This is a genomic window from Dinghuibacter silviterrae, from assembly GCF_004366355.1.
GTDB lineage: Bacteria > Bacteroidota > Bacteroidia > Chitinophagales > Chitinophagaceae > Dinghuibacter > Dinghuibacter silviterrae.
Genome location: NZ_SODV01000001.1, coordinates 2,932,043 through 2,989,713, shown reverse-complemented (window position 1 = coordinate 2,989,713; position 57,671 = coordinate 2,932,043). Strand labels below are relative to the sequence as shown.

General features: G+C 58.1%; 48 protein-coding genes (2 of these 48 running past the window's edge). 29 read left to right on the top strand and 19 right to left on the bottom strand.

Annotation, left to right across the window (positions count from 1 at the left end; all coding sequences use genetic code 11):
- On the bottom strand, positions 1-95 hold the start of the coding sequence (locus EDB95_RS12995) for a SusC/RagA family TonB-linked outer membrane protein (protein WP_133994235.1). It extends 3,079 nt beyond the left edge of the window; the window shows 95 of its 3,174 coding nt (coding positions 1-95); the start codon lies at positions 93-95; its stop codon lies beyond the left edge, outside the window.
- 148 nt (positions 96-243) lie between these two features.
- On the opposite strand from EDB95_RS12995, the gene EDB95_RS12990 reads away from it, so the two are divergent.
- Genes EDB95_RS12990 through EDB95_RS12980 form a run of 3 tightly spaced genes read left to right on the top strand, consistent with a single transcriptional unit; the run spans position 244 to position 6,135 of the window.
- Positions 244-1,269, top strand: a complete 1,026-nt coding sequence (locus tag EDB95_RS12990) for a LacI family DNA-binding transcriptional regulator (protein ID WP_133994234.1) — start codon at positions 244-246, stop codon at positions 1,267-1,269.
- Positions 1,270-1,324: 55 nt separating this feature from the next.
- Positions 1,325-2,071, top strand: a complete 747-nt coding sequence (locus tag EDB95_RS12985; protein WP_133994233.1) for an SDR family NAD(P)-dependent oxidoreductase — start codon at positions 1,325-1,327, stop codon at positions 2,069-2,071.
- A gap of 29 nt (positions 2,072-2,100) precedes the next feature.
- Positions 2,101-6,135 carry a glycosyl hydrolase 115 family protein gene (locus EDB95_RS12980; protein WP_133994232.1) on the top strand — a complete coding sequence of 1,345 codons (4,035 nt, stop codon included), beginning with the start codon at positions 2,101-2,103 and terminating at the stop codon, positions 6,133-6,135.
- On the opposite strand, the gene EDB95_RS12975 is transcribed toward EDB95_RS12980, so the two are convergent.
- Genes EDB95_RS12975 through EDB95_RS12965 form a run of 3 tightly spaced genes read right to left on the bottom strand, consistent with a single transcriptional unit; the run spans position 6,111 to position 9,571 of the window.
- Positions 6,111-7,358: a PepSY-associated TM helix domain-containing protein gene (locus EDB95_RS12975; RefSeq protein WP_133994231.1), complete on the bottom strand. Its 1,248-nt coding sequence runs from the start codon at positions 7,356-7,358 to the stop codon at positions 6,111-6,113. The two genes, EDB95_RS12980 and EDB95_RS12975, sit on opposite strands and share 25 nt — an antisense overlap.
- Positions 7,359-7,397: 39 nt before the next feature.
- Complete coding sequence (locus tag EDB95_RS12970; protein ID WP_133994230.1) at positions 7,398-7,808, bottom strand: GNAT family N-acetyltransferase; 411 nt, start codon at positions 7,806-7,808, stop codon at positions 7,398-7,400.
- Positions 7,805-9,571, bottom strand: coding sequence for a phospholipase D-like domain-containing protein (locus tag EDB95_RS12965; protein ID WP_133994229.1), 1,767 nt, complete (start codon positions 9,569-9,571; stop codon positions 7,805-7,807). The genes EDB95_RS12970 and EDB95_RS12965 overlap by 4 nt, the downstream gene beginning before the upstream one ends.
- Positions 9,572-9,664: 93 nt before the next feature.
- On the opposite strand from EDB95_RS12965, the gene EDB95_RS12960 reads away from it, so the two are divergent.
- The 8 genes from EDB95_RS12960 (at position 9,665) to EDB95_RS12925 (ending at position 21,272) form a co-directional block, all read left to right on the top strand.
- The gene (locus EDB95_RS12960) at positions 9,665-11,260 is read left to right on the top strand and encodes a sensor histidine kinase (protein ID WP_133994228.1); all 1,596 of its coding nucleotides are present in this window, start codon (positions 9,665-9,667) and stop codon (positions 11,258-11,260) included.
- Positions 11,230-11,931, top strand: a complete 702-nt coding sequence (locus EDB95_RS12955) for a LytR/AlgR family response regulator transcription factor (protein WP_133994227.1) — start codon at positions 11,230-11,232, stop codon at positions 11,929-11,931. The genes EDB95_RS12960 and EDB95_RS12955 overlap by 31 nt, the downstream gene beginning before the upstream one ends.
- Before the next feature lie 116 nt (positions 11,932-12,047).
- Positions 12,048-12,746 carry an intradiol ring-cleavage dioxygenase gene (locus EDB95_RS12950; RefSeq protein ID WP_133994226.1) on the top strand — a complete coding sequence of 233 codons (699 nt, stop codon included), beginning with the start codon at positions 12,048-12,050 and terminating at the stop codon, positions 12,744-12,746.
- Positions 12,743-13,273 carry a hypothetical protein gene (locus EDB95_RS12945; protein WP_133994225.1) on the top strand — a complete coding sequence of 177 codons (531 nt, stop codon included), beginning with the start codon at positions 12,743-12,745 and terminating at the stop codon, positions 13,271-13,273. Before EDB95_RS12950 ends, EDB95_RS12945 begins: the two co-directional genes overlap by 4 nt.
- A gap of 43 nt (positions 13,274-13,316) precedes the next feature.
- Entirely contained in the window at positions 13,317-15,725 is a 2,409-nt protein-coding gene (locus EDB95_RS12940; protein WP_133994224.1) for an FtsX-like permease family protein, read from the top strand.
- 9 nt (positions 15,726-15,734) lie between these two features.
- A complete protein-coding gene (locus EDB95_RS12935) occupies positions 15,735-18,152 on the top strand; it encodes an ABC transporter permease (RefSeq protein WP_133994223.1) in 2,418 nt (805 codons plus the stop codon).
- Between the two features lie 25 nt (positions 18,153-18,177).
- The gene (locus EDB95_RS12930) at positions 18,178-18,879 is read left to right on the top strand and encodes a DUF92 domain-containing protein (protein ID WP_133994222.1); all 702 of its coding nucleotides are present in this window, start codon (positions 18,178-18,180) and stop codon (positions 18,877-18,879) included.
- 17 nt (positions 18,880-18,896) lie between these two features.
- Positions 18,897-21,272, top strand: coding sequence for an ABC transporter permease (locus EDB95_RS12925; protein ID WP_162852581.1), 2,376 nt, complete (start codon positions 18,897-18,899; stop codon positions 21,270-21,272).
- Here EDB95_RS12925 and EDB95_RS12920 read toward each other — a convergent pair.
- From EDB95_RS12920 to EDB95_RS12900, 5 genes are all read right to left on the bottom strand, one after another.
- Positions 21,259-24,150, bottom strand: coding sequence for an alpha/beta fold hydrolase (locus tag EDB95_RS12920; protein ID WP_133994220.1), 2,892 nt, complete (start codon positions 24,148-24,150; stop codon positions 21,259-21,261). The genes EDB95_RS12925 and EDB95_RS12920 overlap by 14 nt on opposite strands.
- An 8-nt stretch (positions 24,151-24,158) precedes the next feature.
- Positions 24,159-25,544 (bottom strand): RagB/SusD family nutrient uptake outer membrane protein, encoded by a 1,386-nt coding sequence (locus tag EDB95_RS12915; protein ID WP_246073620.1) that lies wholly within the window; start codon positions 25,542-25,544, stop codon positions 24,159-24,161.
- 5 nt (positions 25,545-25,549) lie between these two features.
- On the bottom strand, positions 25,550-29,173 hold the full coding sequence (locus EDB95_RS12910; RefSeq protein WP_133994218.1) for a SusC/RagA family TonB-linked outer membrane protein: 3,624 nt from the start codon (positions 29,171-29,173) through the stop codon (positions 25,550-25,552).
- Positions 29,174-29,197: 24 nt separating this feature from the next.
- Positions 29,198-30,193 (bottom strand): FecR domain-containing protein, encoded by a 996-nt coding sequence (locus EDB95_RS12905; protein WP_162852580.1) that lies wholly within the window; start codon positions 30,191-30,193, stop codon positions 29,198-29,200.
- Between the two features lie 61 nt (positions 30,194-30,254).
- Positions 30,255-30,887 carry an RNA polymerase sigma factor gene (locus tag EDB95_RS12900; RefSeq protein WP_133994216.1) on the bottom strand — a complete coding sequence of 211 codons (633 nt, stop codon included), beginning with the start codon at positions 30,885-30,887 and terminating at the stop codon, positions 30,255-30,257.
- 7 nt (positions 30,888-30,894) lie between these two features.
- Here EDB95_RS12900 and EDB95_RS12895 point away from each other — a divergent pair, with 7 nt between their 5' ends.
- Genes EDB95_RS12895 through EDB95_RS12875 form a run of 5 tightly spaced genes read left to right on the top strand, consistent with a single transcriptional unit; the run spans position 30,895 to position 37,603 of the window.
- The gene (locus EDB95_RS12895) at positions 30,895-31,566 is read left to right on the top strand and encodes a hypothetical protein (protein ID WP_133994215.1); all 672 of its coding nucleotides are present in this window, start codon (positions 30,895-30,897) and stop codon (positions 31,564-31,566) included.
- Between the two features lie 12 nt (positions 31,567-31,578).
- A complete protein-coding gene (locus EDB95_RS12890) occupies positions 31,579-33,126 on the top strand; it encodes a GH39 family glycosyl hydrolase (RefSeq protein WP_133994214.1) in 1,548 nt (515 codons plus the stop codon).
- Complete coding sequence (locus EDB95_RS12885) at positions 33,123-33,749, top strand: hypothetical protein (RefSeq protein WP_133994213.1); 627 nt, start codon at positions 33,123-33,125, stop codon at positions 33,747-33,749. The genes EDB95_RS12890 and EDB95_RS12885 overlap by 4 nt, the downstream gene beginning before the upstream one ends.
- A 24-nt stretch (positions 33,750-33,773) precedes the next feature.
- Positions 33,774-35,129 carry a glycoside hydrolase family 27 protein gene (locus tag EDB95_RS12880; protein ID WP_133994212.1) on the top strand — a complete coding sequence of 452 codons (1,356 nt, stop codon included), beginning with the start codon at positions 33,774-33,776 and terminating at the stop codon, positions 35,127-35,129.
- 17 nt (positions 35,130-35,146) lie between these two features.
- Positions 35,147-37,603, top strand: a complete 2,457-nt coding sequence (locus tag EDB95_RS12875; protein WP_133994211.1) for a hypothetical protein — start codon at positions 35,147-35,149, stop codon at positions 37,601-37,603.
- Positions 37,604-37,654: 51 nt separating this feature from the next.
- Here EDB95_RS12875 and EDB95_RS12870 read toward each other — a convergent pair whose 3' ends face one another.
- The 5 genes from EDB95_RS12870 to EDB95_RS12850 all read right to left on the bottom strand — a co-directional run bounded on the left by EDB95_RS12870 (position 37,655) and on the right by EDB95_RS12850 (position 45,591).
- On the bottom strand, positions 37,655-38,824 hold the full coding sequence (locus EDB95_RS12870; RefSeq protein ID WP_133994210.1) for a TlpA disulfide reductase family protein: 1,170 nt from the start codon (positions 38,822-38,824) through the stop codon (positions 37,655-37,657).
- 5 nt (positions 38,825-38,829) lie between these two features.
- Positions 38,830-40,236: a RagB/SusD family nutrient uptake outer membrane protein gene (locus tag EDB95_RS12865; RefSeq protein ID WP_133994209.1), complete on the bottom strand. Its 1,407-nt coding sequence runs from the start codon at positions 40,234-40,236 to the stop codon at positions 38,830-38,832.
- 12 nt (positions 40,237-40,248) lie between these two features.
- Positions 40,249-43,593 carry a SusC/RagA family TonB-linked outer membrane protein gene (locus tag EDB95_RS12860; RefSeq protein WP_133994208.1) on the bottom strand — a complete coding sequence of 1,115 codons (3,345 nt, stop codon included), beginning with the start codon at positions 43,591-43,593 and terminating at the stop codon, positions 40,249-40,251.
- Positions 43,594-43,701: 108 nt separating this feature from the next.
- Positions 43,702-44,943, bottom strand: coding sequence for a FecR family protein (locus EDB95_RS12855; RefSeq protein WP_133994207.1), 1,242 nt, complete (start codon positions 44,941-44,943; stop codon positions 43,702-43,704).
- A 60-nt stretch (positions 44,944-45,003) separates the two neighbouring features.
- Positions 45,004-45,591 carry an RNA polymerase sigma factor gene (locus tag EDB95_RS12850; RefSeq protein WP_162852579.1) on the bottom strand — a complete coding sequence of 196 codons (588 nt, stop codon included), beginning with the start codon at positions 45,589-45,591 and terminating at the stop codon, positions 45,004-45,006.
- A gap of 34 nt (positions 45,592-45,625) precedes the next feature.
- Between EDB95_RS12850 and EDB95_RS12845 the strand changes: the two genes are divergently transcribed.
- The 4 genes from EDB95_RS12845 to EDB95_RS12830 all read left to right on the top strand — a co-directional run bounded on the left by EDB95_RS12845 (position 45,626) and on the right by EDB95_RS12830 (position 47,432).
- The gene (locus EDB95_RS12845; RefSeq protein WP_133994204.1) at positions 45,626-45,823 is read left to right on the top strand and encodes a hypothetical protein; all 198 of its coding nucleotides are present in this window, start codon (positions 45,626-45,628) and stop codon (positions 45,821-45,823) included.
- 132 nt (positions 45,824-45,955) lie between these two features.
- Complete coding sequence (locus tag EDB95_RS12840) at positions 45,956-46,651, top strand: hypothetical protein (RefSeq protein WP_133994202.1); 696 nt, start codon at positions 45,956-45,958, stop codon at positions 46,649-46,651.
- Between the two features lie 18 nt (positions 46,652-46,669).
- Entirely contained in the window at positions 46,670-47,008 is a 339-nt protein-coding gene (locus EDB95_RS12835; protein WP_133994200.1) for a winged helix-turn-helix transcriptional regulator, read from the top strand.
- A 61-nt stretch (positions 47,009-47,069) separates the two neighbouring features.
- Positions 47,070-47,432: a DoxX family protein gene (locus EDB95_RS12830; RefSeq protein ID WP_133994198.1), complete on the top strand. Its 363-nt coding sequence runs from the start codon at positions 47,070-47,072 to the stop codon at positions 47,430-47,432.
- Here EDB95_RS12830 and EDB95_RS12825 read toward each other — a convergent pair.
- A complete protein-coding gene (locus EDB95_RS12825) occupies positions 47,380-47,868 on the bottom strand; it encodes a hypothetical protein (protein ID WP_133994196.1) in 489 nt (162 codons plus the stop codon). The two genes, EDB95_RS12830 and EDB95_RS12825, sit on opposite strands and share 53 nt — an antisense overlap.
- A gap of 29 nt (positions 47,869-47,897) precedes the next feature.
- On the opposite strand from EDB95_RS12825, the gene EDB95_RS12820 reads away from it, so the two are divergent.
- A complete protein-coding gene (locus EDB95_RS12820; RefSeq protein ID WP_133994194.1) occupies positions 47,898-48,374 on the top strand; it encodes a TlpA disulfide reductase family protein in 477 nt (158 codons plus the stop codon).
- Positions 48,375-48,390: 16 nt separating this feature from the next.
- Here EDB95_RS12820 and EDB95_RS12815 read toward each other — a convergent pair whose 3' ends face one another.
- Positions 48,391-48,984, bottom strand: a complete 594-nt coding sequence (locus tag EDB95_RS12815) for a thioredoxin family protein (RefSeq protein ID WP_133994192.1) — start codon at positions 48,982-48,984, stop codon at positions 48,391-48,393.
- 54 nt (positions 48,985-49,038) lie between these two features.
- The gene (locus EDB95_RS12810) at positions 49,039-50,214 is read right to left on the bottom strand and encodes a retropepsin-like aspartic protease (RefSeq protein ID WP_133994190.1); all 1,176 of its coding nucleotides are present in this window, start codon (positions 50,212-50,214) and stop codon (positions 49,039-49,041) included.
- 89 nt (positions 50,215-50,303) lie between these two features.
- On the opposite strand from EDB95_RS12810, the gene EDB95_RS12805 reads away from it, so the two are divergent.
- The 6 genes from EDB95_RS12805 (at position 50,304) to EDB95_RS12780 (ending at position 56,180) form a co-directional block, all read left to right on the top strand.
- Positions 50,304-50,714, top strand: coding sequence for an organic hydroperoxide resistance protein (locus tag EDB95_RS12805; protein ID WP_133994188.1), 411 nt, complete (start codon positions 50,304-50,306; stop codon positions 50,712-50,714).
- An 11-nt stretch (positions 50,715-50,725) separates the two neighbouring features.
- Positions 50,726-51,160 (top strand): MarR family winged helix-turn-helix transcriptional regulator, encoded by a 435-nt coding sequence (locus EDB95_RS12800; protein WP_133994186.1) that lies wholly within the window; start codon positions 50,726-50,728, stop codon positions 51,158-51,160.
- Between the two features lie 14 nt (positions 51,161-51,174).
- Positions 51,175-52,158, top strand: a complete 984-nt coding sequence (locus EDB95_RS12795; protein ID WP_133994184.1) for a helix-turn-helix domain-containing protein — start codon at positions 51,175-51,177, stop codon at positions 52,156-52,158.
- A gap of 101 nt (positions 52,159-52,259) precedes the next feature.
- Entirely contained in the window at positions 52,260-53,306 is a 1,047-nt protein-coding gene (locus tag EDB95_RS12790) for an alkene reductase (RefSeq protein WP_246073619.1), read from the top strand.
- Positions 53,307-53,315: 9 nt separating this feature from the next.
- A complete protein-coding gene (locus tag EDB95_RS12785) occupies positions 53,316-53,813 on the top strand; it encodes a cupin domain-containing protein (RefSeq protein WP_133994180.1) in 498 nt (165 codons plus the stop codon).
- Between the two features lie 57 nt (positions 53,814-53,870).
- Entirely contained in the window at positions 53,871-56,180 is a 2,310-nt protein-coding gene (locus tag EDB95_RS12780) for an alpha-L-rhamnosidase-related protein (RefSeq protein ID WP_133994178.1), read from the top strand.
- On the opposite strand, the gene EDB95_RS12775 is transcribed toward EDB95_RS12780, so the two are convergent.
- A complete protein-coding gene (locus tag EDB95_RS12775; RefSeq protein ID WP_133994176.1) occupies positions 56,177-56,431 on the bottom strand; it encodes a hypothetical protein in 255 nt (84 codons plus the stop codon). The two genes, EDB95_RS12780 and EDB95_RS12775, sit on opposite strands and share 4 nt — an antisense overlap.
- A gap of 110 nt (positions 56,432-56,541) precedes the next feature.
- Between EDB95_RS12775 and EDB95_RS12770 the strand changes: the two genes are divergently transcribed.
- Complete coding sequence (locus EDB95_RS12770; RefSeq protein ID WP_133994174.1) at positions 56,542-56,895, top strand: bleomycin resistance protein; 354 nt, start codon at positions 56,542-56,544, stop codon at positions 56,893-56,895.
- 47 nt (positions 56,896-56,942) lie between these two features.
- Positions 56,943-57,485 (top strand): hypothetical protein, encoded by a 543-nt coding sequence (locus EDB95_RS12765; protein ID WP_133994172.1) that lies wholly within the window; start codon positions 56,943-56,945, stop codon positions 57,483-57,485.
- A 56-nt stretch (positions 57,486-57,541) separates the two neighbouring features.
- Here the strand turns inward: EDB95_RS12765 and EDB95_RS12760 are convergent, their stop codons facing one another.
- Positions 57,542-57,671, bottom strand: the 3' portion of a protein-coding gene (locus EDB95_RS12760; RefSeq protein WP_133994170.1) for a zinc-dependent metalloprotease. It continues 2,339 nt past the right edge of the window; the window shows 130 of its 2,469 coding nt (coding positions 2,340-2,469); its start codon lies off the right edge, out of view; it ends in the stop codon at positions 57,542-57,544.

Sequence of the window (57,671 nt, the reverse complement as noted above, 5' to 3'; positions counted from 1 at the left end):
TCAACCGCGCGGGCCTTTTGCTGGGCCTCGGTTGTCGTGAAAAAAAGCAGTAGTATGGGCAGGAGCAGTCGCCCGGCAAAAAGTTTTGGCAGCATAGTCAATCGTTTTGTTTAGAAACCGAAGGTTTTGTGGAAACTAAAGTAGACAAAAAAACGAAAAAATGTAACCGATTACAATTTTTTTCATAAAAAAGTACGTCCTTCATCCTATCTTAGTGCAGCAACCGATTTGATTGATGATGCTATGGATCAGGATAAAGACGTAACTATATATGACCTCGCCCGGGTGTTGAATATCTCCGTAGCGACGATCAGCCGTGCATTAAAGGACGATCCGGTCGTTAGCAAAAAGACCAAAAAGAAGATCCTGGACCTGGCGGAGGAAATGGGCTATCGGTCCAACCACTTCGCCCGGAACCTGCGCAACCGGAGGACCCACATGATCGGCGTGATCATCCCCCGGGTGAACAGTTATTTCATGTCCACGGTCATCGCGGGGATCGAAAAGGTCACCAACGAGGCCGGTTACAACCTGATTATCAGCCAGTCGTCCGAATCCGTCGCCAAGGAAATCCAGTGCGTCCGGACCATGTTCAACAACCGGGTCGACGGCCTTCTCGTGTCCCTGGCCTATGACACCACCGACACGAGCCACTTCGACCTTTTCCAGCGGAAGTCCATCCCCTTCCTGTTTTTCGACCGCGTTGCGGAAGACAACCGCTGGGCTAACGTATTGATCGACAACAGGAAAGCAAGCTACGAAGTCACCAGCCACCTGATCGCGCAGGGCTGCCGGCGGATCGTCCACGTCACGGCGAATTCCAAAAGCAACGTCTACAGCGACCGGATACTGGGATACAAACAGGCATTGGCCGATCATCACCTTCCTTTTGCCGAGGAAAACATCATCCGGAATACTCTCAGCCAGGAAGCGGGGGGCGATGCTGCCGCTTTTATCCGGCAGATGGATCCCCTCCCCGACGGTGTCTTCGTGGCCAACGACAACTGCGCCGTCGGCTGTCTGCTGGCCCTGAAACGCAGCGGGTTACGCATTCCGGAAGACATCGCCATCGCAGGGTTCAACAACGACCCGGTCTCCACCGTGGTCGAGCCCAACCTCACGACCGTCAACTATCCCGGTTATGAAATGGGTGTGGTCGCCGCAAGGAACCTCATCCACCACCTCAACGGGACGTCCGGTATCGAAGTGACCAACACCATTTTGTTAAAGGCGGAGCTGATCGTCCGGGCATCCACCCAAAGAGGCTAATCAGTGGCTCCCTTATGTAACCGATTACATTAATATTCATTCTGAAACGATAGAGATGGACAAAAGTCAACAAACAGCCATCGTCACTGGTGGAGGCTCAGGTATAGGAAAAGCCATTGCCGAATCATTTATGAAAGCCGGGATCCACACCGTCATTCTCGGCCGCGACCTCCACAAGCTAAAGACCATGCAAGACCGGTGGGGAGGCTTGTGTACTACCCTGGAATGCGACCTTACCCGGCTCGACACCCTCCCCGCCGTGGTGGCCCGGATCGAAGCCCTCCGCGGGCGCATCGACATCCTGGTCAACAACGCCGGGATCAACATGAAAAAGGATTTTACCGAGGTCACCGACACCGAATTCCAGGGCATCCTCCTGACCAACGTCACCGCCGTGTTCGCCCTCTCCCGGGAAGTCGTCAAAGTGATGCTGAAACACGGCGCCGGCGCCATCCTCAACATCAGCTCCATGGCGTCCCAATACGGCATCCCCAAGGTGACCGCCTACACCGCGTCCAAAGCCGCCATCGAAGGCATGACGCGCTCCATGGCCATCGACCTCTCTCCCTTAGGGATCAGGGTCAACTGTATCGCCCCCGGCTTTATCCGCACCGACATGTCCGCCAAGGCCCTCGACCAGGACGCCGAGCGCAAGCAAAAGGTGTTGTCGCGGACGCCCATGGGGAACCTGGGGGAGCCTTCTGATATTGGGGAAGCGGCGCTCTTCCTGTGCTCGGAAGGGGCAAGGTATATCACGGGCGTGGTGCTGCCCGTTGATGGGGGGAACTCCGTCGGTTTTTAATGCACGCATAACCCTTAAAGCTTTGCTATATGAACCGCCTTTTGTTTTTGCTTGTCTGCATGAGCTTTGGCGCCGCCAGGGGCGTGGCGCAGGACCCCGGCGCCGCCGCGGGGCCGGACCTCGTCACCTTTCACCCCGCGCCCGGGGCCTTTCCCCTGACGGGGACCCCGATCCTCGTCGACAGCGCGGATGACTGGGTCGTGCAACAGGCGGGGCAGTGGCTGGCGGGCGACCTGCAAAAGGTGACGGGGCAGGCGTCGGCGGTGGTGCCCGGCGGCCCGGGGCAGGTGCCTCCGGCGACCGCGGACGGACACGCGACGGCGGGCGCGATGAACATCGTTGTTATCGGCACGCTGGAAAAGTCGCAGCTCATTCGGCGGCTGGTCACCTCAGGCAAGCTGAAGACGTCCACCCTCAAGGGCCAATGGGATGCCTTTTCCATACAGGTGGTGCCCCACCCCTTCAAGGGCGTGGACAAAGCCCTTGTCATCGCCGGCAGCAATAAAAGAGGCGCGACGTATGGGGCGCTGGAACTGTCGCGGGAGATGGGCGTGTCACCCTGGTACTGGTGGGCGGACGTGCCGGTACGGCAGCAGCCCGCGGTGTTTGTGCAGCACCTGCCCTACAACTCCGGCGCGCCGGGGGTGAAGTACCGGGGGATCTTTATCAACGACGAGGCGCCCGCTTTTTCGGGCTGGACCCGGGCGACGTTTGGCGGGGTCAACCACCAGGTCTATACGCGAATATTCGAACTCCTACTGAGGTTGAAGGCAAATTTTCTTTGGCCGGCCATGTGGGGAAACGCGTTTAATGATGACGACACGCTCAACCCGGTCCTCGCGGACCGGTATGGGATCGTCATGAGTACGTCTCACCACGAGCCCATGCTCCGGGCGCAACAGGAATGGAAACGCTACGGGTCGGGGCCCTGGAACTATGAGACCAACGCCAAGGTCCTCCAGGATTTTTGGCGAAAAGGCATCGGGAACATGGGTACGCACGAAAGCGTCGTCACCATCGGGATGCGCGGGGACGGGGACAAGCCGATGTCCGAGGGGAGCAACATCGAGCTCCTGGAGCGGATCGTAGCCGACCAGCGCCAGATCATCCACGAGGTGACGGGGAAAAATCCCGCGGACGTGCCCCAGGTCTGGGCGCTGTATAAAGAGGTCCAGGACTATTATGACAAGGGGATGCGCGTCCCGGACGACGTGACGCTCCTGTTGTGTGACGACAACTGGGGTAACCTCCGCAGGCTGCCTCCGGTGGGCGCTCCCCATCGGAAGGGGGGCTATGGCATTTACTATCACTTCGACTATGTGGGTGGCCCCCGGAACTACAAATGGCTCAACACGAATTCCATCGCGCGCACCTGGGAACAGATGCGCCTGGCGTACGACCACGACGTGCGCCAGATCTGGGTGGTCAATGTGGGAGACCTGAAGCCCATGGAATACCCAATCAGCTTTTTCCTTGACTATGCCTGGGATCCCGCGCACTGGGACGCCGCCAAGGTCGCCGCTTATGCGCGCCGCTGGGCAACGGAACAGTTTGGACCGGAGCACGCCGTGGCCATCGGCCACCTGCTGGAGCGCTATACTTTTTTCAACAGCCGGCGCAAGCCCGAGTTGCTGGCACCGGATACCTACAGCCTCCTTCACTACCGTGAGTCGGAAAAGGTGACGGCGGCCTATGATCTTTTGCGCACCCAGGCCGAGGCGCTGTATGCCACGCTGCCTTCCGATCAGAAAGATGCTTTTTTCGAACTGGTGCTTTTCCCGATCCAGGCGTGTGCCAACCTGGGGGACCTGTATGCTCATGCGGGGCTCAACAATTTGTATACCGCCCAGGGGCGGGCGTCGGCCAACGACCTCGCCGACAGCGTCAAGGTCGATTTTATACGGGACTCCTTACTGTCCTATCAATACAACCACGACCTCGCAGGTGGCAAATGGATCCACATGATGGACCAGACGCACATCGGCTATACGTACTGGCAGGAGCCACGCAGGAACACCATGCCGAAAATTTCGGTTTTGGCATTGCCCTCCAGCCCGCTTATGGGTGTTGCGGTCGAAGGCTCGGACGCCTGGTGGGGAGAAGGTGAACCCGCCCGCATCGCAGACAGCGCGGGGGGCGCGGCCGTCTTCCGGGTGGTCAACCGGCCCGGGGACCCCAATGGTTTTGAGGGCGCGCATGGGGTGCTTTCGGGTGTGCCGGCTGCCCCGGCCACCGGGGTGGCGGTGTTGCCGTGGTTTACGGTGTATTTGCCGCAGCGGCATTATATCGACATTTTTAACCGGGGAACGGAGCCCTTCGATTATACGGTGACGGTGAGTGCACCGTGGGTGCGGGTGTGGGCGGCGGGCCCGGTGGCCGCGGGCGGGCGATTTGCGGCTGACGGCGGTGCAGTGCCCGCGGCAGGCGGCGCAGCGCCAGTGGCCCGCGGTCGTGTGACCACAGAGCAGCGGCTATGGGTCGCCGTTACCAAGGACGCCCCCCCGGGCGCCTCCAGCGCGACCGTGACCATCACCTCCTCGACGGGAAAAAGCGTCACCGTCCGCCTGATGGTCCAGGGCCGCGTCTCCGGCAATGTCCCAACGGAGGGTTTTGTCGAAAACGACGGCTACGTCGCGATGAACGCGGCGCACTATACGAAGGCCGCGGGCAACTGGATGCGTATAGACGGCGTGGGAAAGGTCGGAGCAGGCATGACCGCCTCCACGGGCGACGACGCACACCTCGACTACCCTTTTTATATTTTTGATACCGGCAACGCCACCGTGCAATGCTACTGCTCCCCCACCCTTAGCTATGAAGGTAAGGGCGGACGGCGGTTTGCGGTGTCGGTGGACGACGGTGCGCCGGTCACCCTTTCTTTGCCGGCGGAGCAGGAAGGCCCGGTGTGGAACAAGATGGTGGCGGACAACATCAGCATCGTTTCACACACGGTCCGGATCGACCGTTTCGGCGCACACGTGCTGCACTTCTGGAAGGTCGACCCGGGTGTCGTTTTGCAAAAGCTGGTCATCGACCTCGGCGGCGCCCGGCCCTGCTACTTGGGTCCCCCCGAAACGCCGATGCAACCGGGGCTAAAGGACTATTTCCGGGACGAATTTCCGATAGGCGTGGCCGTTACACCGCGCGACCTGGGCAATCCGCTGGTGCTGGCGCAGTTTAACAGCCTCACCCCGGAAAACGCCATGAAGATGGCGCCCATCCACCCCGGCCCGGCCCGGTATAATTTTGTGGCGGCCGATACGATTGTTGCTTTTGCACAGGCTCATGGGCTGCGCGTCCGGGGTCACAACCTGTGCTGGCACGAACAGGTGCCCGCGTGGATGTTTGCGGACAACCCGACCAAAGAGCAGCTTTTGCAGCGTCTGCACGACCACATCACGGCGGTGGTCAGCCGCTACAAAGGCAAGGTCTACGCCTGGGATGTCGTCAACGAAGCCATCGCGGACGACAGCACCCAGTTCCTCCGCGACTCACCCTGGTTCCGGATCTGCGGCGAGGATTTTATCAAACAAGCCTTTGTCTACGCGCACGCCGCGGATCCCCAGGCCCAGCTTTTTTACAACGACTATAACACCGAGCGGCCCGAAAAGTGTGAGCGCGTCTACCGTCTCCTCAAAGACCTCGTCGACGAGGGTATTCCCATCACCGGCGTCGGTCTCCAGGCGCACTGGTCGCTCTGGGAGCCGACCCCGGCAGACCTCCGCGCCGCCATCGAACGCTTCTCTTCCCTGGGGCTGAAAGTGCAGTTTACCGAAATCGATATGTCCCATTACCCCTGGGAAAAGAACCGCCGCACCCGCCTTGCCACCGACGACGACACCTTTACCGCGGCACTCAGCGCCCGGCAAGCGCTGCAATACAAAACCGTTTTCGACATTTTCAGGGAATATGCTCCCGTCATCAACGGGCTCACGTTTTGGAACGTCAGCGACGCGCACACCTGGCTGGACAACTATCCGGTGCCGGGGCGGAAGAATCATCCACTTTTGTTTGATGGGGAGGGGGAGGCGAAAGAGGCTTATTGGGAGGTGATCGATGAATAACGATTTGGCCCGCGCGCTGCGGGCGGGCTCGTGGCCCGTGGGCGCTTTCTTTTTTTGCCCCACCACACCAGGAACCCCGTCACCGGCAGGCTTGCGCAGACGAGGCTGATGATAAAGGCAAGTAGCTTACCGACCAGGCCGCCGATGGCTCCGACGTGGATGTCGTAATTCATGTTAAGGAGCTTGTCGCCAACGGTTCTTTCAATAAAGTTGATGCGTTTTAAAAGCCTGCCCGTGCGGCGGTCGAAGAGGAGGTCGTCGCGGTCGTAGTAGGTCCGGCAGCCCCTGTAGCCGTTTATCGCGATCGTGCTGTCGCGGTCACCCGGGGGGGTGAGACCGATGCGGCGCGCGTCCGGGAGGAGGGTCTTTGCGCGGGCGAAGGCGGCGTCCAAGGGGTCGGGGGCTGCGTTGGAGTTTAGGGTCATTGTTGCGCCGGGGTCAACGATAGCGGCAGTCGTCTGCGCAGCATGAACCGGGGTCCCGGCTGCGGCCACCGCCTGTGCGCGCGGAGCAGCAACCACGTGCTCCCGCCCGATCGCGCCAACCCACCGCGACATCCAGCCGAAGGCAAACACCAACCCGGTCAGCGCCATCACGAGCGCCAGGAGCAGGACGTAAAAACCCAACACATTATGGAGGTCGTAGTTAAGCCGCTTAAACCGGGCGCCCCACTTAATGGAAAAGCTTTGCCGCCGGGCCGCCCGAGTCCACCGTTTTGGCCACCAGAGCACAAGCCCGGTGAGCAGCAGCACCACGAAGACAATGGTGCTCCACCCCACGATGGGTTGCCCGTATCGGGTATTGAGCAAAAGACTCCAGTGGAGGTATTTTACAAGGAAAAAGAAGTCGTGTTTATAATCCCGGCTCCCCGTGATCCGGCCGGTGTGCGGATCGATAAAAACGGAACGGTAATACACCAGCGTGCCGAAGTACGTGAGGGCGTCGGGGTTTTCTTTGTAAGACATGAATTCCCAGGCGCGGGCCGGATCGGCGTAGGTCGTCACGTTGTTGACGGGCGTGCCGAGTGCGGCGCGGGCGTGCGTTAGGAGTGTACTCAGGGGGAGAGCCGTAGTCGACGGTGTCACGAAGAACCGGTCCTTATACCATCCATCCGACACCTCCTGCTGGAAGACAAAAAGACAACCGGTGAGGCTGACCAACAAAACCACCAACCCGGAGGCGAGTCCGAGCCATAGGTGTATGCGGCCGATCCAGTATTTCATCGGTGCAAAACTATCGCCGGCGATTATGCGCGCGCGCCGCTACCGGGAAATCGTGTTGCGAGATGGGGAAAAAGCACGGTAAAGTACGTGTTCCTGCAACCAGTGCCCTCCCGGAAGCCGGGGATGAAGAAAGGTGCCGGTTTTTTCCATGCCGATGCGTTGCATCACGCGTTCGGAGGGGGTGAAAAAAGCCTCGAACCCTGGGTGGGCGAAACCGGTAAAGCCGATAAAATCCCCCGATCCCTTGAGGGCTACGGCAAACAAGCCGTAGCCCTGGGATTGGAGGTCGTTTTGCATTTTTTCGATGGAGGCCAGGCTATCTTCCGGAGCCGCCAGACCGGGGAAGTACCGGCGTACGTCCGGATCCAGGTTCATCCGGATGTAGGGTTCGGTATCTGTTTCGAGCCAGTCCCGGAGCAACAGCCGATCGGTTTCCAGGTAGACGGTCATTTGAACAACGTCCTTTCCCGCGTGTGGTAGTCGTTGGGATCATAGTAGGAGGTGGCCCAGGCGTCGGTGGCGGCGAGGCTCATCGTGGCGGGGTTGGTGGTGTCTTCTCCACCTTGTTTGGAATGGAGGTCGCGGAAGTCGAAGTGGTCCACGAGGTCCAGGGCCTCGATGGCAAAAGCCGTGGCGACGTCGGTGTCGTGGATCTCGATGAGGTTGTCTCCGTTTTGTTCTTCCCCACCCAGCGCGAGGTTGGAGGACCCCAGCCATACGACGGCGGACGCGGTGTTGAAACCACAGACGATAAATTTGTCGTGGACCTGGTGCCCAAGGCCGATGGACGCTTCTTTGTCAAAAGGCGGCGGCAACAGCACCTGGGAAGGCTTTCCGGTGACGGCGATCCCCGCCGGGTCGTTGGGCTTATACAGGCTGATGTTATTGGTGGAGTCCGAAATACCGGCGTTGTATACGGTCTGTTTGCTGTGCAGGGCCACCAGGGCCGGGATCAGGGGGCCGGAAGAAGTGGGGCCCGTATCCATTACGGCAAAAAGGACGCTGCTGGTTTCCTGGTTGACCCGGTCGGCAATCTTTTGAAGGTTGGACTGGGCGAAGGCGGCGGCATGGGGCGCGAAGGTGACGCTCGCCGCGGATATGCCGGGTAGTTTTAAGGTCATGGACTGGGTCCCGGAGGCGGACTGAACAAAAGCCGTTTCAGACGTCCGGTCGTTCCAGGCCTCGGCGAACATATTGCTGTAAGTGGTGGCGACGCCGGGGTCATTGAACAGGATGACGTGGTTGGAGTTGACATACATCCCGGTGACGGAGAAATTGGTGGAACCGGACAACACCTTTACGGCCTTCCCCGCCTTCTTCACGATGAGGATCTTGTTGTGCTGAAAGCGCCCGAATTTCCCCCGGAGGCAATAGGCGTTGCCCGTTTTGACTTTGTTGAACTGGTCCTCAAACTCGTCTTCCGGTTTATCCCTTTTGGCATCGGTGTGGAGGCTGGCGTTGTCCAGGATGAGGCTGATCCGCCCCTGGGCGGCGAGCTTGAGCAGGATGTTGAGCACGTCCGGCTCGTCCAGGTCATACGCCAGCATATCCAGCGCGAGGCTCGAATCATTCAGGACCTCGTTCAGGACGTCGAAAATCATGGTCCTGGCCGTCGACCCGCACCATGCATATTCCTGGGCAAAAGAAAACGACTGCCCGCTGGAATTGGTCCCCGCGCTGGCGCTGGTGTCGTATAGGAGACCATGTCCCTTGGGTTTGAAAAGCGCGTTCACGCCAAAGTGGTGGACAAACGCCTGGGACTGTACAAAACCCCTGGTGAAGCCCAACGCGACGTTCCCCTTGACAAAGGGTTGTACCGGGATCGTCACTTTGACCGACAGACCCGGGTCGATCAGCTGGAGACCGCCCGCGGGATCAAAGTACCGGGGGGTCACCTGGTATACATAGTTTCCGTAGGTCACCTGGTCTCCCTGGTGGAAGTTCCCCGGCACATGGGTCCAGCGGAATTTCTGGATGGGCGCGTTGGCGGAAGACTGGGCCGGCTCCGTGGCCACCTGCGCCTTGCCCGGTCCCCCCTGGAGGGTCAACTGGTTATAGATAAAAAACGGCTGGCTGCCCGGGGGCGTGTACGCAATCGTAAAACCCGCCAGCCCCTTTGTCTGGGCTTGCGGGAGGTCAAAGGCCAGGAGGGTCTTTGCGTCCCCCTGGTAGGCCTTTACGGTAAATCCATTGTTGTTGGAGGTGCTAAACATGCAGTTTTTTTATGGGGCATTATAGGAAACATTGGCTGTACCTACAAGGGTGTTTTTCCGGTATTCGCATTAATTTATTATAAATTTACCGGGATGAATGGCAAAACCTCGCCCGTCCTGATCCATGTCCTGGGCTGTCTTCTTTTCCTGGCCCTTCCCATCCTGTTTGCCCCGGAAACCACCGGTCTTTCCACCACGCTCCTTAACAGGCCGACCCAGCGCGACCTCCTTTCGTACGTCCTCCTGATCGGTCTGTTCTACGCCAACTATGGGTGGGGGGTGCCCCGCTTTTACTTCAAAAAGCGGTATCTCCTTTTTGGGGGGATCAATCTTCTTTGCCTGGTGCTGATTATTTGGTTGCCGAATGTGGTGATCCCGGAGGAGCGCGGGCCTTCCGCGGTTGCGGCGGCCCGCGGGGCTGCACGGCCCGGCGGGCCCGCTGGGATGGCGGTGCCGGGTGCGGCAGGCGGCACCGCAGCACCGGCGGCGACAAGCGCCGCTGCGCGAACAGACGAAGCGGCACGCGCCGCAGCGCCAGGCGGGGCCGCAACGCCGGGGGCGACGAGCGGCGGCGCACGGTCGGCCGGGACGGCTCCCTCCGCAACGCCGGGGGACGATGTCCCGGCCGGCAGGTCGCAGCCGCCTCAGGGCGGCCCGGGCGGCCCGCCCCCGGATGAGGGGCATGGGCCGGGTGGGCCGCAGCCCGGTGGCGGATCGGGCGCGGATGGGCCGCAGCCAGAGGCAGGACAAGGGCCCGGTGGGCCGCCGCCTGGCGGCGGATCGGCGGGAGCCTCGCGACCCGGCGCGAACGACCCTGCGGGAGCGGCAACTGGGCGCGGCCCAAGTGGCGCTAAAGACCCTGCGGGGGTGGAACCCGGGCGCAGCCCTGGCGGCGCCGGGCCCAGTGGCGGGTCGGTGGGCGCCTCGCAAGCCGGCGCGGAAGGCGCCGCGGGCTCGGTGCCCGGACGCGGCCCCGGCCCCGGCGGCGCTCCGACGCTCGCCATAGAGGTCAGCCACCACCTCTTCCTATTCCTTGGCTGCATCGTGTTTGCGCTGGCGCTGCGGTTTAGCGAGCGGTGGAAGCAGACGGAGCGGGAGAAGCTCCAGGCGGAGCTGGCGTATCTGAAGGCGCAGGTCAACCCGCACTTTTTGTTCAATACGCTAAACGGGGTGTATGCGCTGGCGCTGGAAAAATCGGACAAGGCGCCGGGGGCGATCGCGCGGCTGGCGGCGATGATGCGGTATGTGTTGCACGAGGCGGGGCGGGAAAGGGTGCCCCTGGACAAGGAGATCGCTTACATCCGCGACTATATGGCGCTCCAGGAGGTGCGGTTTGACGGGAGCGTCCACCTGGCCCTTACGGTCGAGGGGGATCCGGGGGGAAAAAAGATCGCGCCCCTGGTCCTCATCCCCTTTATCGAAAATGCGTTCAAGCATGGGGTTAACCCGGAGGAGGACAGCCGCATCGACATCCGCCTGACGATCGGGCGAGACGACCTTCGGATGGAGGTGGTCAACAAAAAAGTACACGTGCTGCTGACGGACGCGGAACAAAGCGGGCTCGGCATCGCCACGACCCGGGAGCGGCTGCGGTTGCTTTACCCGGGGGCGCATACGCTGGAGATACGGAACAATTCTCTTGACTTTATCGTGTTGTTATGGCTGAAGCTACCCTCATCCGCGCCATAGCGGTGGACGACGAGGCCCCGGCCCTCCGGGTGATCGCGCGCCTTTGCGCCGAGGTGCCCTTTTTCCGGTTGGAAAAAACGTTTCAAAAACCGACGGAGGCGCTGGCGTGGTTGGAGCAGCATCCGGTGGATCTCCTTTTCCTTGACATACAGATGCCCTCCCAATCGGGCGTGGACTTATACAAAGCATTGTCCCCGGCGCCGCTGGTGATTTTTACGACCGCCCATAGCGGCTATGCGGTGGAGGGGTTTACCCTGAACGCCCTGGACTACCTGCTAAAACCCATCACCTTTGAGCGTTTTCGACAGGCGGCGGAAAAGGCGAGGGAATATATGGCGCTCCGGGCAACGAGCCCCGGGCCGGAGATGCTGGTGGTCCGGGCGGACTATGGCCAGGTTCCCGTGGCCCTTGCGGACATCGTTTTTATCGAGGGGTCCGATGACTATGCGCGTATTTACCTGGAGGGGCGAAAACCGCTGATCGTCCGCACCACGCTCAAAATGCTTCTGGACCGTTTGCCGGCGGCGGCCTTTCTCCGTGTCCACCGTTCCTTCATCGTTCCGCTCGCCCGCATTGAGAATGTGCGGAACAAAGTGGTCCATGTCGGGGGGAGGGAAATCCCGATCGGGGCGAGCTATGAGCGGGAGTTTTTCGAGCGGTTTAAGAAGTAGGCGCGCCACAGGGGCGGGAGGCGCCGACGGCGGGCCGCCCGAAAATTCACCGCAGAAAATGCCGCGTTCACCGCATCCCACCTCCCGCGTGGCGCGCGGCCGCTTAGCTTTGCCCGATGGAACGCAAACACTTCCTCCGCAACGGCGCCGGTTTGATCGGCCTCGTGGGTTTGGCGCCGCTGTTGCAAGACTGCAAAAAACAGCACGAAGCGACAAGCACAAGCAGCGACTGCACGGTCACCCCCCAGGAAACCGCCGGCCCCTATCCATACGACCTGAGCGCGGATTCGGCCATCTACCGGACGGATATTACGGAAGGCAAAACGGGGGTACCGCTGAGCCTGACCCTGACAGTGGTGAATACGAACAACGACTGCGCGGCGATAAAAGACGCGCGGGTGGACATCTGGCATTGCGATAAGGACGGGTATTATTCGGAATACAGCGTGTCGGGGTACCTGGGGACGGAGGACAATACAGGGAAAACCTTTTTGAGGGGCATACAAAGCACGGACGCCAGCGGACAGGTGAAGTTCACCACGATTTACCCGGGGTGGTATACGGGGCGGGTGACGCACATCCACGTGGAAGTGTATGTCAACTCCGTTTTGAAATCCACCACGCAACTGGCATTCCCGGAAAGCATCACCACGGCGGTGTATAATTCGACGCTCTATGCGGCGCATGGCCAGAATACGATCACGAATTCGACGGACCAGGTCTTCTCGGACAGTTATACGTCAGAACTGCTGACGATCACGGGGGACACGACCAACGGGTATACGGCCACTTTTCAATTGGGGGTTGCGTTATGAGTACGATCCGGCTGGCTTACCGGCAAATCATCGACGCCTCGGCGACGGGAGCTTTTGAGCAGGAAGTGTGGTACAAGACGCATGCGGAGTTTCGCATCCAGCAGCAGTCGTTTGCAAAGGGGTTGCCCCTGCACACGTGGGACGATATTCAGTTTGCTTTTCCAAAAGCCAAACCGGCCCTGCCGTTTAAATTGAGCTTTGCGTTGTCGGGTGCGATGCAAAAGCTGGGCGGGTTGATCCCGGGGCTGAAGGACCCGATGGGGGACGAGGTGGTGCCGTACCATCGTTACGTTTTCGACCTCCTGGCGTCGGATGCCAGGGAAATTAAAATACATAAGGTCAGTCTGACCTGGTTTTCCCAGGAACTGACGCTGCACCGGGCGATCGCGGACCACCTGTTGCTAAGTTATCTTGACCGAACGTTCCTGCTCCGTCTCCAGGACCGGTTGTCGATCGTGTCCTATGTATCGGAACCGGACACAAAGCGTATCGAAAACGGACAGTTCTTCGGATTGGACTCGTTGTAAATCAGCGAATACCGGGGTGGTACGGTTTTTTTCGTAGATAGGTATGCTGAAGCAATACCTTCTGACGGCCCTGCGGTCTTTCCGCCGGAACAAAGTATCTGCATTGATCAACGTGGCCGGTCTTGTGATCGGCATCTGCGCTTCCGTCGTCATCTTCCTGATCGTCCGTTACGACTTCGGGTTCGACAAGTTCGAGCCGGGGGTGGACCGGTTGTACCGGGTGGTGACGGATATGCGCATGAACGGGGAAAGCTATCCCAACGGCGGTGTGCCGGGCGTGCTCCCGGACGCGATCCGGACAGACCTGACGGGGGTGGAAACGGTGACGACGTTTTACGAACATGACGCGACCGTTTTGCCCGCCAAAGCGGCAAGACCGTTTAAGGGGCAAACGGATATTGTCTTTGCCGATGCCCACTATTTCCCGATGTTCGGGTACCGCTGGCTGGCAGGCGATCCGCACCAGGACCTGAAGGCGCCCGGGCAGGTGATCCTAACCGAAAGCCGGGCGAGGGTGTATTTCCCGGGGCTGACACCGGAGCAGGTGTTGGGGAAAACCATTGTATACGACGACACGGTCCATACGGCGGTCACCGGGGTGGTGGCCGATCTGACCCAAAACACGGACCTGCATTACAAGGAGTTTATCTCCTACCCTACCCTGACGGGACAGCTCAAAAATATCTGGTCGCACGAATGGAACAGCGTGTACGGCACCCAACGGTGTTTTGTCCGCCTGTCACCGGGGATGACCAAGGTGCAGGTGGACAAAGGACTGGCCAGGATCCGGGCCAGGTACGCCGACGATACATCCAGCGTATACTCGCTCCAGCCGATGAACGACCTTCATTTCAACGCCACGTACTATCCATTGGGCGCGCGGACAGCCAACAAGGCTGCGCTCTTCGGTTTGCTGGCGGCGGGCCTCTTCCTCTTGCTCCTGGCCTGTATCAACTACATCAACCTGACAACGGCCCAGGCCGGCCAGCGCGCGAAGGAAATCGGCATCCGCAAAACCATGGGGAGCACCCGCTGGCAACTGGTGCGCCGGTTCCTGGGGGAGACGCTTGTCCTGACGCTGCTGGCCACGGTCATTGGCGCGGCCCTGACCCCGACGCTGTTAAAAATATTTGCGGACTTTACCCCTGAGGGCATTGTCTTCCACCCGTTCGCAGCACCGGGCGTCCTGGCGTTCCTGGCGGCGCTGACCGTCGTGGTGAGCCTGATGGCGGGCTTTTACCCGGCCTGGGTGCTGGCGGGTTTGAAACCCATCGCCGTGCTAAAGAACCAAATGGGGGCCACCAAGTCACGCAAGGCCTGGCTTCGCAAAACGCTCACGGTTTTCCAGTTCGTCATCGCCCAGGTTTTTGTCTTAGGTACCCTGCTTGTATCCAAACAGGTGTATTACGCGCTCCACAAAGACCTGGGTTACCGGAAGGACGCCATCGTCTTTGTCAATCTTCCCTGGAATGTTTACGCGGCCGCGGACCACAGAAACCATACCCTGCTCAATAAGGTGAATACGCTGCCGGGTGTGGAATACGCCAGCCTGGGGGGGATGCCCCCCGCTTCGGACAACTACAACGCCATGGGCATTACCTACAAAGAGGGGCCACAGGAGATAAAGATACAGCCGGAGTTTAGGGAAGGAGACACCAATTACATCCGGGTCTATGGACTCCGGCTCCTGGCCGGGCAGAATCTCCCCTCAAGCGATACACCCAGGGAATACCTCATCAACCAGACGCTGGCGCGTACGCTGGGGTTCCGGGATCCCCACCAGGCGCTGGGGCACCATGTCCTTGATGGCGAAGACCACAGCCACCTCATTGTGGGCGTGGTCAGTGACTTCTATCAAACGTCGCTGCGCTCCCCGATCAAACCGTTGATGATCCATGGGGGCGATAACAATTCCTACACCCTCCACCTGTCCCTGCAAAAAGGCGCCGACTGGACAAAGACCATCGCCGGTATAAAAGCGGCGTATAAGACCCTATACCCGGACGACGACTTCGACTATACGTTCTTTGACAAAAGCATTGCAGCGATGTATACGACGGAACAAAACACGGCCCGGCTCCTCGCATGGGCGACCGGTTTGTCCATCGTTATTTCCTGTCTTGGGCTCCTGGGGCTGGTCTTGTTCACTACCCGTCAACGGACAAAGGAAATCGGCGTGCGGAAGGTCTTGGGGGCCTCGGTCGCCAGGATCGTCGCCTTGTTGAGCAGCGACTTCCTGAAATTGGTCGCGCTGGCCTTTGTCATCGCGGTTCCCCTTTCTTACTGGGGCATCCACGTATGGTTGGACAACTTTGCGGACCGGACAACCATCAGTTGGTGGGTGTTTGCCGCGGGGGGCGGGATCATTTTGCTGATGGCGTTGTTCACGCTGAGTTTCCAAACCATCCGCGCCGCCAAAGCCAACCCGGTAAAAAGCCTTAGATCTGAATAAGCCATTGATATGAAAAGATACTTCCGCATCGCCCTGAGAAGCCTTTCGAAAAACAGGGTTTTCTCGCTGATCAATATTACGGGTCTGGCCGTCGGCCTGGCGTGTTGCCTGCTGATGATGGCCTATATCGCCTGGGAAACGGGTTATGACCGTAACGCAAACCAGTTGTACAGGGTCGGGGTACAACTCAACCAAAACGGGGGCATAGCGGATTACCCGGACGTGGACGTGGCGGTGGGTGAGGGGATCAAGGAAGCGGTCCCCGGCGTACTGGCCTCGACCCGCATCCTTCAGGCCGCCGTTCCGATCGTCCACTATGGGGACAAACGTTTCAAGGAAACGAACATCGCGATGTGCGACTCCAACTTCCTCCAGTTGTTTTCCATCCCCCTGGTGGAGGGGGACGCGCGTACGGCCCTCGTGGAGCCGTCGAGCATGGTGATCACCAGGGCATTTGAGAAAAAGTATTTTGGCGGGGAGCCGGGCCTCGGAAAGACCCTGCTCCTGGCCGGTGGGGCCCCCTTCAAGGTCACGGGAGTCGTCGACAAGATACCGGACCAGACCCACTTTCATTTCGACGCCTTTCTCAGCATAACGAGCTCCCAGGGGATCATGCACAACCATACGTGGAGCAACATCGGGTTTTATACCTACCTGTTGCTGCAAAAGGGGGTGGACCCGAAAACGGTGGAACGGCAGCTCCCACCCCTTGTTGAAAAATACGTCGTACCGGAGGTCGTGCACGATATGGGGGTCAGCCTGGCCGAGGCCCGGAAATCGATCGACGCCTGGCACTTTTACCTGATGCCCGTCCGGGACATCCACCTTCAATCCCATACCAAGTATGAGCTGGAGCCGGGCGGGGATAGTCAATACGTCTACATCTTTGCGGCCCTGGCCGTATTTATTTTGTTGCTGGCCTGCGTCAACTTCACCAACCTGTCTACAGCGAGCTCTGCGGGCCGTTCCCGCGAGATCGGCATCCGGAAGGTCCTGGGGTCGATCCGGTCGCAACTGGTCACGCAGTTCCTGACGGAGTCCTTACTGTTGACCTTAGCCGCCATGCTCCTGGCCCTGGGTTTGGTCTGGCTGCTTCTTCCCTGGTTCAACCAGGTGTCCGGCAAAAGCCTTCCCTTTGGGTATTTCCTAAGCCCCGGCGCGCTGGCCACCGACCTGGGGCTGGTCGTCCTTGCCGGGTTCCTGGCGGGGGTCTACCCGGCTTTTTTCCTGTCCTCTTTCAAGATCCTCCAGGTCCTCCGGGGGAAGGCCGCTTCGGGCAGGCGCAGTACGCTCCGCAGCACGCTGGTCGTGTTCCAGTTTATCATTTCGACGTCCCTGATCATCGCCACCCTGATCGTCTACCGCCAGCTGTATTATATGCAACACAAAAAGCTGGGCTATGACAAGGACCAGGTCGTTTTCCTAAAGGACGCCTATGGTTTGCAAGCCAACCAGTACGCGTTTAAACAACACCTCCTCGCCGATCCCCGCGTCACTTCCGTAAGCCTGTCGAGGGACGTGCCTGTGGAACTGCCCGGGATGGGTTCGGACGGAACCGAGGTTTTTGCCAAGGAAAATAAAGACAACGAAACCGCGAGCGAGATCCACACCAACATTTTCCACGTGGACTACGACTATATAAAAACGCTGGGCATGACGATCGTTACCGGGCGAAACCTGTCGGCGGACTTCCCCGGCGACTCCAGCGCGGTCGTGATCAATGAAAGCGCCGTCCGGGACCTGGGGTATAAAAACAACCAGGTGGCCCTGGACAAAATCATCGTGGGCTCCGGTCAAAAGGAGTGGCACGTCGTCGGTATCGTGGAAGACTTCCACTACACCTCGGTCAAGCAAAAGATCGCGCCGCTGATGATGATGCTGGGGCACAATTTCGGGGGCGTCCTGATCAAGATCCATACCGGGGATGTCGAAGGGGTGCTGGACCACATCCGGACGGAATGGACCACCCTCAACAACCAGCTTCCTTTCGACTACTATTTCCTCGACGACCGGTTTGCGGCGCTGTATAGCCAGGAACAAAAAACGGGACAGATCTTTACCCTTTTTGCCGCCGTCGCCATCGTCATCGCCAGCCTCGGGCTTTTTGGCCTGGTTGCCTTTACGGTGGAAAAAAGGACAAAGGAAATCGGGATCCGGAAGGTCCTGGGGGCCAACGCGACCCAACTGGTCTTTTTGCTCGCGGGGGATTTCCTCCGTTTGGTGTCCATCGCCTTGGTCATCGCCATCCCGTTGACCTGGATGGCCATGCACCGCTGGCTGGAAAACTTTGCCTACCAGACGGGGATCGCCTGGTGGATCTTTGCGTTGGCGGGCATTTCCGCGCTGGGCCTGGCCTTGGTGACGATCAGCTTCCGGGCGATCCGGGCGGCCCTTGCCAACCCGGTGAAAAGCCTTCGCTCGGAATGAGGATTTTTTGTATCCTTGGGTTATCATGACCCAGGACATACCCGCCATTGTCATCGTCGGGGCCGGCGTCACGGCCGCCATTTATTGGAGAAAACTCACACCCGGGGCCGGTTTGACCGGGGGGCTGGTGGCTATGTTCATCTACACCGGGGCAGGGTACGCGGGGCTGGCCTTGCTGGCCACCTTTTTCGTCCTGGCCACCCTCGCCACCGCGTGGAGACGGGAAGAAAAACACAGCCCCTATTCAGGCGTCCGTCACCAGGAAAAACGCTACAGCGGCCAGGTCTTTGCCAACGGCGGCGTGGCCGCCCTCGCGGGCATATTGATGATCCTGCTGCCGGCCCAGCGGCCGCGCCTGTTTGTGGCCATGGCGGCGGCATTGTCGTCGGCCACCGCGGACACGCTGTCCTCCGAACTGGGGATTGTCTACGGCCGGAAGTTTATCAACATCATCACCTGGGGACCGGACACGGCCGGGATGGACGGGGTGATCAGCCTGGAAGGCCTGCTGACAGGGCTTTTCGGGTCCTGTCTGGTGGCCATCGTGTATGCCATGGGGAGCAGTTGGGGGCCGGGGGTGCTGGCCGTTGTTTTTGCGGGGACCGTCGGCAACCTGGCGGATTCGGTGTTGGGGGCGACCCTGGAGCGCCAGGGCAAGCTGACGAACAATATGGTCAATCTTTTGAACACACTTATAGCAGCCGCCCTGGGAGGGGTGCTCGGATGATCCGCAATATTCTCTTAGTGACCTGGCGTCACCTGTCGCGGCACAAAACCTACACCGCGCTCAACGTGCTGGGGCTTGCCCTGGGGATCGCTTCCTTTGTTCTGATCGGGGGGTATACCCGTTTTGAACGGAGTTTTGACCGCATGCATGCCCCCAACATCTACCGCGTGGAGAGCCGTTTCTACCGGGGGAACGACATGACCGACGACTGGCCCACGAGCACCAACGGGTATGCGCCGGCGATCAAAGACAACCTCTCCGGGATTGCGTCGTACACCCGGATCAACTGGTACAATTCGGAACGCGTCGTGCGGTATGGGGAAGTCAAATTCCGCGAGGAACATGTGTGTTATGCCGATAGCAATTTTTTTTCTTTTTTCGCCTACCCTTTACTCAAAGGCGACCCCGCCACGGTCCTTAGGGAAGTCAACACCATCGTCCTGTCCGCCTCTGCCGCGCGCAAGTATTTCGGACAGGCCGATCCCATGGGTCGTATCCTGGACGTCAGCACCGAAGCAGGCACCCTGCACTGTGCGGTCACGGGGGTGTTCAAAGACATTCCCTCCAACTCCACCATGCAGTTCAGCTTTCTGATCTCCTGGGCCACGACCCCGGAGTGGTTAAAGCGCTTTTGGTACATGCATGAAAGCTATACGTTTGTACAACTCACCCCGGGGGCGGACATCCACGCGATAGAGGCGGGTTTCCCGGCCGTGGCCGAACGGTACAAGACGGGGCCGGCGCTCAAAGACCTGCGCTGGGCCATCCATCTCGTGCCGCTGCCCGACATCCACCTCAACCCCGCCAAATCTTATGAGATCGAGGTCAAGGGTAACCGTTTCGCCATCGACCTGCTGGACGTGATCGCTTACCTGATTTTGCTCATCGCCTGTGTGAACTATATCAACCTCGCCACGACCAAAGCCCTTGACCGGGCACGGGAGGTGGGGATCCGAAAGGTCAGCGGGGCGTTGCCGGCCTTTCTGGTGGCGCAGTTTCTGGCGGAATCCGCGGGGATATTTCTGTGTGCCGCGTTTTTGGCGCTGCCGGTGGTGGCGTTCAGCGGGCCCTGGCTGGTGGAACACTTTGGCGTAAGCGGGTTTTTGTTCGACTGGATGGTCGTACTACGAATCGCGGTCCTGCTGACAGTCGCCGCTCTGGCCTCCGGTATCTACCCCGCCCTCGTCCTGGTCCGTTTGCAACCGGCCATCGTCCTCAAGGGCAGGTTTACCTTTTCCGCCCGGGGCGTGCGGATGCGCAAGGCGATGGTGGCATTCCAGTTCGGCGCGTCGCTGGTGTTGATCGCGGGCACGATCGCCGTCTACCGGCAAATGGACTTTATGAGCCGCCAAAATACCGGGGTCCGGCTGGCCCAGACGGTGGTGGTCAAAGCGCCGGGGGCCGGTTCGGACCTGAACCACAAGATGCCGGACGCCAAGACCGCTTTCCTGGCCCTACCCGGTGTCATTTCGGTGACCGCCTCGGGGGCCGTCCCGGGCAAGGAAGTCGCGACCTTCGGTGCGAACAGAAGGTACGGCGCACCAAAAAGCGACGAACGGTTGTACGAAATGCTCCGGGTCGACCACGACTTTATCGACGCGTATGGCCTGCAGCTCGTCGCGGGCCGGGGGTTTGACATCACCCGCCCCGGTGACTCCACGGGCGTGGTGCTGAACGAATCCGCGGTCCGGCAGTTTGGCTTTGCCAGTCCGGCGGCGGCCGTCGGACAAAAGGTGTGGCTGGAAACGATCGACAGCCGCCCGGACGTGGTCCTCGGGGTCGTCCGGGATTATCACCAGCAGTCCTTACAAAAACCCTTTACGCCGATCGTCCTATGCATGGATCCCAAACTGGGCTGGGTGCCTGTGAAATATTTTTCCATAAAAATAGCCTCCACGGACGCCCCCGCCCTGCTAAAACCCGTCTGGGACCGCTTTTTCCCCGAATCTTCTTTCGACTTCTTTTACCTCGACGATTTTTACAGCCGGCAGTACCGCCAGGAGATCCAGTTCAGCCGCACCATCCTGGTCTTTTCTTCCCTGGCCATCCTGATCGCCTGTATGGGGCTGCTGGGGCTGACGGCCTACACCACCGCGCGCCGGACAAAAGAGATCGGCGTGCGCAAGGTGTTGGGCGCTTCGGTCCGGCACATCCTGGGGCTCCTGACCTGGGACGTGGTCCGGCTGATCCTTTGGTGCAGCCTCGGCGCCTTGCCGCTGGCTTTTCTCGTCATCCGCCGGTGGCTGGACGGGTACGCGTTCCGCGCGCCGCTTACGTGGTGGCAATGGGTCGTGCCCGTGGTGGTGCTTGTCTTTATCGCGCTGGGCACGACGGGGTGGCTGAGTTTTAGGGCGGCCGTCGCGCGGCCGGTGGATAGCCTTAAAGAAGAATAAAGGAACGAATGCGGTCCAGTACTTCCGGGGCGAAGGTCTCCGTCAAACTGGCGTATTCCGCCGTCGTGCATGTGTGACAATGTTGATAGAGGTGGTTCACACCGGGGACCTCGTAGGTTTGGAGCAAGCCGGGAGACGTATAGCGGCGGAAGCCTTGTAAATTTTCGGACGCGGACGCGATCACGTCTTGAGCCCCATTGATCGCCAGCACGGGCACGTGGATACGCGGGAGCACCTGCGCGGGCTCGTAGGAGATAAAGCCGCGGTACCAGGGACCCACGGCCTGACGGACATAGCTTTCAAAAGGGAAAAAGAAATGGTCCGTCTTTTTTTGTGGCAGTCCCGATATGAAAACGCTGTCGCGGCGCACCCATGCGGCGTAGGTGCTTCTTAAAACGGGCTCCAGGTCGGTATCGCCGGCATGGGCATACACGGTCTGGAGCAACAGCGTCGTCACCGAATCAAAGCGCTGTTTGTTGACATCAGTGGCGGGTGAGCCCCCGATCAACTGGCGGTTTTGCGTGAGCAACGCTTGTAATCCGTTCACCCCCGGCCCAGAGAGGCTTACGACAAAGGCTACATCCGCCGATTCCGAGGCCGCGATGCAGGCGGCCGCGCCTCCCTCACTATGCCCGATCAAACCGACCCGGTGCGGGTCGATACCCGGAATGCGCTGGAGAAAATGAAGCCCGGTCAGCGCGTCGTTGGCAAAATCTTTTGTCGTGGCGGAATCAAAGTTCCCGTTAGTCTCTCCCACCCCGCGGTCGTCGACGCGCAACACGGCGATGCCGTGAAGGCGGAGGCTGTCGGCGATCACGGCAAACATCTTGTGACCCGCCATGGTGCCGTCCCTATCCTGGCGGCCGGTGCCGGAGATCAGCACGGCGGCGGGGAAGGGGCCTTTGCCATCGGGCATGGTCAGGGTGCCGCCAAAATGGATGCCGTTGCCTTCGTAATGTACGGGCCGATCTGCATGGGCCAGCCGGATCATCGCGTCCATTTCGTCCGCCAGACCCAGCGGGCTTCCGAAATAACCGATGTTGGCAAAATTGATCCGGCCCTCCGCGTCGATCACGATCTTGAAGGGGATACCCGAGGTGTGGATCAGGTCCGCATAGCGTTTGTACGTGTCCTCCCCGTTGTCGAACAGGACGCGGAAGCGGTCGTAGTGTTGCGCCCGCAGGAAAGACGTCACCTTCTCCCGATAGTCGGGTGTGGATTCCTGCGTATCAATGAAGAAGAAAACCACATTGGTATCCGCAGCATACCGGTCCATGAGCATCTTCATCCCGGCCATCCCCGCCTTACAGGGCGCGCACCAGGTCGCCCAGAAGTCAAGGACAACGACCTTGCCCTTCATTTGCTCCAGGCGGACGGAGTCGCCGTTGCGCTCCGCCAGGCAAAAGGCCGGTGCCGGCAGACGCTTCTGTTCCTTTGCCACGCGCGCCCGCATCAGCGCCATCGTCTGTGTGTCCTTCAGGCTTTCCAGGTACGCATCGGCGTCACCCTCGGGGTGTTGCCGCAGGTACCACGCCTTCAACTGGTCAAGGATATACGCCGTAGCCTCGTCCAGCCGGACGCTCTCGCGCATCACGGGCAGGCGCTCCTTTTCGGGAAGGAGCATCACTTCTGCTTCGTTGAGCCGGGCGGAGCGGTATTGCAGGATCTGCTGGAGGCGACGGGCCAGGGTGAGGGCTTCTTTGTTCCGCCCCACGCCCCTTAAAATATCGACCTGGGTGAGGCGCTCGTATGTCAGCGCCTGGGTGGTGTACCGGGTCCACTGCAAAGGAGACAGGTACGGATAGGGGGCCGCCCGGTCCACGCACTCCAGGATACGGGCCGCCAGCGGGTAAACCTGCGCGGCCGTTTGGCTTTTATGGTCGTCGAAAGGAATCTGGATGGCCTTGTAATAAAGTTCGGGGAGACGGTCGAAGGGGGCCGTCGGGAGCCAGCGGTTGATCGCGGCCGTGTCCCCCGTGGCTACGGCGATCATAAAGACATTGCGATAGACTTTGCTGTAGTCGATCTCCAGTTCGGCATCCAGACGGTCGTCCCGGGAAGGGAAGTCCGTCAGAAACCGCTCCGAAGCGGTGAGCCGGTCCTGCATGGAGCGTACGGTCTGCAGGGCATGATACGCCGTCCATTTGGCCAGTTCACCATGGGGATACAAAGCCAGGGCCGAGGTGTAGATGGAATCGGCGGCAAGCGTGTCGCGTAAAAACCGTTTTTCGATCCAGAAAAGGTGCGCCTGGTCCGCCTGGCCGGGACGCGCCTGGCGACGGAAATAAGCCGCCACCCGCTGGAGCCGCGCGGGGGCCTCGTCCGGAAAGGCCCGTGTCATCGCTTCCACATACGGGATCACCAACACGTGCGGCGCCACAAAAGGATGCCGCAACACCTCGTTGCTCAGCCACATATAGGTGGCGGTATCACTGATGCTGAATTCACCGAAATATCCCGGGATGCCCAGGTTGTAGTGTGGGGAACGGAGCAAACCCCAGCCCGCCTCGGCGCCCGGTGCGAAGCCACCCGCGCTGGAACGGAGCAAGACCGCGTACCCGGCATCGCCATTGTGGTCCACGAGGGTGTCCCCCTTATAAAACGCGAAGGCGAGAAAACCGGCGTCTCCGGGCACGGCAACATCGGCGGCCCAGGCGGTGTCTCCGGAGGGCCGGAGCGGGAGATCCAACGTGTGCCAGTGGTATAGGGAATCATATTCGTAAACGACGGCGGTCCAGGGGCCGTTAAACGCGTTGTACCTGATCCGGATGGTTTGCCCGGGCACCGGCGCCTGGGGCGTGACCGTCATCTTTTCCACGGACTGGGCGGAGGCTGTCGTCAGACAGCCCAGCCACAGCCACTTCCAAACAAATTTCATGGCTATAATTATGGATTTTGTTGAATCTCCGGGTTGAGTTTTTCGTCGTAATCGGATATCCGGAATACATACCGGTTGCTGGTGGGCGCCAGCGTATAGGTCACGCCCTCAAAGACGCGCGTGAGGGTCTCCTGGAAGGTGGGATCGCTTTTCAAACGGCGCATGTCCCACCACCGGAGCATCCGGCAAAAGAACTCGCGTTCGCGTTCCTGGAGGACCTTTTGTAACCCATCGGCTGCATTCGTGGCAGTCAGCGGAACGTAGTTGACGAACCGCTTTTGCCGAAGCGCGTTCACCCAGTTCATCGCGCCGCTTGCGTCCCCGGCGCGCGCCAGGGCTTCCGCCTTGATGAGCATCATTTCGGGTACCGAGGGGCCGTCGTTCCGGGCCTCACCCATGGCGGCGTCCTTGTAGAAATAGCGGCCGGTATAGCCGAACCCGATGTTGGATCCGTCTGTGGTAAACAATACATAGCGCTGGTCGGTTGTATCCAACACGTGCAACAGCGTATCGCTCAACCGCATGGCGGTCGGCGGATAGCCGCTCACCCCGTCTCCCGCTACCTTGGACAACAGGACTTCCGGGTCGGCCTTCCGCAAGGGATAGTTGGCCGCGGAAATGCTTTGATACTGGGTCAGGTCGTCGAGTGTGTTCCGGTAGGACAAGGCGCTGTCCGCGTATTTTGCCGCGCTGTCGTATTCGTTCATGTAGAGAAAGCAACGGGCCAGTTCTCCGAAAACAGCCGGGATAGACGGCAGGGTATTGAAGGCCTGGGTCGCGGGAAGAGACGGCAGCGCCGTGCGCAGGTCCTTGAGGACCTGCGTGTAGGTGTCCTGCATAGTAGCCCGGGTCAGCGACTGGGTCGTCGTTTCCGTCAGCACCAGGGGCACGCCGAGGTCGGTGGATGCCGTAGCCGCGGTATAAGGTTTTGCATAAGTATTGACCAGGCCGAGATACGCATCCGCCCGGTGTACCAGGGCTTCCGCGATCAGTTCCCGGATCTGTGCCGGGGTGGCGCCGGTGGCACTGGGCGCCTCGGTGATCACGATATTGGCGTACGCGATGGTATTGTAGAGGGCGTTCCAGTTGTCGTCCTCGGCATAGTAGGTCCCGAGCAGATAGATGGTCGGAAGCCAGCGGTAGCAATTGGTGATGTGCGCATAGAAATCGTCGGAAGACAGCGAGACGACCTGGGCGCTGCTGTCCACGAATTGTACATCGTCCGAGGCATAGTCCCCTAGGAAAGGCGCGGGTTCCCATTCACTCGTATTGTCGAGCATCTCCCGGTAGTTCTCGTAGGACCCGGGCACCAGGGTCCCCTGGGTCTTGATGTTGACATACTTTTCACACCCCGCCAGGCTGGCACACAAAAGGACAAGTATATAGCGACGCATAGACATTAAAAGTTAACGTTTAGGGAAAAGTTAAAGGACTTGGCCGCCGGCAGGCTGTTCGAACGGCTGGGTAAAGCGACAAAGTCGGGGTCATAGCCCTGCTTGTTGGCGCGCCACAAAAGGCCAAGGTTGCGGACGGCGAGTGCCACACTCGCACTTTTGACGATACGCTGGCGCCAGACCGGTACCTGGTACGTCAGTGACACCTCGCGCAAACGGATATAATCCGAGGAAAGTATGTTGGCGTCCGAATACTGGTAGCGAACCAGGCTGTAGTTCGTCAGAAACGCCGAACTATTGAGCCCGGGTACCTTTGTCTTGTTCTCATCCCCCGGGTTCTCCCAGCGACGGGCGATGTCGCCTACCACGCTGTAGTTGAGGTTGTAAAACCCGGTGATATAGTTGTCCACGGTGGGTTTTTGAAAGACACCCCCAAACTGGTAGGTCAGCAGGGCATACAGGGTAAACCGTTTGTACCGCAGCGAGCTGTTCATCCCTCCAAAAAACGGGGCGGTCCTCCGACCTGCGTATTTCAGGTCTTTGAAATACACCGGGGACGTGGCCGATACGGTGTCTCCCTCCGCATTGTAGACCCGGGTCATGCCGATGGCGTTCAAACCCGCGTTACGGAACGCGAAAACCTTGTCCGTCGGGTAGCCCACGACGTTGGGGATACCCACCGGCGCGTAGGAGACCGTGTAATTCGAGATCGAGCTGGTGTCAAACCGGTTATCGGTCACCTTGTTGGTGTTGTACGAAAGATTGCCGCCCACGTGCCAGGACCAGTTATTGTTGGACAACAACAGACCGCTCAGGCTGATATCGACCCCTTTCCCTGTCATCGACGACGCGTTGCGTTCGAGGTAGCCGCCCCCGATCGTGCCCGCCAGGGCCGCGTCGATCGGGAATTGATACAACAGGTCGGTGCCGCGTTTCCGGTACACGTCCACCGACCCGCTCAACCGGTCCTGGAAAAGACCGAAGTCCACGCCTACGTTGGTGACATAAGTCTTTTCCCATTTCAGTTCCGGGTTGGCCAGGTTAATGACCGTAGTCGTGGGTAAGCCGGTCGTATAGTCGTTGCCGGTAGGATAGATATTAGTAAACGGATAGACCGAGGTGGAGATGTTCCCGTTGACCCCGTAGGTGGCCCGCAACCCCAGGTGACCCAGCCAGCGCACGTTCCGGAGAAACGCTTCCTTGCCGAGGTTCCACTGGGCGCCCGCCGACCACAGGGGCGTGGCGCGGTAGCGTTGCTGAAGACCAAAGTTGTTGTAGTCGTCGTAACGGGCGCTGGCGCTGAGCGAATAGCGCTCCATAAAGGTGTAAGCCGCGTTCCCAAAGTAAGACAGGTACCTGCGCTCTTTGTCTTGTTGGGCCGGCGCACCCGTGAGCGGGCTGTTGTACCCCGCGACGGTCGTGTACCCATTGTCGGAAAAGTCCACATTGGCCGACTGCCCCGTCTGGGTGTCGTACCCGTACAGGGTGCTGGTGCCTTGTCCCTCTTCGGTTTGCCGGATCTCACTCCCCGCGATGGCGTTGACCTGGTGGAGATGGCCCAGGGTCCGGTCGTATGCCAGTTGCCCCCGGAGCGCGTAGTTGTTTTCGGTGGTATTGATCAGGTTGAGGATACCTCCGGACGTCAACCCGAGGTTGCCCGCATAGTAATTCACCAGGTTCCGGTAGTAGAAGGTCTGCGGGTTATAAAAAACCCGGTGGTCGCTAAACAGCCGTTCATTGCTGTACTGGAGGCTGGCAGACAAACCCCGGTAGACGGGCACGTCGAGCCGGATGTTCGCGCTGTAGTTCTCGTCCTTTTGCACGTCGTCCGAATTGTGCAATTCGTCCATATAATTGTAGCGCCAATCCGCATAACCGGACAGGGTACCCGTCCATGCCGGGTTATACACATCATAGGATATTGAACTCCCTTTGGTATCCACCAATTGCATATAGGGCAACAGGGTTTGTTTACCGCTGGTAGGAAAAAGAGTGGTCAGCGATAAGCCCTCGTTCTGGTAGCGGAAAAAAGCGCCCTTCAGGCTGGTCGACAACGTGGCCACCTTAAACAGCTTCCAGCTGTTGTTCAGGGTCAGCGTCAGCCGCTTTCCTTCATTGCCGACCGTATTCGTTTTCTCGTCGTTGTAAGAAGCGGAGTAAAAATAGGTGGAGGTGCCCGTCCCCCCGCTCACCGAAAGATCGTACTGCTGGTTCGAGGCAGGTTGGAGCAGGTATTTCCGGATCTGTCCGGTATTGTCGATGGCGCCAAGGGAGTCGATCGACTGCTGGTAAGCCGCCTGTGTGATGGTGCCCGCCTGGAGCTCCAGCGCCAGGGCCGCCGCCGTATGCGGATAATAACCGGCCGAAAAATAGGAAGACCCGTCCAGGTTCTGCGCCGTCAAAAAACCTTTTTGCACCAGCTCCGTTTCGTAGCCGATCTCCTGCCGGCTGTTCATCAACCGCAGGTAGCCTAAGTCCGGTTTCCCCGACACCATCGTCCCCGCCGAAAAGCTGACCTGGGGGGCGCTGGCGTTCCTGCCCTTTTTGGTATTGATGACCATGACGCCATTGGCGGCGCGCACGCCCCAGATCGAGGCCGCCGCCGCGTCCTTTAAAAAGGTGATGTTGTCGATGTCGTTGGGGTTGAGGGTCGATAGGTCGAGGTCCGTGATGGCGCCGTCGACCACGACCAGGGGAAACGATTCCCCCATAAAGGTGCTGGTGCCCCGGATCTGCATATTATAGTCGTTGGTTCCCGTCGTCCGGGTCCCGCCGTTGATGGACAGCTGATTCCCCGCGCCCCCGTACAAAAAGCTGCGGTCTCCCGCCAGGACACTTATCTGTACGCCCGACAGCTGTCCTTCGAGCCGCTGGATGACGTTGGCCGTGGGCACCTGCGAAAGCTCTTTCGCACCGATCGTGACAAAGGAACCCGTTACGCGTTCCTTCGGCAGTTGCTGGAGACCGGTACTGACGACGGTGACTTCGTCCAGGGCGGTCCTTTTGCCCGAGGGGATCATCGTGATGGTGAGCGCCGATTCCGGGTTCAGGACGGCCACCGCCAGGGGCGTACGCCCTACGTAAGTAAATACCAGTGTATCACCCGCCGACACGCCCCGGAGGAAAAACTCGCCCCGGTCCGTGGTTTGGGTACCCACCCGGGTACCCTTTAGCCAGACGTTGACAAAGGCAAGGGGGGTACCTGTTTCGTCGAGAACCTGGCCGCGGAGGGCCCGCGCGCCTCCGGCGTCCGACAACGCCGCAGCGCCGCCCGGCGACGCCCCAGCGCCCGACATCGCACCGGCGCCTTGCGGCGCTCCAGCGGCTACCGCTGGCGCCTGGAAGAAGCGCGCGTCCCGTGCGACGATCGAATAAGTATTTTCGTTGACGTACAGGAAGAGTAAATTATTCGGGTAAAGAACATTTTTCAGGACTTCCTCTATGGTCTTCCCGTCGAGCGCGCTTTCGTTGGTCGTCTTCCCCTTCAACAGGTTGTGCTCATACGCAAATTTTGCCTGGAAACGCTGCTCTATGCGCGAAAGCGCTTCCTGGAGGGTGATGGTCTTGCCCTGGGCGGCGACGGTAATGACGCTGCCCATCAGCAGCAGCACGGCCACGATTTTTCTCATGTTTGTTCTGGTTTTGGCGAATGATTATTTTGACCTCAGGTAGATGACCTTTCCTTGTTTGTCGATATTACAGTTGAGTATATTGGCGAGCATATACAACACATTGTCTTCGGTGTCCAGCGACAGCGTCCCGTCGATCCGTTTGGCCGCGAGCGCCGGGTTGTCCAGCACGATGTGGTAGCCGTAAGTGTCCTCGTATTCCTCCATGATCTCCTGCACCGTCATACCGCTCGCCACCATTTTGTGCGCCGTCCAGGCCTGGGGCGGGTTGTCAAGACCGGCCACCGCCACGACCCTGGTTCTGTCGCCTTTGATATCCACGGATTCACCGGGATGTAAAACGAGCCCGCGCACCCGGACCGATCCTTCCAGAAGGGCCACCGATACCCGGCCTCTTCGTTCACGGATGGTAAACGTCGTCCCCAGCACTTCCACGGACACATCGCCCGCGATCGCCGTAAAACGTTCCCCCGGTTTGATGGTCGTGGTGTCCCGGTTGAGGTGGCGTACCTTGAACAAGGCCTCCCCCTCCAGCCGGACCACCCGGTCTCCCCTCCAGCGCCAGGCGCGGTGATACGAGAGCGACGAATTGGCGTTGAGCGTGACCTCGCTTTGATCGGGAAGCACGACGGTTCGCCACTCGGCATTTCCGGTGCGCACGGTGATGATGGATTGCCAATACCAAAGGCCGCTCAGCGCCAACACCAGGCTGGCCGCCGCGACCCAGCCGCTCAGCCGCAACACACGGACCTTTGCCCGCCGGCGCTCGGCATGCGCAATCCCGGTGCCGATGTTTTCCCAAAGGTTTCGGCTAAAGGCCGGCGACGGTTCGATGCGGCGGGCGCTGTACAACACGCCTAAGTATTCCACCGCTTCCGCATACGCTTGCCTGTTGGACGGATCCGTCCGGAGCCACACCGCCCAGACAGCCGCTGCAGCAGGCTCTCCGGACCGGACAAAGGCCCTCAGGTCGTCATCCTCCAAAAAGTCCTCGAACGAATATCGATCGTACTTTTCCAAGGTCATCTATGTATACAAACCACAAAAGCCCCAGGATTATCCCACGGTGCCCCATTTTTTTTTAAGAAAAAATAACTTTACACATCGCAAGCAACAGGAGCAGGTCCTGGCGGGATATCCCCAGGATGTCCTTGAGGGCGTCAAGCGCCCGGTAGTGGAGCTTATAGATCCCCTTGACGGAAATATCCATCAATGAAGCGATCTGTTCGTAGCTGAGGTCTTCGAAATAACGCAGGTAGATGACTTCTTTTTGGCGGCCGGTCAACTGATCGAGGGCAGCGACCAGCCGGGCCTGGCGGTCGCCGGACGCCGATGCCCCGGGCTCCGGGTACGCCAGCTCGAACGGCTCCTCCCCCACTTCCGCCGCCCGCCGCTTGTCCTGCTGTATACTGGCGTTGATCAGCGCATTGCGCAACGCCGCGATCAGGTAATATTTGATGTTGTCCGTGGGTCCAATCCGCCCCCGGTTCACCCACAGCCGGACAAACAGGTCCTGCAGCCCGTCCCGGACAAGGTCCTCGTCCCCCCATTTGCGCATCCCGTATTCATAAAGGTTGCGGTGGTACCGGGTATAGATGGTCTCGAACGACGTCTTATCGCCGTCCAGATAAGCCTTCCATAGTAGATGATCTTCCTGCATGCCCTCCGGGTAAAGATAGGCCTTGTAGCGCTTCAGCCAATGTATTAATTTCACCTGCTATATGAAAGACTACCTGTCCAAAGCCGGCAACCTCCTTCTTGTCTTAGGCATCTACGTCTATTTCAGCGCTTGGGTGTATGTGCATTCCTTCTACGGGCACTTTGGCGTGTCGCCCGCTACCCTGGGCATCGACTATTCGGCCTACCTCGTTTTTTCGTTCAACGTATTTATCTCAAAACCGTTCCTTGTCGCGCTGGGTGTGTTCGCGGTCCTGGGCCTGGTGCGGATGGGACTGGCGATCGCGCACTGGAAGGCGCCGTCTTTTTTGACCCGTTTCCGTCTTGTATGGCTGCTGGCCTTTATGGTGCTTCTTTTCCCCTGGTTATTCTACGTCGCCCAAACCGCCGCGTGGAACGACTATACAAACGAGCGTTTGAACAAGGGGACCCTGCGGAGCGTGCAGTTTGTTTTCCGTAAAGATTCGGACGTCCTGTATCCCGCACAGGTGTTGGACACCGCCGGCCAGGCGGGCCAGGACCTGTTGCAGGACCTGCGGCTGCTCAAAAACGACAGCACGCGTCTGCTCAAACTCCTGGGCGAATCCGACGCGTACTATATCGTCCTTTCCCAACGCCCGGTGGACCCCGTCGTCGGCGCGCTGCCCATCGGGTTTGTGTACTTCGTGGATAAGAAGGACGTGCTCCTCGCCAAGATCACCCTGAGTTCTTTGTAAATTGGGGCCATCATGACGATTCGCTGTTGCCTCACCTGCCTGCTGGTGTTATCCGCCCTTGCCGGGTTTTCTCAAGTCACCGTCGACGCCGGCCGCGTAAAGGGTCCTTTAAGTAAGATGTTTAATGAATGCGTCGGCGCCGGCCGGGCAAACGAAGGCCTCCGCGCGGACTGGCAGCGCCAGCTTCGCTTCGTAAAGGACGCGCTGGGTTTCCGTTATATCCGGATGCACGGCCTGCTCACCGACGACATGGGGGTATACAGCGAAGACCGGAACGGCAATCCCCTCTACAACTGGCAATACATCGACCAGTTATACGACTTCCTCGAAGAGATCCACATCCGTCCCTTTGTCGAGCTGGGCTTTATGCCGCAGGCCCTCGCCAGCGGCCCGAAGACCATCTTCTGGTGGCGCGGCAACGTCACCCCGCCAAAGGACTATCAAAAGTGGAGTAACCTCATCGAGGCCCTCGTCCGCCATTGGGTGGAACGCTACGGGGAAGACGAGGTCGCCCGCTGGTACTTCGAAGTCTGGAACGAACCCAACCTGAAGGACGGGTTCTGGACCGGCGACCAGGCCGAATACTTCAAGCTCTACGCGGCCACGGCACAGGCCATCAAAACGGTATCCCGCCGCTTCAAAGTAGGGGGCCCCGCCACCGCCGGAAACGCCTGGGTACCGGATTTCATCGACTTTTGCGTCCGCAGCAAAACCCCCGTGGACTTTGTAAGCACCCATACCTACGGCGTCGACCAGGGCTTTCTCGATGAAACCGGCAGCAGGGGAACGATCCTCAGCAAAAACGAACGCTCCATCTGGGGGGACATCCGGGACGTACGCGAACAAATAGACCGCTCCGTCTACCCCCGCCTGGAGCTGCACTATACCGAATGGAGCGCGTCCTATACACCCTCCGACCCCATCCACGACAGCTACCACGAAGCCGCCTTCATCCTCGACAAAATCCGGAAAACCGGGACCGCGGCGGGTTCCATGTCTTACTGGACCTTCACCGACATCTTCGAGGAGGCCGGACCCCGGTTCACGTCCTTTCACGGCGGGTTTGGACTGATCAACTACGAGGACATCCTCAAACCTGCTTTTTTTTCTTACAAGTATTTGAACCAACTGGGGCCTTTTGAACTCGTTTCTTCCGACCCCTCGTCCTGGGCTTGCAAGGACGAACACGGGGGGATTCAATTTCTCTTTTGGAATTTTACCAACACCAGTCCCGGGGATAGTATCAACGACCAGGTGTATTATAAGAGGGACCTGCCCTCCCGTTCTTTGGGGGCGCGGAACATCGTGTTTGTGCATTTGCCACCCGGCGATTATACGCTCTCCGTGTACAAAACCGGGTATCGTTGTAACGACCCCTATACCACCTACCTCGACCTCGGGGCGCCCGCCCAACTCACCCGGCAGCAGGTCGCCTCGATCAAAGCACACAATGACGACGCGCCCGTGCTCCGCAAAACGGTGACGACCAAAGGCGAGTACCGGTTGACTTTGGATATGAGGGAAAATGACGTATATTTTGTGAAGCTTGTTCGACAATGAAAAACAACTTCGCTTCTCTTTTGCTTATCGCTATTGCTGCCTGCGGGCTGTTGCCGTCCTGCGGCGGCGGGGCCGGGGACTCCGGGGGCGCCGGCGGCGGCACAGGCCGCGCGGATACAGCGGGTGGGGCCGCCACTTCGGGCGCGGGCACCGCTTCGAGCCCGTCTTCAGGCACGTCTCAGGGCCCGTCCCCGGGCACGGGCGACGCCCACGGCGATGCCCACGGCAGCAGTACCCACGGTGACACCGTCCTCTGGATCGGCACCTTCGCCCGCTGGAACCGCGCGCCCGGCGAACAATACGACGGCAACTACGACACCGCCAACGACGTGTTCGTCATCTGCGACAACCACAAAAGCCTGGTCGTGCCCCGCGCCCAGGTCACCCTTCAAACCAACGGGAGCTGCGACACCGCCCTGACGGGCCGGGTCATGCTCATGTACAAACGCCAGGACAGCGTCCATGCGGTGGGGCCGACCTTTCAGCTCAGCGACCCCGCGGTGTTGTCAAAGACGGCGACGCTCCGGTTGAAACCGGCGGAGGTCAGCCGGCTCCACCAGGCGGTGACCCTCCAACAGGAAAATCAGTTGCGTGAAAAAAGTGTCAAAAAGACACTTCATTGAGGTGAAAAGGTTTATTTTTAGGCAATGAAGCGCTTTTTTTGCCTTGCCATAACGACCGTGTCGCTCCTGTGCGCGACCGCACAAAACCCAGCTCCCACCCCTCCCATGGGCTGGAACAGCTACAATTGTTTCGGCTCCGCCGTCCACGAAGACGAGGTCAAAGCCAACGCCGACTATATGGCGACCTATCTGAAGCCCTACGGCTGGCAGTACGTCGTCGTCGACTTTCTCTGGTCTTACGACAACCCACCGGGCAGCCATATCGGTAACCCGTTCCAGAAGCGTTTGCAGGATGGCTCGTATATCCCCTGGCTCACCATGGACGGGTATGGGCGGTTGACACCGCAACCCACCAAGTTTCCCACTGCCTTTGGCGGGAAGGGTTTCAAGCCCCTGGCGGACTATGTACACGGGCTGGGTCTGAAATTCGGCATCCACGTCATGCGGGGCATCCCGCGCCAGGCGGTTTGGGCAAAAACGCCGGTGCTGGGCGCGCCGGGCATTACGGCCGACATGATCGCGGACACGAATTCCAAATGTGAGTGGATGAACCACATGTACGGTCTCGATATGCGCAAACCCGGCGCCCAGGAATACCTGAATTCGCTTTTGACCCTCTACGCCTCCTGGGGCGTTGACTTTATAAAGGTGGACGACTTGTCCCGGCCATACAGCACCGCCGAGGTAGAAGGGTACCGCAAGGCGATCGACCAATGCGGCCGGACCGTCGTCCTGAGTGTTTCCCCGGGCGCGACTCCGTTGACAGACAGCACCCACGTCGCCGCGCACGCCAATATGTGGCGGATGGCGGATGACTTCTGGGACAACTGGAAGGAAATCATCTCTATGATGACCTACGCGCGTCAGTGGCAGGGCGTGGGCGGCCCCGGGCACTGGCCCGACTGCGACATGATCCAGCTCGGCAAGCTGTCCAAGCGGGGTCCGGTGGGCGAAGAACGCTATAGCCGGTTTACCGAAGACGAGGCGTATACGCATATCACCTTCTGGTGTATCTATCGTTCGCCCCTGATGCTGGGGGGCAACCTGCCGGAAAACCGGCCCTTCGAGCTGTCCCTTTTTACCAACGACGAAGTCCTGGCGGTGGACCAGGAAGGCGCCGATCCGCGGTTGTTGTATGACCGCGACGGGATGGTCGTATGGTACTCCCACGTCCAGGGCAGCAAGGACCTTTATGTCGCCTTGTTCAACCTGAACGATGTACCCGCCAACGTCACGGTATCCCTAAAGGACCTGGGTTTCAAGGGTGGCGTCGCCATTAGGGATCTTTGGCGGAAAGAGGACATCGGTGTATTCCGTTCTTCCTATAACCGGTTGATCAACCCGCACGGGGCCGGCTTGTTCAGGTTTTCGACCCGGTAATCGCTATTTTTGATGTCATGATGAGGTACGTCCTGACAATTTCAGCCTTGGCCATTGGTCTTTCTACCGCTACCGCCCAACGCATCGACACCCTGATGCACATTTATACCGAAGCCTATCCGAGGGAAAAGGTATACCTCCATCTGGACCGGAGCGCCTACAACACCGGCGAGTCGATCTGGTATAAAGCGTATGTGACCAACGAGGGCGTACCCTCTGCCCTTAGCAAAAATGTTTTTGTGGAACTGCTGGACGACCATGGGCGGGTGCTGGACCGCAACACGGCGCCCCTGGTCGAATCTTCCGCGGCGGGCTCCTTTGTACTCCCTGCTTCCTACAAGGCCACGACCATCAGCCTCCGGGCGTATACGCGCTACATGCTCAACTATGACTCGGCCTTTTTATACTATAGGACCGTCCGGGTATTGAATACGACAGCGCCGCTGCCGGCGGGCCATACCGTTGTTATAAAGACGGGCGCACCCCATGTCACCGCAACCGCCGGCGGCACCCAGCTCCGTTTCTTCCCGGAAGGCGGTGACTATATCGACGGCGTTGACAGCCGGGTCGCGTTTAAAGCCACCGGCCCCGACGGCCTCCCGGTCGAGGTACAAGGGACCGTGGTAGATGCGAAGGGGGTGAAAAAAGCAACGTTTGCCAGCGTAAGGGATGGCATGGGGACCTTTATTTTCACACCCGTCAAGGGCATGACCTACCAGGCCGTCTGGAAAGACAAGGCGGGCACGGCGCACACGACGCCATTACCGGCCGCCAGGCCCAACGGCGTATCCCTCAGCATCGATAGCCAGGATTCGGCCAAGATCTATACGGTCGAAGCCGTCACGGGGGACAGCGTGGCCACCACGTTCCACCTCATCGCCCATACCGGAGGCCAGGTGTTTTACCTTGCCACGCTACACCTTCAGGACGGGGAAATCGTCCGGCAGGCGTTTAATACCGCCTCGCTGCCCAGCGGCATCGTTACCGTGACCATATTCGACGCGGACTGGCAACCCGTGGCGGAGCGCATCAGCTTCGTGGACAACAACGAGTACATGTTCTACCCCGCCATCCACGCCTTGTATACCAAGTTTGACAAACGGGCGGAGAACCAGTTGGAGATCGAATACGCAGACCAGGTCAAAAGCAACCTGTCGGTTTCCGTGACCGACGCCGACCTCGACGCCCCGGAGGATGCCAAAGGCGACAACATCATTTCCAACCTTTTGCTGACCAGCGACCTCAGGGGCAAGGTGTACAAACCCTGGGACTATATCTCCAACCCCATCGACAGCGTCCGCAAGGAAGTCGACCTCGTCATGCTGACCAACGGCTGGAGACGGTACGACTGGAATGTCATCGTACACAAGGCGTATCCCCGGTTGACCTACATGCCCGACAGCGTCATGTCCCTTCGCGGGGCCGTATATGGCGTCCCTGCCAAAATGATGAAAGACATGGGTACCATCAACCTCATCACCGACGACGGGGGCAAGGCGCACCGCTTTCTTTTTGCCGAGATCGACACCGGCGGGAACTTCCAGGTCCCGCATTACTTTGTTTTTGGCCAGCAAAAGATCTACTACCAGTTCAACAAAAGGGACCTCTTTGGTTCGGCGACCGTCCGTATGGACAACGGTCTTTTCAAAGGCGTCGGCAACATCGGGTTGCCCGATACCGTAGCCCCGCCCATCGATTCTTCCGTGATGGTGCACGAAAAAGACTTCCAGCGCCTTGTCCACGACACCTCGGGGATCTTCAAGGTCAAAAACCTGGCGACCATCGTCATCAAGGCGCCCACCAAGTCCCCTGAACAGCTCCTCGACGAGAAATATGCCTCCGGTCTTTTTTCCGGCGGGGACGGGTACCAGTTTGACGTCGCAAACGATCCCGTCGCGCAATCCATGCAGAGCGTCTTCCAATACCTCCAGGGCAGGGTGGCCGGTCTGCAGATCACCACCGGATCCGGACCGACCAGCCTTACCTGGAGGGGCGGCTCCCCCGGTCTTTACCTCGACGAAATGCCCGTGGACGCCCAAACCCTCCAAAACATCAGCATGACCGACGTCGCCTATATCAAGGTTTTCCGTCCCCCGTTTATGGGCATGGGCGGCGCCAACGGCGGTATCGCGATCTATACCAAAAAAGGAGAGAAATCGGCGCCCGCGGACTTCAAGTCCCTCGACAACACCGTCGTCATCGGTTACACGGCCCCGAAAGAATTCTACTCCCCGGACTACGCCAGCATCCAGACGGCCCCGCCCCCGGATTCCACCGACCTCCGCCCCACCCTGTTCTGGCAGCCCTTTGTGCTGCTCGATACCAAAACCCGCCGGGCAAAGCTCGACTTCTTCAACAACGACATCACCAAACGGTTTAAGGTCGTTGTCGAGGGGATTACCGCGGATGGGCGGTGGGCGCACAAGGAGATGATTGTGGAGACAGAGGATACGAGGAAGACGGGAGGGCGTTAGCGCCCGTACTGCGACGCGGGCGCGCCGCAGTACGGGCGGCGCGCCGCCGCTTTACAACCCCAGCGCGCCCAGTTGTTTTTCCAACTCTTCGCCCCTCAGGTTCTTCCCCACAATCTTCCCCTGCGGGTCGATGAGGAAATTCTGCGGGATGGAGCGGATGCCATATTTCTTAGCCGCCGCGTTGTTCCAGGCCTGCAGGTCGGAAACCTGGGTCCAGGTAAGGCTGTCTTTTTGTATGGCTTTTAACCAGGCGCCTTTGGTGTTCTCTCCATCCAGGGACACCCCCAGGACGGTGAAATTTTTATCCTTAAAGGCGGCGTACGCCTTTACAACGTTCGGGTTTTCGGCCCGGCAGGGTCCGCACCAGGACGCCCAAAAGTCCAGGAGGACGTACTTGCCGCGGAAGTCCGACAAACGGACGGCCGCGCCGCTCGTGTCCGGTTCGCTGAAGTCGGGCGCCACTGCGCCAATGGAAGTCGGGCGCGCCCGTTCGAGGACGGCCGCAAACGCCTGTCCCGCCTTACTGGACCGCACGCTGTCGGAGAGTCCGTCAAAAAGGGGTTCGATCTTTGACAGGTCGATGTCCTTTCCGGCCAGCTCCTGTAACGCCAGGAGGCTGACATACGTATCGGGGTGCCCTGCGATATACGCGGTTTTCAGCGAGTCGCGCAGGTGCCAGGCGAACCGCATCACCATTTTCAGGCTGTCCATAAAGGCAGGGCTTTTCCGCCTTTCTTCGGAAGCCGCCTGGTACGCTGCGTTCAGCCCCCGGCCGACACGATTCACCGGTTCGAGCACGGTCTGTGCGTAGTCTGCGTAGGCCATGTTGAGCGCGGGCGCTTTGATGGATGCCGTCCGGATGGAGTCGCGGCCCTGGAGGAGAATACGGCCGGCTTCCAGGAAGATTTCCCGGCTGTCGGCATCACGGACGTTCAGGTGGCCGACGACGAGCGTGACCTTTTGGGCCGGGTCGGTCACCGGGCCTTTAAAGGTGCAGGCGCCTTTCACGAGCACCGCGGAATCGAGGACCTTCTGGTCGGTCATCTCGAATTCGGTGACGAGGTAGGCTTTGGGGACGGGTGGTGCCGCGGTGAGGCGGATGTGGAGGTCGAAGGTGGGCGCGGCGGCGGATGTCCCGCCCGGGCGCGCCCCCGCGGCAGTTTGAGCGCCCGCCCCGATCGGTGCCAGGGCGAGCGCAAGATAGATCCAATTCTTTATCATCGTGTTTAGTTAGACGGGTATCCGGGATTTTGCGTCAGGTTAGGATCCTGAAGAAGGTCATTCAGCGGCAGCGGGTACAACTTCATGTAAGCGCTCCAGGTCGCGCCTTTGATCGGGGCGAAAGCCGTCATCACCGAATCGATCTTCCCGGTCCGTTTGAGGTCGAAGAAGCGGTTGCCGAACTCGGTGAAGAGTTCCACGCGGCGCTCGTGGGCGATCGCGTTGAGCAGGCCTTGCTGGTCGGTGGCTGTGGTGGCGGCCAGGGTGGCCCTGGCGCGGACGGCGTTCAGGTCGGACGCTGCCCCGCTCAGGTTGTTTTGCTCCGCCCTGGCCTCGGCGCGGATCAGGTAGACCTCCCCGGTACGGAGGAGCAGGACGTTTTGGGCGCCCGCGGTCGAGCTGGCGTATTTGTAAGGGAAGTAGTACGTCATGACGGGTGCGGTGCCTTGTACCACCCGCACCCAGTTGGCCAGACGGGCGTCGCCGGTCTCGAAGGTATGGACGAGCTGGGTATCCAGGCAGGCATACACGCTGTTGGACGTGGGGGTGGTCACCGTGGCCGGCATGCCGTTGACATAAAGGCTATACTCGTTGACGGCGCTGCCGGGGTACGAATTCATGGCAAAAATCGTCTCGGACCCATTCAGGTTGAAGGCGCTCGCGACCGGTGCGAGGGCGTAGGAAGAGGAGGCGAGAACGGTATCCGCTTCGGCTTCCGCGCTGTCCCAAACGCCTTCGTATAAATACACCTTTGACAGAAGGGCGGCGGCGGCATACCGGTTCGGACGCACCCGGTGCGTAGTCGTGTTGCCGTATCCGTCTGCGTAAGTGGTCTGCAAAAGGCTTTGCGCCTGGAGGAGGTCGGCCGTTATCTGGTGGTACACCAGGGCCTGGGGTGTCCGGCCCATCACGTTATTGGTGGCGTAGGAGGAAGTAGTGACCAAAGGAACGTTCCCGTACAGGTTTGTCAGGTAGAAGAGCAATACGCCCCGGACAAAATAACATTCCCCCAGCCACTGGTTCTTGTGGTAAAGGTTGGCCGTGGTCGACTGGATACCCTCCAGCGCGGCGTTGACGGCGTAGAGTTGGCTATAGCTCGACGTCCAGTCGTTGACCATGGCCGGGGTCAGCGCGTCCATGTAATAGTAATACATGTTGGTCGTGTTGACATTGAGGTACCTGGTCTCGTCGGTATATAAAGCGGTCGTGTACGCCAGGTTGCCGGAAGCGGAACCGCCAAACATCCCGTTATCGATCAGGTTGGCCAGCGTAGCCGTCACCACGGAGGAGACGGCGTCGTCAGAGACAAAGGCGTTGGATTCGTTGATGGTACCGGACGGCAGCGGTTCGTCCAGGTACTTTTTGCAGGCGGCGAAAGGCAGCAGCGCCAAAAATATGATGATACGTTTCATGGTGTCAAGACATTAAAGTGAAAGATTGATCCCGCCGGTGAATACGCGCAAGGGGGGGATGACGCCCGCGTTCATGTTTTCCGGATCCAGGCCGCCGAAGTGCGAAATGGTCAGGAGGTTCTGTCCCTGGAAAAAAACCGACAGGTCGCGCAGGTGCATCTTCCGGACCAGGTCCTTTGAAAACTGGTAGCGGAGGTTCACGTTCGACAACCGGATGTAGGAGGCGTTGGTATACGCACCCGTGCTGTTCATATATTCCTGGAGACGGAAATAGGCGTCGAAAAGGTTGGTCGTTACCTTGGGCATGTCGGTTTTGTCGCCCGGGTTTTGCCAGCGGCGCAACCAGTCTTTGGTACCGTTGATGTCGAACATCCCAAAGAGATAACCCGACTGGGCAAGGGCGTTTTCCCCCCTCCGGTTGGTATAGTTCAGGAAAAAGTCGAGGGAAAACTGCTTGTAGGTAAACGTATTTTGTATCCCACCGTAGTACTTCGGCGCCTGGTCGACAAACTGTGTTTTATCCGCCTGCGTCAGGTCCAGCAGGTCGTCCTGGGTCGTTCCCTTCGCGTTGGTAAACATGAAGTACCCGGTCTGGGGGTCCACCCCGGCGTATTTGTACAAAAGCAGACCGGTCACGGGTTTGCCGACGACGAAGTTGGTATTCTGGTTGGCCTGGCTGGGTGCCCGCAACAGCTTGCTCGTAGGAATGGACAGGTTGATCCGGGTCGACCAGGTAAAATTCCGGGTCACCAGGTTCCGGGTATTCAGGTACATCTCCCAACCGCTGGTGCGAATCACGGCGTCCGAATTCAGCACGTATTGGCTAAAACCCGTGACGCTGGATACAGGCCGGGAGACCAGTTGGTTGGAGGATTCATTGTGGTAATAACTGGCTTCGGCAAAGACCCTGTCTTTGAGGAAGCCCATCTCCAAACCGACTTCTTTATCGCGGTTCTTTTCCCACTGGAGGTTGGGGTTGGCCAGCGTGCTGGGATACAGGGTCGTCGCGCCGTCGTAGGCCACACCACCCGCGCTATAGGTGCTGAGGTAGGCATAGTCCCTGATGGCGTCTCCGCCGACGACACCGGTGCTGGCGCGCAGTTTGCCGAAGCTGATAAAACGGAGGTGTTCCTTCACGAAGTTTTCCTCGCTGAAAATCCATGCGGCGGCCACCGAGCCGAAATTGCCAAAGCGCTTGTCCGGCCCGAAACGCGTGGAGCCATCCCGCCGGCCGTTGAAGTCAACGATGTACTTGCCGTCCCATACGTATTTCACGATCCCGTAAAAACCTAGTGCCCGGTAGGGCGTCTGGCTATAGCCCGACGTCACGGTGGACGCCGCCGCGGGGTCGTTGAGCAGGGCGTCCGACGCAAAGCCTTTACCGGCGATGTCGTCCTGGAGGGTGTTGCCGTTGTCGATTTCTCCACCCGCCTTGACGCTCAGGTCGCCCTTTTGGAAAAGGTTCCTGTCGTATTCGGCATAAGGCGATATGCTGAACATCTTTTGGTCATAATGGTGAAAATCGGCAGACGTCTGCTGGGCGGCATTGGTCGTCGTGGGCGACATAGTCGTGGTGGGATAGCCCGACAGTTCCGAACCCACGATATCGTTGTATCCGAAAATCGTCCGCAGGGTCACACCGGTCACCGGCCGGTAGACCAGGGTCCCGTTGGCCAGCAGGTTGTGCGTCTGGTTGTTGTACAACCGGTTGATATTGCCAGCGGTGCCGGGCCCGTCGGGGTCGTTGTCGGCCCAGTTGATATTCCCGTTGGACAGGAAGGGAGACGGCGCGTTGGGCGCATCCAGGGCGGTCGACTGGGAAAAGTCGTAGGGGACCATATCGTCCTTCGAAAACAAATACCCGCCCGAAAGGTTCAGGTTGAATTTGTTGTCGTTCGTGGCGGTATTCAGCGAGAACCGGATGTTGCCGTTTTGAAAACTCCCCTTGTGGCGCTGGATGTTGCCGTTGTTCATATAGCTGCCGTTGACCATGTACGACGTATTCTTATTGCCTCCGCTATAAGACAGGTTCGCATTGGTCGACTGGGCCGAGGAGCCTAAGTATACCTTCCGCCAGTCCGTATAGGCGGTGGATGACCAGGTGCCGTTCAGGTCATAGTCCCCCGCACCCGGGGTCTGGTTGTTGTTTTTCAACGCCTCCTGCCGCAGCATCAGGTATTGCTGGGTGTTCAGCAGCTTGGGCATCGTATTGTTGACCGATACCCCCGTGTACACATTGGCGTTGAAGACAGGGGCTTCCGGTTTTGCCTTTTTGGTGGTGATGATGATGACCCCATACGCACCCGAGGAGCCGTAGATGGCCGTCGCGTCGGCGTCCTTGAGGACGTCGATGCTGGCGATGTCGTTGGGGTTGATAAAGTTCAAGGCGCTCCCCCCTTGCAGGAAGTTATACGGACTGATCGACGTATTGGTCGACACGGGCAGGGTACCGTTTGGATAACGCACCCCGTCCACGATGACCAGGGGGGGTATGGCCCCGGAGGAAAAGTTGGTGGCGTCCCGGACGTTGAGCTTAAAGGCGCTCCCCGGCTGACCCGAGACCTGTTGGACAAAAAGACCCGGAACCCTGCCCTGTATGGCCGCCAGGACATTCGTCACCGGGTTGTTTTCAATATCCTTCGCCGTAATGGTCGTAATATCGCCGGGGTTCAGGCGTTTGGTTGTCGTCCCGTATGCCGTGACCTGGAGCTGGTCCAGCTCGCTGGAACTTTGCTGAAGCCGTACCGAAAACGGAAACCGCAAATGGGTTGCCGATATCCTGACCTCCTGGGGTGTAAAACCCACGAAGGTGACGACCAGGATCTCGCCCTCGCGCGCCCTTACTGTAAAGGACCCGTCGGCCTGGGTCATCGTCGCGGTCTTTGTGTGTTTGATCGTAATGGAGGCACCCGAGAGCGGCCGGCCGTTCTCGTCGACAATCCGCCCGCTGACCGTATGAAGCGTGTCCTCCTGGGCGGGTGGCACCGGTTCCTCCTTACGCGACAGCGAGATCGTCTTGTCCACGATGAGGTAGGTAAACGGCTGCCCCTGGGAGACCAGCGCCAGGAAGTCCTGCAGCGGCATGTTCCGTACGGTGAAGGAAATGGGGCTGCACTCCTCCAGCAACCCCTTCTTGGAAAAAGCAACGTACCCCGTCTGCTTTTTGATCGCGGTAAAAACCGTCTTCATGTCCAGGTTTTTTCCGCTGAGGGTAATGGTCTGGGCGACCCCCGAGGCATGGGCCTGGAGCAAGGTAAAAGTAATCAGAACAGCAGTCAATTTCATGACCATCAGGATTTTGTACATCGCCCGGCGGTTCCCGCGGGAGGACCGGGCACAATAAGCAGCTTTTTGCATACCTTAATGCAAGTTTTGGGTGTGACGAAATAAATAAGCGTATCAGTCGGCCCATTACCAATTGCCGCTATGGGGCCTAATCCATAGCGGTTTTTTATGTAAGGACTTTTATGGTAAAACGATGAGTCGGTGTCCCTCTTCTATTTTGAAATTTACTTCCGCCCGGCTGAGCACTTTCAACAGGTCCGATAATTTCACATTCCTGCTGATCTCCCCCTCAAACTGTATATCCGGCACGTCCTTTTCATAAACGACGTCGATGTCATACCAGCGCGCCAGCTGGCGCATCGCGTCTACCAAATGGACGTTGTCAAAATTAAATAACCCATTTTTCCAGGCCACCGTCTTGTCCAAATCCACGTGATCCACGAGCGAGATTTTTTCGTTCCGGACCTCCGCCTGTTGCCCCGGCCGAAGGGTGAGGAAGGGACCACCCGGTGCGGTCACCTTCACACGACCCTCCAGTAACGTTGTTCTTATGGCATCTTCTTCAGGGTAACTGTTGACGTCGAAAGCGGTCCCCAGGACTTCTATCGACGATTTTCCGCCCGCGTCCACGATAAAGGCGGCCTTGTTCTTTGCCACTTCGAAATAGGCTTCGCCGCTGACGGAAACCTTGCGTTGTGTTCCCTGGAAAGCGACGGGGTACGTGATCGAAGAGGCGGCATTCAGCCAAACCTTCGTGCCGTCCGGGAGGGTCAGATGGTATTGGCCGCCGCGGGGGGTGCGTAAGGTGTTCAGGCCGGGGGCCGATGCGGCCGGCCCATGCGGGCGCGCGGCCCCTGCCCCACCTTCGCCGGAGGCGCCCCCGGCGCGGTACACGACCTGCCCACCGGCCAGCTTCATTACGGTGGTATTCCCCTGTTGTGCCACTAGGCCCCCTGCCGTGCTGTCCAGCGCAACCGTCGTCCCGTCCGACAACGTCAGGACGGCTTTATTGCTCCCCGGGTCCACGTCGTTCACACGAGCTGTTTCAGGGAGATGGGCGGGGCGGGGTTTTTCAGACATAAAATGCCAGAGAGAAGCCCCTATACCTACCAGCAATAGGGCCGCCGCCGCCCATATCCATGTCCGGGACCTGCGCATGCGCACCACCGTGGTTTGCTGCGAAGCCCCGCGGGCTCGTATGTTATCCAGCACCTTCCGCACGATCCGGTCCTCCGTTCCGGACAGGTCGTCCGGGAGGGTGACCTCGCCCTCCACCTCTTGCATCAGGGTGGCCAGGTGCGCGGTCTGTCCTTCCTGCTCCAGAACCCGGAGCAGTTCTGCCCGTTCGTTTTCCGTCAGTGTGCCCGCCAGATAGGCGTTCAAAAGTATGGGCAAGCGCTCATCCATCGTTATGTCGTTCATCGATCCTGATTAAAGACGCTGAGGGAAGAAAAGACTGAGTAGCGGGGAAAAAAAATATTTTTAATATAACCCCGCCAGTAATAGGATGACCCAGACGCTGCTGCCCGTGTGTTCCTGCAAATAGCTTTTTAAAAAGGCAACGGCTTTTACAATATATTGGGCTACAGTGTCTTTGTGGATCCCTAGGCGTTCGGCAATCTCCTCGTGGGTCAGCCCTTCGAAGCGGCTCATCCGGAAGACCTGTTGTCTTTTTTCCGGCAAAAGACCAACGCCCGTTAGCAATACCTGGTATTGTTCGCGGTGTTCGGTGATGCGGTCAGGGCGAAGGACGTGTTCTTCTTCTTCCTGTTCCTGTAAAAAGGTGGGGCGGCTGAGTTTTTTCCGGACCGCCGATAGGATGGTATTCCGGGAGACGATAAAAAGCCAGTTCTCGAAATGCAAGACGTCGCCGAGCTGTTCCCGCGTATTCCAGAGCTTCAGGAATATATCCTGGGTCACCTCTTCCGCTTCCTCCGTGGATTTTATCCAGAACAGCGCCTGGGCATACACATTTTTCCAGTGCAAACGAACAAGAGCGGCTAAGGCTTCCTCATCCCCTTCGGACAGTTGCCGGAGAAGGGTTTCGGTACTATGTATTTTCTCATGCATTCGGCAAGGGCTAAGATAGTTTATCTTTAGGACTATGAAAGCATTGGCCATCATACTCATTGTCGTCGGCATCCTCTTTTGTTGGGTAGGCGTATACGGATTTTTCCACGTATCTGTCGATACCAGCAAGGGAACGGCTTATACCATGGGGCAGTATATGGGACACTTCGTCTTCCCGGGTTTAGGCGTCCTGTTTCTTATCCTGGGGATCCGGATGGAGCGGAAAAAATAGGTGGTAGGGTTTAAACTTTTCCCGACCTTTCAGGTCTAAGCCCCACGTACGTAAAGCCAACTGTTGATGAGCGGGTTTGTATGGATGCAAGTAAGTGCGATAGCCTTAAGTTTGCTATCGGTTGGATCTGCCATGGGCCAGGTCGAAGTTCAGGGTACGGTCTATGACCAGACCCAATCCGCTACCATCCGGGATGTGGACGTCCACAGCTCGTCGGGGGTGTCCGCGGTGACGGATTCCCTGGGGCACTACCGGATAAAGGTCAGGGAGCATGATACCCTTTATTTTTCCTACCTCAATAAAAGAACACCGGACTTTCCGGTGCAGTACATGCAGGACCCGTCGCACTTTGACATTGCGATGGGGGTCGTGGCGGAATACCTGCCGGATGTGTATGTAAGACCCAACAGCTACCACCTGGACTCCATGGAAAACCGGGAAGAATACCAGGACATTTTCAACTACCAGGGCGCGAACTATGTCAACAATATGGCGGAAAGAGGCCGGGGCATGGGCATCGGGCTCAACCTGGACGCGTTCCTCGGCGGGGCGCACCAGATCGACAAAAGCAGGCAGTCCGCCCAGCGCTATATGGAGGAAAATGAGCGGCAGAAGTATATCGACCACCGGTTTTCCAAAACGATCGTCAAACGGATCACGGGGTTGCAGCCACCCCTGCTCGACACCTTTATGCATGCGTATCGGCCTTCTTACGATTATCTCCAGGCGACGCAAAGCGATTGGGAGCTGTACATGGACATCCAGCGTTGGGGAGAGGCCTTTAAGGAGGACCACCCGGCCTGGAAAGATACCACCGGGACGAAATAAGATCGGTAGCTTTGCATCATGTTGAACGGAGACGGATGCCCCTCGAAGATACTCGCCATCAAGGACGCCGTAGAGGCGGTGCATGGCCGGTGGAAACTGCAGATCGTGCTCTCCCTGGGAACAGGTGGTAAGCGCTTTAACGAGATCTCGAAAGAAGTGGGGGGCATCACCGACAAGATGTTGTCCAAGGAATTGAAGGCCTTGGAAGCCAACAAGCTGATCCAGCGTGAGGTGATCGACGGCTTCCCACCGGTTGTCGCGTATTCGATGACGCCGCACGGGGCGTCCCTGCAAAAGTTAATGGAATCTCTTTATCAATGGGGAATGGAGCACCGCAAAGAGGTGATCGGGAAGTAAACGGCTATCCTGCGGGATAGTGCCGGGCTTTCCTGCGAGGGCGATCGCTAGTTTTACATCCATGAAAATAGCTCTCTGGATCGCGCAAGCCCTGCTGTTCCTCTTCCTCCTGTCGGGCGCCGGTATGAAACTGCTGATGCCCATTGACAGGCTGGCCGCCATGATGCCCTGGATGGGGCAGGTCTCCCCGGCCTTTGTTCACTTTACGGGTTTTATCGACCTGTTGGGCGCGGCGGGCATTTTTTTCCCCACCTTATTGAACGTAAAACCATTTTTGACGGTCTGGGCGGCTTACGGGATTCTTGTCCTGATGGCCTGCGCGATCTGGTTTCACGTCTCCAGGGGGGAAGGCCCGATCATCGCGCCCAACCTCATCGTCGCTGCACTGGCGGCTTTTGTGGCCTGGGGTCGGCATAAAGCCTGAGGGTATCGTCGATGAGGTGTGCCGTTTTTAAGAACTTCTCCGCCAAATCGGCAATGTCCTTTTGAAGGGTGTCTTGATCGAGTCTTGTCCAACCCTCCATTAGTGTCAGCGGGCCGTATTGAACGCTGACGTTGGGCCACCCATTTGAATCGAACCCTTCCCGGAAACGGGCCGCGAAGTCCCGGCTGGCGATGGTATAGCCTTTGAGCTTCCGGAGTTTGAAGGCATGGATGTTGTATAAAAGACGGCCTTTTTGGATGGCGTAGTCGCTGAGCCACACGGAGAAAAAAATCCGGGCAGGATCATGCGTCCATTCGGGTTTGAACACTTTGAGACAAACACATTGCAGCACCTCGCCCACGTCGATTTGCATTTCTGTTGGGGCGAGACGGGCGGCAGCCTTTTGAAAGCGATCTATATAGTAAGGGTGGTTCATGCGCAGGTAAAAATAACTAGCTTCGCGATATGAAGTACCTGTTCGCCATTATCCTTTTGGGCGCTGCCCTCTGCGCCGGCGCCCAGCAAACGATACCCCGCTGGCATATCGCGGACTTGAAAACGTTTCTTCAAACGACGAAAAAACCGGTCATCGTCAACCTTTGGGCGACCTTTTGCGTCCCCTGTGTACAGGAGATTCCCTATTTCGAATCGACCGTGGCATCCTATGGCGCTAAGGTGGACCTGTTGCTGCTGAGCCTGGACATTGCGGATTTTTATCCAAAGAAAATTACTGCTTTTGCACAGGCACACGGGTTTCATTCGCCTATCGCCTGGCTGGACGAAACGGACGCCGACGTCATCGCACCGGCGATCGACTCTACCTGGACGGGGGTGATTCCCTGCTCGGTCTTTTATAATCCCCGGACGGGGTATCGGAAGTTTTACCAGCAACAGCTGACGCCGGAGGCGTTTAAGCAGGCGGTGGAGTCGCTACTGCGGTAGGCCGTACGGCGGCGCACTACATACGTTTTATCTGGCAACCCACCGAACGGCTTTCTTTGACACTCACCTCTTTACCGCCCAGCATCTCCTCCATGGCCACGCGCAAATGCGCGCGGGTAACGCCATCGGCATTCCCGGGGTTGTTGTCGATGGCGCCTTCATACACCAGCTTGCCCGAGGCATCAAACAGGAAACATTCCGGGGTCCGGCTGGCGCCGAAGGTATTGGCCATTTTTGAATCCTGGTCGATCACGTAGGGCCATTGGTATTGCTGATCCTTTGCGTACGCCTGCATCGCGGAGTATGAATCCGAATAGTCCCGCTGGGCCTCGTTGGCATTGAGCAGGATCACCCCGACCCGGTGGGCCAGGGCATACGCGCAAATGTCTTTTGTTCGTTGCTGGTATCCCCGGACAACGGGACAGGTATTGCAACTAAACATCACCAATAGACCGTTTGCTTTCCTGACGTCTGTGAAGGAGACCATTTTACCGGAGACGTCTTTCATTTTTACACCCGTATCGGGCAGGGTGGAACCGATGGGCATCGGCGTGGGCATCGCAAAGGCCAGCAGGCCCGCTGCGAAGAGGAGGGTGGTTAGCCGTTTCATGATGAAGGGTTTTATACCCTGAAATTAGACCAATTTCCAGCGCCTTGCAAGCGCCTATTCCTTTGTCATACTGACGTCCCGGACCACCCCGTCCGCGCCCTTGATTTTTACAACCACGGTCCCCGCGACGCTGTCCAGGGGGTTGTGTACCAGCCAGGCACATAAGGGCGTCCTTTCCGTTGGCACATCTCCGAACGCGACGATTTGTTCCCCGGGTTTGATCAGGTCTTTCATTTTACCCCACACCACCCCGGCGAACAGTTGATCGTTTTGAATGATCGGGCTTACCGGCCAGAATGGTAATGTCATGTCCACTTTATCCCGTGTAGGGTCGAAGTAGAATTTGTGGTGTATGAAGTCCAGGGTCACCGAACCGTACGACAACAGCCGGGCCCCTATCCGGGCCATGCCTACCTTGAGCACTTCCGCCGTGGTGTTGTCAAATTCCACATCCGCAAGGGTGAGCGACGGTATGAGGACCCGGTACGTCGAATCCGGCTTTCCCAGCCCGAATTCGCTATAGAGGTGGCTGCCAATACCCCGGTCTGCAATGGTGCACACTTTATATGGGAAAATCTGGTTTAGTAAAACCCCGGGCATCGTTATAAAATCATCCCCCCCGGTATCGAACCCCAGGTATACAAAGACACGTTTCGTACCCTTGAATATCAACTGGATAAACGGGCTACTTTGTTGGTCTAAAGCCGTGTTCAAAGGGATGCCGTTCCTTTTTTTCAGCAAAAGCCTGCCGGCGTCGTCCGTGAGAATGATGACATGCCTCTCCGGCAGGATCTGTACGATGGAGTTCCTCAGCATGTTGGAGCCGACTGCCCCTTCGGCATCCCAACAGGGGAATATATCCGGTAGGTATCCTATCGCTGGAATATCCTGGAAGGTGACTTGTCCGAGCTGTATGTTTTTTACGCTGACGATACGGAGGGTATCGCGTTTTCCTGTCCCATCTCCTATCGGGGTCCGGCTTAAGTCGGTGGCGCCTGTTTCGGCAGCCAGCGAAGACGAGATTTGCGTAGGCGCCCCTGTATCAAAAAGGAACTTGTGCCGCACCCCCCCGATGGTCACGTATATAAACATCTTGGTGCCCACGACTTCGTAGGGAATCTCCTCGTAGTAATGGGTCGCGGTAGTACCACCCTGATTGAACGAAACGTTTTGAGCACGGCACGCGAAAGTTATCCAGAGCGTAAGCAACGACAAGGCAAAAGTTTTCATGGCTGGGTTTTATGCTTCAATATACTTTTTTTGGCGGTTTCAGATTTTCTTTTCAATTTTACATCGCACACGATATAATCGCATAAGATATGAAAACCCTTTATCAAACCACCGTATCCGTCACGGGCGGACGGAACGGACACGTCAAAAGCGAAGACGGTATTCTGGAACTCGATGTACGGATACCCAAAGAAATGGGTGGCGCGGGCGGTCACACCAACCCGGAACAACTGTTTGCAGCCGGTTATGCCGCCTGTTTCGACAGCGCCCTCAACCTGGTGATGCAACGGGAGAAGGTGGTATCCACCTCTGTCTTGACCGCGACGGTGGGCCTTACCTCGAACGGCGAAGGCGGCTTTTCGCTTTGGGTACACCTGGCGGCCCACCTCCCCGGCGTCGACCCCGCCCGGGCGCTCGAACTGGTACAAAAGGCCCACGCCATTTGTCCCTATTCCAACGCCACCCGTGGGAACATCGAGGTCCGGTTGGAAGTCATTTAGTACCTTTCCTTATGGGTTCGGATGATTTGCTAAAACTGGACAACCAGTTGTGTTTCCCGCTTTACGCGGCATCCAGGTTGGTAACGAAATGTTACCAACCTGTTTTGGATGAATTGGGGTTGACCTACCCCCAATACCTCGTGCTCCTGGTCCTCTGGGAAACCGACGCCGTCAACCTCAGCGTCATCGCACAGCGGCTGCAGTTGCAGTCCAATACGCTCACGCCCCTGCTTAAACGCATGCAGGACCAAAAGCTCATCCACCGCGCCCGCTCGGCGGCCGACGAGCGCAGCATCATCATTACGTTGACGGAAAAAGGGAAGGCGCTCAAGGCGAAGGCGCCCCGGATGTACAACCGGTTAAAGGAACACCTGGGGTTGTCCATGGAGGAGGCGCGGGCGTTGCATGGGTTGTTGTATAAGGTGATGGGGAGTTTGGAGGGGTAGACTTATCTTTAGTCATGACTTTTGAATTCACCGTCCACCCCGGCTTCAACTTTATAAAAAGCTTCGGCGAACATTTTAATATCCCCGTCAAGGACGACACATTGATCCTCCCCGTGTCGATGGGCAAAGGCTTCATCCGGTTTAAAGAAATAGAACCCGGGGTCAAATTCGCCCTGCATCATTATACCATGTCAGAGGACTTTCATTTAATACGGAAGTCCCCGCAGGAAAACCATGACATTGTCTCGATCGTTTTCAACAGCAATGAAATACCCAGGGACGTCACTCCGGACCGCCAGACGGCGATTCAGTTTTTGAAAAACAATGGCTCGTCGATCCAGATCGCCTCCAGCGCGCTGAGCACGGAAACGATTTTCCCCGGGGGCGTGGAGATCTATTTTGGAGTCATCGGCATTCGCCGCGAGGTACTGATGACCGCACTGGGGCTGGACAATGTGCGTGGGCCCCTGGAGATGATCCTGCATGGCGATGGCTTGTTTTTTTATCATGAAAAAATGGTCCCGGACATTTTGCGAACGCTGAAGCAACTCTCCGAGGTCAGCGACGAGGATGCTTTGAGCGCATTGTATCATAAAATAAAGATCCACGAGCTGATCTACCTGCTGTTTCACAAGCTGCTGGACCGGGGAAATGACAAACAAAGACCCGTCAACAAAGCGGATATCGACAAACTGGCGGCCATCCGCACGGCCATCCTGGCGGACCTTAGCCAGCCGCCGGAATTGAGCGCCCTGGCAAAAATGTCGGGCATGAGTGAAACAAAAATGAAGCAGTTGTTCAAGCAAACCTTTGGGGACACGATCTACAACTACTACCAGAACGAACGGATGCAGGAAGCGGGCTTCCTTTTAACACAAGCCGGCTATTCTGTTTCCGAGGCCGGGTATCAACTGGGGTTTTCAAACCTGAGCCACTTCTCCAGGCTTTTCGAGAAACACTTTGGCGCTACGCCCAAAAAATACGCTGCTGCCGGATAGGACTATTTTTCCGTCGTTCTGCGCTATTTCTTCCCGCCGGCCCGGTCTAGCTTTACAACATGAAATCTTTACTGACCGCATACAGAAAAAATGGTTTTTCCTTGAAAAACCATATCGTCATGGCGCCGATGACCCGGAGCCGGGCAACCGGCAATATTCCGAACGACCTGATGGCGACCTACTACGCACAGCGTACGGGCGCCGGTTTGATCGTCACCGAAGGTACGTCACCGACACCCGACGGTTTGGGGTATCCGCGCATCCCGGGTATTTTTAACGACGCCCAGATAGCGGGCTGGAAGAACATCACCGATAAGGTACACGCCGGGGGTAGCAAGATCTTCCTCCAACTCATGCACACGGGCCGGATCGGTCACCTGGACAACCTGCCCGAAGGCTGGTCGCTCTCCGGGGCCTCCTCCATTAAAGCGGCGGGCCAGATTTATACCGATACGGCCGGCATGCAGGAGCACTCCGAGCCGGTTCCCCTAACCTGGGAAGGTATCCAAAAGGTTATCGACGGGTTTGTCACTGCTGCGGAAAACGCGGTAAAAGCGGGTTTTGATGGCGTCGAACTACACGGCGCCAACGGCTATTTATTGGAGCAGTTCCTAAACCCTCATACCAATGACCGGACCGATGACTATGGCGGCAGCATCGAACACCGTGCACGGCTATCGATAGAGATCGCCCAAAAAACCGCAGCGGCCATCGGCAGGGACCGGGTGGGTATCCGGTTTTCGCCTTATGCCTATCTGGGCGACCTCAAGCCGTATGATGTGGAAGAGGTGCACGCCACCTACGCCTACCTGGCCAAAGCATTAAACGAAATCGGCATCACCTATATACATATCGCCTCGAACCCCAACATACCGCAAAGGACTTTTGATGCGATCCGGTCTAATTTCTCCAACACGATCATCCTTTGCAACGGCATCACACCGGATACTGCCACCGCCGTTCTTCAAAAGGGCTTTGCGGATATAGTCGCCTTCGGCCGCTCTTTTTTAGCGAACCCGGACCTCGTAGACCGGATTGAACAGCATGCCCCGCTCAACGAGATAGATCTTTCGACGCTGTATACCCCGGGGCCCAAAGGGTACACCGATTATCCAACCATGCGTCTTTCTCCGGTTCATTCCATCTAAACCATTTTTATGATAGACAACATCAAAGCCATCCCCGAATCCCAGGGAGAAACCATCTCCGTGGTGGGGGACAACTACCGGATCATCATATCCGGGAAGCAAACCGGCGGTGAATACGCCGTCATCGATATGCTGGTGCCCCCGGGGGGCGGTCCCGGCCCGCATGCGCACGCCGGTTTTCAGGAACTTTTCTATTTGGTCGACGGCGAGCTTGAATTTAAAACGGAGGCGGGAAAATACAACGCTAAAAAGGGCGACTTCATCCATATTCCCAAGGGCGGTGAAGTGCATTGTTTTAAAAACATCAGCAACACCACCGCGCATTTGCTGTGTACGGTGATCCCCGCCGGGCTGGATGCGTTCTTCGAGGAAATAGGGAAAGCCACGACCCCCGGCGTCTTTTTACCGCCGCCGGCATTGAGTGCTGAAGAGATTGCAAGGTTAAGCGGCGTTGCCGAAAAATATGGCCAGAAAGTATATCCCCCAAACTATTTTGATTTCCAATAAGTTGCGACACAGAAAGGGCAGGACAGTTGGACATCCTGTTTAAGATACCTTCACCGGATGAAACTCATTCTTGCCCTGACGATCTGCTTGTCAAGCTTATTAGCCAACGCCACCCCCTGGCACGCCGACTGGATTGCACTACCCGGTGACAACGGTCACGATTACGGGGTCTTTTATTTCAGAAAACACATAGACCTGGCCGCGAAGCCCGGGACCTTTGTGGTCCACGTCTCCGCCGACAACCGTTATAAATTATTTGTCAATGGCACCTTGGTCTCCCTTGGCCCGGCCAGGAGCGACCTTTACCACTGGAACTATGAAACCGTCGACCTGGCGCCTTACCTGGTGCCGGGGACGAATGTCGTATCGGCCATCGTCTGGAATGAAGCGGATGACCGGCCGGAAGGACAGTTGAGTTTTCACACGGCTTTCCTCCTGCAGGGAGACACGCCGGCCGAAGAAATACTGAATACGAACAACAGTTGGCGATGTATCCGGGACGGTGCTTACCGGTCGATGGGCAAAATTTTTTACGCCAGCGCCGGGGAGTTTGTAGACCGGACCAAAACCATCCGGGACTGGATGACGGCGTCGTTTGACGACCGGAACTGGCCCGCTGCCGCCAGCCTTTTTGGCGCCCAGCCCAATGGCGGGTCCGATGGTTTCGGATGGATGCTTGTCCCGGCGACGCTGCCGGCGAGGGAAATGACCTACCAGCGCATCCCCCTTTGCCGCAAGGCCACGGGCATCCCCGTTCCGAACGGTTTCCCCGGCGAAAAAACCGCGCTCACGATCCCCGCGCATACAAAGGCGACCTTGCTCCTTGACCAGACTTTCCTTACCAACGCCTATCCGACCTTGGTCTTTAGCAAGGGCGGCGGCGCGGGTATATCCATACGGTACGCGGAATCCTTGTACAAAACCGGTGGCGGGAAAGGCAACCGGAACGACGTGGAAGGCAAGATTTTTAACGGCCGGGAAGACACCCTCGTCTCCGACGGTACCGACGGCCAAAGCTATACCACGCTCAATTTCCGGACGTACCGGTATATACAGCTCGGGGTGCAGACCCAGGACGATCCACTCACCATCGAGGATATGTATGGTACGTTTACCGGGTATCCCTTCGGGCAACCCTCGACCTTCCAAACGGACGATACCGTCCTCAAAAAAATACTGGAGATCGGGTGGCGGACTGCACGGCTAAACGCCTGGGAGACGTATACCGACTGTCCCTATTATGAGCAGCTTCAATACATCGGGGACACCCGCGTACAGGCCACTATCACGTACTTTAACAGCGCCGACCCTCGGTTGCCGCGCAACGCGATCGAGATGATCGACCGTTCCCGTCTAACGGACGGGGAGACGATGAGCCGTGCCCCCACGCGGAATACCCAGATCATACCGCCCTTTTCGCTGTGGTATATCGGTATGTTGCACGACTACTGGATGTACAGGGGCGACGACCGGTTTATCGCGGATAAATTACAGGGGGCAAGAGGCATCCTTCATTTCTTTGGCCAATACCAGGATACCAGCGGTTCTTTAAGAAATGTACCCTATTGGACATTTGTCGACTGGGCCGGAGGCGAAGGCTGGTCGTTTGGGAATCCCCCCAAAGGGGAGGACGGCAGCTCCGCCATCCTGGATTTACAACTCCTTTGGGCGTACCAGTGGGCGGCGGATATGGAGGGCAAGGTGGGCATCCCCTACTACGCAGCGCTATATGCGGGGAAAGCCGCGCAGTTGCGTCAGACCATACAGCATAAATACTGGAGTTCCGCCCGCGGGCTTTACGCCGACACCAAAGAACAGCATACATTTTCCCAACATGCCAACGCACTGGCAATCCTCACCGGGATGCCAAACGCCGCAGCGGTGGGCCGGCGCCTGCTTGCCGACAGTACGCTGACGCAATGCTCCATCTATTTCAAATACTACCTCCACCAGGCCCTTGTCAAGGCCGGTTTGGGGGACGGCTACATGGACTGGCTCGGTATATGGCGCCAAAACATCGCCATGGGCCTCACCACCTGGACGGAAGACTCCAACATCGACAACACCCGCTCTGACTGTCATGCCTGGGGGAGCAGCCCCAATATCGAATTCTTCCGGACGGTGCTTGGCATCGACAGCGATGCGCCGGGGTTCCGCCGGGTAAGGATAGTGCCCCACTTAGGTAAACTGACGGATGCCGGTGGGGAGATCCCCCACCCCAACGGGAAGATTGCCGTCCACTATCACCTTAGCGGCGGTCAGTGGAAGATGAGCGTCAGCCTCCCGGAGCATACGTCCGGGGTATTCGTTTGGAAGGGGAAGACGTATGCATTAAAGGCGGGGGATCAAGCTTTCATGGTCGACTAAATGGCCGCGCCGCTGGCGTTTGTCATCACCGTCGACATCTTTCCGTCTTTAATCAATCGAATGACGTAGCCGGTTTCGCCGTCCCGGCCCTTGATCATGGTAATGTCATACAGCCCCTGGGCACCATACGTGCCCGTGATGGTCTTGAAGGCGTCGTCAGGGATCCAGGTTTCCCGGACAGGCAAGGCTGCCTCTCCCATGACGGTGCTGAAGGCCCCGGCGAATACAAGGCAAAGAAAAATCTTTTTCATAGCCTGAAGTTTATATCCGACAAGGAACACTAATGGTATAGGGGCAAAATCCGTGCCGCGCAAAAGGGCTTGCAAGAGAGCAGGATATGTGCGAAATTTATAAAAAAAGCATGTTCCTCGACATCCACCCCAAGTTGCCCATGCGTGACAAGGCGCTTACAAAAGCGTTCTATATCGACCAGTTGGGTTTTCAACCATTCGGCAGCACCGACTATGACGGCTATTTAATGGTTCAAAAAGACCATGTTCAAATACATTTCTTTGAGCACAAAGCACTTGATCCCAAGGACAATGATGGGCAGGTGTATATACGGACGAACGACATCGAACGACTGTATCAGTCGATGTTGGACAAGAACATACACCCCGCGGGTACACTGCAAACAAAACCCTGGCGGCAGAAGGAATTTTCCCTGTTGGATCCTGACAATAATTTGTTGACGTTTGGGCAGGCGACCGAATAAATGATCCGGCCTTGGGAATAGTTTACTTTTGTGAAAATTTTTAGGCGATGTGTCGATACGCAATGGTAAAATATAAACCGCACTATGCCTGTTTTCATTGTCGCAAGACCTTCAAGCGCAGACTTTTGATCGACATCGGGCGGCATGATAAATTGGAGTCAAAGGAGGCCAGGTGTCCCAGTTGCGGGCAGTTGATGGCAAGTATGGGTTTGGATTTTAAAGCCCCTAAAAAAGACAATATCGAAGAATGGGAACATATAAATAGGCTGTATTCCGTCGGAATCATTTTTCATTCGTGCGGTTGTAGCGGGCCTGGATACATACCCAATACGAAAGAGACACTCATTGCCTATTTCGAAGAGATAAAGCAAGAATATCAACGCCAATTGGAATTTTGGAGACAAAGAGCCGAACCCGAAAATCAAAGTGAAATTGACCGAGACATCAGCAAAAATGGGTACTTTATTGGCCGCATACCCCTTCAATTTCGTGCCAGCAAAAGGACAGTTGTCAACCAGGAAGCAAAGAATTACTGGATAGAGCGTTTGATAGAAATCGATCAAAAAATTTGTCAGGCTAAAAACAGCTGATCCCGCAGCGAACGGCCGCGGGATCAGCAATACTCAAACGGAATCGCAATGGCGCTTTATCGCCCATAAGGCTTTAACGCCTCGTCGATCCGCTCCCCGAGGTCGGTGAGGTGATCGCGCGTAAGCGCATCGGTGGAGCGCGCCGCGGCAGCCTTGACCGCCGCCGAAAGGTCCTTGGCGTGGGCC

Excerpts from the sequence above, each read along its gene's own strand:
- EDB95_RS12990 (WP_133994234.1), top strand. The coding sequence starts at position 244 with ATGGATCAGGATAAAGACGTAACTATATATGACCTCGCCCGGGTGTTG.
- EDB95_RS12985 (WP_133994233.1), top strand. The coding sequence starts at position 1,325 with ATGGACAAAAGTCAACAAACAGCCATCGTCACTGGTGGAGGCTCAGGT.
- EDB95_RS12980 (WP_133994232.1), top strand. The coding sequence starts at position 2,101 with ATGAACCGCCTTTTGTTTTTGCTTGTCTGCATGAGCTTTGGCGCCGCC.
- EDB95_RS12975 (WP_133994231.1), bottom strand. The coding sequence starts at position 7,358 with ATGAAATACTGGATCGGCCGCATACACCTATGGCTCGGACTCGCCTCC.
- EDB95_RS12970 (WP_133994230.1), bottom strand. The coding sequence starts at position 7,808 with ATGACCGTCTACCTGGAAACCGATCGGCTGTTGCTCCGGGACTGGCTC.
- EDB95_RS12965 (WP_133994229.1), bottom strand. The coding sequence starts at position 9,571 with ATGTTTAGCACCTCCAACAACAATGGATTTACCGTAAAGGCCTACCAG.
- EDB95_RS12960 (WP_133994228.1), top strand. The coding sequence starts at position 9,665 with ATGAATGGCAAAACCTCGCCCGTCCTGATCCATGTCCTGGGCTGTCTT.
- EDB95_RS12955 (WP_133994227.1), top strand. The coding sequence starts at position 11,230 with ATGGCTGAAGCTACCCTCATCCGCGCCATAGCGGTGGACGACGAGGCC.
- EDB95_RS12950 (WP_133994226.1), top strand. The coding sequence starts at position 12,048 with ATGGAACGCAAACACTTCCTCCGCAACGGCGCCGGTTTGATCGGCCTC.
- EDB95_RS12945 (WP_133994225.1), top strand. The coding sequence starts at position 12,743 with ATGAGTACGATCCGGCTGGCTTACCGGCAAATCATCGACGCCTCGGCG.
- EDB95_RS12940 (WP_133994224.1), top strand. The coding sequence starts at position 13,317 with ATGCTGAAGCAATACCTTCTGACGGCCCTGCGGTCTTTCCGCCGGAAC.
- EDB95_RS12935 (WP_133994223.1), top strand. The coding sequence starts at position 15,735 with ATGAAAAGATACTTCCGCATCGCCCTGAGAAGCCTTTCGAAAAACAGG.
- EDB95_RS12930 (WP_133994222.1), top strand. The coding sequence starts at position 18,178 with ATGACCCAGGACATACCCGCCATTGTCATCGTCGGGGCCGGCGTCACG.
- EDB95_RS12920 (WP_133994220.1), bottom strand. The coding sequence starts at position 24,150 with ATGAAATTTGTTTGGAAGTGGCTGTGGCTGGGCTGTCTGACGACAGCC.
- EDB95_RS12915 (WP_246073620.1), bottom strand. The coding sequence starts at position 25,544 with ATGCGTCGCTATATACTTGTCCTTTTGTGTGCCAGCCTGGCGGGGTGT.
- EDB95_RS12910 (WP_133994218.1), bottom strand. The coding sequence starts at position 29,173 with ATGAGAAAAATCGTGGCCGTGCTGCTGCTGATGGGCAGCGTCATTACC.
- EDB95_RS12895 (WP_133994215.1), top strand. The coding sequence starts at position 30,895 with ATGAAAGACTACCTGTCCAAAGCCGGCAACCTCCTTCTTGTCTTAGGC.
- EDB95_RS12890 (WP_133994214.1), top strand. The coding sequence starts at position 31,579 with ATGACGATTCGCTGTTGCCTCACCTGCCTGCTGGTGTTATCCGCCCTT.
- EDB95_RS12885 (WP_133994213.1), top strand. The coding sequence starts at position 33,123 with ATGAAAAACAACTTCGCTTCTCTTTTGCTTATCGCTATTGCTGCCTGC.
- EDB95_RS12880 (WP_133994212.1), top strand. The coding sequence starts at position 33,774 with ATGAAGCGCTTTTTTTGCCTTGCCATAACGACCGTGTCGCTCCTGTGC.
- EDB95_RS12875 (WP_133994211.1), top strand. The coding sequence starts at position 35,147 with ATGATGAGGTACGTCCTGACAATTTCAGCCTTGGCCATTGGTCTTTCT.
- EDB95_RS12870 (WP_133994210.1), bottom strand. The coding sequence starts at position 38,824 with ATGATAAAGAATTGGATCTATCTTGCGCTCGCCCTGGCACCGATCGGG.
- EDB95_RS12865 (WP_133994209.1), bottom strand. The coding sequence starts at position 40,236 with ATGAAACGTATCATCATATTTTTGGCGCTGCTGCCTTTCGCCGCCTGC.
- EDB95_RS12860 (WP_133994208.1), bottom strand. The coding sequence starts at position 43,593 with ATGCAAAAAGCTGCTTATTGTGCCCGGTCCTCCCGCGGGAACCGCCGG.
- EDB95_RS12855 (WP_133994207.1), bottom strand. The coding sequence starts at position 44,943 with ATGAACGACATAACGATGGATGAGCGCTTGCCCATACTTTTGAACGCC.
- EDB95_RS12850 (WP_162852579.1), bottom strand. The coding sequence starts at position 45,591 with ATGCATGAGAAAATACATAGTACCGAAACCCTTCTCCGGCAACTGTCC.
- EDB95_RS12845 (WP_133994204.1), top strand. The coding sequence starts at position 45,626 with ATGAAAGCATTGGCCATCATACTCATTGTCGTCGGCATCCTCTTTTGT.
- EDB95_RS12840 (WP_133994202.1), top strand. The coding sequence starts at position 45,956 with ATGGGCCAGGTCGAAGTTCAGGGTACGGTCTATGACCAGACCCAATCC.
- EDB95_RS12835 (WP_133994200.1), top strand. The coding sequence starts at position 46,670 with ATGTTGAACGGAGACGGATGCCCCTCGAAGATACTCGCCATCAAGGAC.
- EDB95_RS12830 (WP_133994198.1), top strand. The coding sequence starts at position 47,070 with ATGAAAATAGCTCTCTGGATCGCGCAAGCCCTGCTGTTCCTCTTCCTC.
- EDB95_RS12825 (WP_133994196.1), bottom strand. The coding sequence starts at position 47,868 with ATGAACCACCCTTACTATATAGATCGCTTTCAAAAGGCTGCCGCCCGT.
- EDB95_RS12820 (WP_133994194.1), top strand. The coding sequence starts at position 47,898 with ATGAAGTACCTGTTCGCCATTATCCTTTTGGGCGCTGCCCTCTGCGCC.
- EDB95_RS12815 (WP_133994192.1), bottom strand. The coding sequence starts at position 48,984 with ATGAAACGGCTAACCACCCTCCTCTTCGCAGCGGGCCTGCTGGCCTTT.
- EDB95_RS12810 (WP_133994190.1), bottom strand. The coding sequence starts at position 50,214 with ATGAAAACTTTTGCCTTGTCGTTGCTTACGCTCTGGATAACTTTCGCG.
- EDB95_RS12805 (WP_133994188.1), top strand. The coding sequence starts at position 50,304 with ATGAAAACCCTTTATCAAACCACCGTATCCGTCACGGGCGGACGGAAC.
- EDB95_RS12800 (WP_133994186.1), top strand. The coding sequence starts at position 50,726 with ATGGGTTCGGATGATTTGCTAAAACTGGACAACCAGTTGTGTTTCCCG.
- EDB95_RS12795 (WP_133994184.1), top strand. The coding sequence starts at position 51,175 with ATGACTTTTGAATTCACCGTCCACCCCGGCTTCAACTTTATAAAAAGC.
- EDB95_RS12785 (WP_133994180.1), top strand. The coding sequence starts at position 53,316 with ATGATAGACAACATCAAAGCCATCCCCGAATCCCAGGGAGAAACCATC.
- EDB95_RS12780 (WP_133994178.1), top strand. The coding sequence starts at position 53,871 with ATGAAACTCATTCTTGCCCTGACGATCTGCTTGTCAAGCTTATTAGCC.
- EDB95_RS12775 (WP_133994176.1), bottom strand. The coding sequence starts at position 56,431 with ATGAAAAAGATTTTTCTTTGCCTTGTATTCGCCGGGGCCTTCAGCACC.
- EDB95_RS12770 (WP_133994174.1), top strand. The coding sequence starts at position 56,542 with ATGTTCCTCGACATCCACCCCAAGTTGCCCATGCGTGACAAGGCGCTT.
- EDB95_RS12765 (WP_133994172.1), top strand. The coding sequence starts at position 56,943 with ATGTGTCGATACGCAATGGTAAAATATAAACCGCACTATGCCTGTTTT.